The organism is Neobacillus sp. (genome assembly GCF_031988165.1).
GTDB classification, from domain to species: Bacteria; Bacillota; Bacilli; order Bacillales; family Cytobacillaceae; genus Neobacillus; species Neobacillus rhizosphaerae.
In genome coordinates this window covers 66,546-124,216 of sequence record NZ_DALZYO010000011.1, presented here as the reverse complement: position 1 = coordinate 124,216, position 57,671 = coordinate 66,546, and the positions used below count along the sequence as shown (strand labels likewise).

The 57,671-nt window shown below is 39.3% G+C and carries 54 protein-coding genes, 1 riboswitch and 3 other annotated features (1 of these 58 only partly in view); of the genes, 48 read left to right on the top strand and 6 right to left on the bottom strand.

Annotated features, from left to right (window positions below; genetic code table 11):
• Nucleotides 1–949, top strand: partial view of a pyruvate kinase gene (pyk, locus tag RTR43_RS08630; protein WP_312471132.1) — the 3' portion only. The gene continues 815 nt to the left of window position 1, outside the view; 949 of the gene's 1,764 nt are visible here — the last part of the coding sequence; its start codon lies off the left edge, out of view; it ends in the stop codon at nt 947–949.
• A 274-nt stretch (nt 950–1,223) separates the two neighbouring features.
• On the opposite strand, the gene ytvI is transcribed toward pyk, so the two are convergent.
• Nucleotides 1,224–2,333 carry a sporulation integral membrane protein YtvI gene (ytvI, locus tag RTR43_RS08625; protein WP_312471131.1) on the bottom strand — a complete coding sequence of 370 codons (1,110 nt, stop codon included), beginning with the start codon at nt 2,331–2,333 and terminating at the stop codon, nt 1,224–1,226.
• A gap of 219 nt (nt 2,334–2,552) precedes the next feature.
• Between ytvI and RTR43_RS08620 the strand changes: the two genes are divergently transcribed.
• The 23 genes from RTR43_RS08620 (at nt 2,553) to RTR43_RS08510 (ending at nt 26,153) form a co-directional block, all read left to right on the top strand.
• Nucleotides 2,553–3,011 (top strand): DUF441 domain-containing protein, encoded by a 459-nt coding sequence (locus tag RTR43_RS08620; RefSeq protein ID WP_312471129.1) that lies wholly within the window; start codon nt 2,553–2,555, stop codon nt 3,009–3,011.
• Between the two features lie 377 nt (nt 3,012–3,388).
• Nucleotides 3,389–4,507 (top strand): citrate synthase, encoded by a 1,119-nt coding sequence (gene citZ, locus RTR43_RS08615; RefSeq protein ID WP_312471126.1) that lies wholly within the window; start codon nt 3,389–3,391, stop codon nt 4,505–4,507.
• A gap of 142 nt (nt 4,508–4,649) precedes the next feature.
• Nucleotides 4,650–5,918: an NADP-dependent isocitrate dehydrogenase gene (icd, locus tag RTR43_RS08610; protein ID WP_312471123.1), complete on the top strand. Its 1,269-nt coding sequence runs from the start codon at nt 4,650–4,652 to the stop codon at nt 5,916–5,918.
• 182 nt (nt 5,919–6,100) lie between these two features.
• Nucleotides 6,101–7,039 carry a malate dehydrogenase gene (gene mdh, locus RTR43_RS08605; protein WP_312471121.1) on the top strand — a complete coding sequence of 313 codons (939 nt, stop codon included), beginning with the start codon at nt 6,101–6,103 and terminating at the stop codon, nt 7,037–7,039.
• Between the two features lie 83 nt (nt 7,040–7,122).
• On the top strand, nt 7,123–7,599 hold the full coding sequence (locus tag RTR43_RS08600; RefSeq protein WP_312471119.1) for a MaoC/PaaZ C-terminal domain-containing protein: 477 nt from the start codon (nt 7,123–7,125) through the stop codon (nt 7,597–7,599).
• Between the two features lie 185 nt (nt 7,600–7,784).
• A complete protein-coding gene (locus RTR43_RS08595; protein WP_312471117.1) occupies nt 7,785–8,501 on the top strand; it encodes a response regulator transcription factor in 717 nt (238 codons plus the stop codon).
• Nucleotides 8,498–10,267, top strand: a complete 1,770-nt coding sequence (pnpS, locus tag RTR43_RS08590) for a two-component system histidine kinase PnpS (protein ID WP_312471116.1) — start codon at nt 8,498–8,500, stop codon at nt 10,265–10,267. Before RTR43_RS08595 ends, pnpS begins: the two co-directional genes overlap by 4 nt.
• 19 nt (nt 10,268–10,286) lie before the next feature.
• Entirely contained in the window at nt 10,287–12,923 is a 2,637-nt protein-coding gene (polA, locus tag RTR43_RS08585; protein WP_312471115.1) for a DNA polymerase I, read from the top strand.
• Nucleotides 12,924–12,938: 15 nt separating this feature from the next.
• Complete coding sequence (gene mutM / locus RTR43_RS08580; protein WP_312471112.1) at nt 12,939–13,766, top strand: DNA-formamidopyrimidine glycosylase; 828 nt, start codon at nt 12,939–12,941, stop codon at nt 13,764–13,766.
• Between the two features lie 234 nt (nt 13,767–14,000).
• Complete coding sequence (gene ytaF / locus RTR43_RS08575) at nt 14,001–14,636, top strand: sporulation membrane protein YtaF (RefSeq protein ID WP_312471110.1); 636 nt, start codon at nt 14,001–14,003, stop codon at nt 14,634–14,636.
• A gap of 95 nt (nt 14,637–14,731) precedes the next feature.
• Nucleotides 14,732–15,337 carry a dephospho-CoA kinase gene (gene coaE, locus RTR43_RS08570; protein ID WP_312471109.1) on the top strand — a complete coding sequence of 202 codons (606 nt, stop codon included), beginning with the start codon at nt 14,732–14,734 and terminating at the stop codon, nt 15,335–15,337.
• A 164-nt stretch (nt 15,338–15,501) separates the two neighbouring features.
• On the top strand, nt 15,502–16,533 hold the full coding sequence (locus RTR43_RS08565) for a glyceraldehyde-3-phosphate dehydrogenase (RefSeq protein WP_312471107.1): 1,032 nt from the start codon (nt 15,502–15,504) through the stop codon (nt 16,531–16,533).
• A 444-nt stretch (nt 16,534–16,977) separates the two neighbouring features.
• Entirely contained in the window at nt 16,978–17,352 is a 375-nt protein-coding gene (speD, locus tag RTR43_RS08560; RefSeq protein ID WP_248736377.1) for an adenosylmethionine decarboxylase, read from the top strand.
• Nucleotides 17,353–17,463: 111 nt separating this feature from the next.
• Entirely contained in the window at nt 17,464–17,862 is a 399-nt protein-coding gene (locus tag RTR43_RS08555; protein ID WP_312471104.1) for a hypothetical protein, read from the top strand.
• 90 nt (nt 17,863–17,952) lie between these two features.
• Entirely contained in the window at nt 17,953–18,414 is a 462-nt protein-coding gene (gene nrdR / locus RTR43_RS08550; RefSeq protein ID WP_248736379.1) for a transcriptional regulator NrdR, read from the top strand.
• Nucleotides 18,415–18,523: 109 nt separating this feature from the next.
• Nucleotides 18,524–19,912, top strand: coding sequence for a replication initiation and membrane attachment family protein (locus RTR43_RS08545; protein WP_312471100.1), 1,389 nt, complete (start codon nt 18,524–18,526; stop codon nt 19,910–19,912).
• 12 nt (nt 19,913–19,924) lie between these two features.
• The gene (dnaI, locus tag RTR43_RS08540) at nt 19,925–20,851 is read left to right on the top strand and encodes a primosomal protein DnaI (RefSeq protein WP_312471097.1); all 927 of its coding nucleotides are present in this window, start codon (nt 19,925–19,927) and stop codon (nt 20,849–20,851) included.
• Nucleotides 20,852–21,017: 166 nt separating this feature from the next.
• Complete coding sequence (gene ytxC, locus RTR43_RS08535) at nt 21,018–21,899, top strand: putative sporulation protein YtxC (RefSeq protein ID WP_312471095.1); 882 nt, start codon at nt 21,018–21,020, stop codon at nt 21,897–21,899.
• Nucleotides 21,900–21,987: 88 nt separating this feature from the next.
• Nucleotides 21,988–22,234, top strand: a binding site (T-box leader).
• Nucleotides 22,235–22,304: 70 nt separating this feature from the next.
• On the top strand, nt 22,305–24,239 hold the full coding sequence (thrS, locus tag RTR43_RS08530; protein ID WP_312471093.1) for a threonine--tRNA ligase: 1,935 nt from the start codon (nt 22,305–22,307) through the stop codon (nt 24,237–24,239).
• Between the two features lie 170 nt (nt 24,240–24,409).
• Nucleotides 24,410–24,542, top strand: a sequence feature (ribosomal protein L20 leader region).
• Nucleotides 24,543–24,673: 131 nt separating this feature from the next.
• Complete coding sequence (gene infC, locus RTR43_RS08525; protein ID WP_141561135.1) at nt 24,674–25,177, top strand: translation initiation factor IF-3; 504 nt, start codon at nt 24,674–24,676, stop codon at nt 25,175–25,177.
• Nucleotides 25,178–25,196: 19 nt separating this feature from the next.
• The gene (rpmI, locus tag RTR43_RS08520) at nt 25,197–25,397 is read left to right on the top strand and encodes a 50S ribosomal protein L35 (protein WP_248736384.1); all 201 of its coding nucleotides are present in this window, start codon (nt 25,197–25,199) and stop codon (nt 25,395–25,397) included.
• 36 nt (nt 25,398–25,433) lie between these two features.
• Nucleotides 25,434–25,793 (top strand): 50S ribosomal protein L20, encoded by a 360-nt coding sequence (gene rplT, locus RTR43_RS08515; RefSeq protein ID WP_007087364.1) that lies wholly within the window; start codon nt 25,434–25,436, stop codon nt 25,791–25,793.
• Nucleotides 25,794–25,892: 99 nt separating this feature from the next.
• Complete coding sequence (locus RTR43_RS08510; protein WP_396954549.1) at nt 25,893–26,153, top strand: DUF1294 domain-containing protein; 261 nt, start codon at nt 25,893–25,895, stop codon at nt 26,151–26,153.
• A gap of 19 nt (nt 26,154–26,172) precedes the next feature.
• Here RTR43_RS08510 and RTR43_RS08505 read toward each other — a convergent pair whose 3' ends face one another.
• Entirely contained in the window at nt 26,173–26,550 is a 378-nt protein-coding gene (locus tag RTR43_RS08505) for a sigma-w pathway protein ysdB (RefSeq protein WP_312471088.1), read from the bottom strand.
• 106 nt (nt 26,551–26,656) lie between these two features.
• Here RTR43_RS08505 and RTR43_RS08500 point away from each other — a divergent pair, with 106 nt between their 5' ends.
• Both RTR43_RS08500 and RTR43_RS08495 read left to right on the top strand, forming a co-directional pair.
• Nucleotides 26,657–27,148 (top strand): dUTP diphosphatase, encoded by a 492-nt coding sequence (locus RTR43_RS08500; RefSeq protein ID WP_312471086.1) that lies wholly within the window; start codon nt 26,657–26,659, stop codon nt 27,146–27,148.
• Between the two features lie 70 nt (nt 27,149–27,218).
• Complete coding sequence (locus tag RTR43_RS08495) at nt 27,219–28,304, top strand: M42 family metallopeptidase (protein ID WP_312471084.1); 1,086 nt, start codon at nt 27,219–27,221, stop codon at nt 28,302–28,304.
• 272 nt (nt 28,305–28,576) lie between these two features.
• Here RTR43_RS08495 and sspI read toward each other — a convergent pair whose 3' ends face one another.
• Nucleotides 28,577–28,783: a small acid-soluble spore protein SspI gene (gene sspI, locus RTR43_RS08490; RefSeq protein ID WP_248736388.1), complete on the bottom strand. Its 207-nt coding sequence runs from the start codon at nt 28,781–28,783 to the stop codon at nt 28,577–28,579.
• A 120-nt stretch (nt 28,784–28,903) separates the two neighbouring features.
• Between sspI and RTR43_RS08485 the strand changes: the two genes are divergently transcribed.
• The 4 genes from RTR43_RS08485 (at nt 28,904) to RTR43_RS08470 (ending at nt 35,052) form a co-directional block, all read left to right on the top strand.
• Nucleotides 28,904–29,653: a TrmH family RNA methyltransferase gene (locus RTR43_RS08485; RefSeq protein WP_312471082.1), complete on the top strand. Its 750-nt coding sequence runs from the start codon at nt 28,904–28,906 to the stop codon at nt 29,651–29,653.
• Nucleotides 29,654–29,846: 193 nt separating this feature from the next.
• Nucleotides 29,847–30,089, top strand: a binding site (T-box leader).
• A 177-nt stretch (nt 30,090–30,266) separates the two neighbouring features.
• Nucleotides 30,267–31,304, top strand: a complete 1,038-nt coding sequence (pheS, locus tag RTR43_RS08480) for a phenylalanine--tRNA ligase subunit alpha (RefSeq protein ID WP_312471081.1) — start codon at nt 30,267–30,269, stop codon at nt 31,302–31,304.
• An 84-nt stretch (nt 31,305–31,388) separates the two neighbouring features.
• Nucleotides 31,389–33,803 (top strand): phenylalanine--tRNA ligase subunit beta, encoded by a 2,415-nt coding sequence (pheT, locus tag RTR43_RS08475; RefSeq protein ID WP_312471079.1) that lies wholly within the window; start codon nt 31,389–31,391, stop codon nt 33,801–33,803.
• A gap of 274 nt (nt 33,804–34,077) precedes the next feature.
• The gene (locus tag RTR43_RS08470; protein WP_312471076.1) at nt 34,078–35,052 is read left to right on the top strand and encodes a nuclease-related domain-containing protein; all 975 of its coding nucleotides are present in this window, start codon (nt 34,078–34,080) and stop codon (nt 35,050–35,052) included.
• A gap of 338 nt (nt 35,053–35,390) precedes the next feature.
• On the opposite strand, the gene RTR43_RS08465 is transcribed toward RTR43_RS08470, so the two are convergent.
• Both RTR43_RS08465 and rnhC read right to left on the bottom strand, forming a co-directional pair.
• Nucleotides 35,391–35,675, bottom strand: a complete 285-nt coding sequence (locus RTR43_RS08465; RefSeq protein WP_312471147.1) for a 4a-hydroxytetrahydrobiopterin dehydratase — start codon at nt 35,673–35,675, stop codon at nt 35,391–35,393.
• Between the two features lie 33 nt (nt 35,676–35,708).
• Nucleotides 35,709–36,653: a ribonuclease HIII gene (gene rnhC / locus RTR43_RS08460; RefSeq protein ID WP_312471075.1), complete on the bottom strand. Its 945-nt coding sequence runs from the start codon at nt 36,651–36,653 to the stop codon at nt 35,709–35,711.
• Between the two features lie 118 nt (nt 36,654–36,771).
• Between rnhC and zapA the strand changes: the two genes are divergently transcribed.
• The 13 genes from zapA to RTR43_RS08395 all read left to right on the top strand — a co-directional run bounded on the left by zapA (nt 36,772) and on the right by RTR43_RS08395 (nt 51,680).
• Nucleotides 36,772–37,032: a cell division protein ZapA gene (gene zapA, locus RTR43_RS08455; protein WP_248736393.1), complete on the top strand. Its 261-nt coding sequence runs from the start codon at nt 36,772–36,774 to the stop codon at nt 37,030–37,032.
• Between the two features lie 6 nt (nt 37,033–37,038).
• On the top strand, nt 37,039–37,560 hold the full coding sequence (locus tag RTR43_RS08450; RefSeq protein ID WP_312471074.1) for a CvpA family protein: 522 nt from the start codon (nt 37,039–37,041) through the stop codon (nt 37,558–37,560).
• Between the two features lie 107 nt (nt 37,561–37,667).
• On the top strand, nt 37,668–39,386 hold the full coding sequence (gene polX, locus RTR43_RS08445) for a DNA polymerase/3'-5' exonuclease PolX (RefSeq protein ID WP_312471073.1): 1,719 nt from the start codon (nt 37,668–37,670) through the stop codon (nt 39,384–39,386).
• 14 nt (nt 39,387–39,400) lie between these two features.
• Nucleotides 39,401–41,758, top strand: a complete 2,358-nt coding sequence (locus tag RTR43_RS08440; RefSeq protein ID WP_312471071.1) for an endonuclease MutS2 — start codon at nt 39,401–39,403, stop codon at nt 41,756–41,758.
• Nucleotides 41,759–41,778: 20 nt separating this feature from the next.
• The gene (locus tag RTR43_RS08435) at nt 41,779–42,186 is read left to right on the top strand and encodes a DUF350 domain-containing protein (RefSeq protein ID WP_312471068.1); all 408 of its coding nucleotides are present in this window, start codon (nt 41,779–41,781) and stop codon (nt 42,184–42,186) included.
• A gap of 263 nt (nt 42,187–42,449) precedes the next feature.
• Complete coding sequence (locus RTR43_RS08430) at nt 42,450–44,153, top strand: AMP-binding protein (protein ID WP_312471066.1); 1,704 nt, start codon at nt 42,450–42,452, stop codon at nt 44,151–44,153.
• A gap of 200 nt (nt 44,154–44,353) precedes the next feature.
• A complete protein-coding gene (locus RTR43_RS08425) occupies nt 44,354–44,938 on the top strand; it encodes a fatty acid metabolism transcriptional regulator FadR (RefSeq protein ID WP_312471064.1) in 585 nt (194 codons plus the stop codon).
• 32 nt (nt 44,939–44,970) lie between these two features.
• Nucleotides 44,971–45,744: an enoyl-CoA hydratase gene (locus RTR43_RS08420; protein WP_312471063.1), complete on the top strand. Its 774-nt coding sequence runs from the start codon at nt 44,971–44,973 to the stop codon at nt 45,742–45,744.
• Nucleotides 45,745–45,862: 118 nt separating this feature from the next.
• Nucleotides 45,863–46,636 (top strand): electron transfer flavoprotein subunit beta/FixA family protein, encoded by a 774-nt coding sequence (locus RTR43_RS08415; RefSeq protein ID WP_248736401.1) that lies wholly within the window; start codon nt 45,863–45,865, stop codon nt 46,634–46,636.
• 41 nt (nt 46,637–46,677) lie between these two features.
• Nucleotides 46,678–47,655 carry an electron transfer flavoprotein subunit alpha/FixB family protein gene (locus RTR43_RS08410; RefSeq protein WP_312471062.1) on the top strand — a complete coding sequence of 326 codons (978 nt, stop codon included), beginning with the start codon at nt 46,678–46,680 and terminating at the stop codon, nt 47,653–47,655.
• 206 nt (nt 47,656–47,861) lie between these two features.
• Nucleotides 47,862–48,176, top strand: a complete 315-nt coding sequence (trxA, locus tag RTR43_RS08405; protein ID WP_312471061.1) for a thioredoxin — start codon at nt 47,862–47,864, stop codon at nt 48,174–48,176.
• Nucleotides 48,177–48,324: 148 nt separating this feature from the next.
• Nucleotides 48,325–50,097 (top strand): excinuclease ABC subunit UvrC, encoded by a 1,773-nt coding sequence (gene uvrC / locus RTR43_RS08400; protein ID WP_312471060.1) that lies wholly within the window; start codon nt 48,325–48,327, stop codon nt 50,095–50,097.
• A 70-nt stretch (nt 50,098–50,167) separates the two neighbouring features.
• A riboswitch (Lysine riboswitch) is annotated at nt 50,168–50,345 on the top strand.
• Nucleotides 50,346–50,462: 117 nt separating this feature from the next.
• The gene (locus RTR43_RS08395; RefSeq protein ID WP_312471058.1) at nt 50,463–51,680 is read left to right on the top strand and encodes an aspartate kinase; all 1,218 of its coding nucleotides are present in this window, start codon (nt 50,463–50,465) and stop codon (nt 51,678–51,680) included.
• A 62-nt stretch (nt 51,681–51,742) separates the two neighbouring features.
• On the opposite strand, the gene RTR43_RS08390 is transcribed toward RTR43_RS08395, so the two are convergent.
• Nucleotides 51,743–52,195, bottom strand: coding sequence for a YslB family protein (locus RTR43_RS08390; protein WP_312471057.1), 453 nt, complete (start codon nt 52,193–52,195; stop codon nt 51,743–51,745).
• 538 nt (nt 52,196–52,733) lie between these two features.
• On the opposite strand from RTR43_RS08390, the gene RTR43_RS08385 reads away from it, so the two are divergent.
• The 5 genes from RTR43_RS08385 (at nt 52,734) to gerE (ending at nt 57,306) form a co-directional block, all read left to right on the top strand.
• The gene (locus RTR43_RS08385; protein WP_312471055.1) at nt 52,734–53,348 is read left to right on the top strand and encodes a succinate dehydrogenase cytochrome b558 subunit; all 615 of its coding nucleotides are present in this window, start codon (nt 52,734–52,736) and stop codon (nt 53,346–53,348) included.
• Nucleotides 53,349–53,401: 53 nt separating this feature from the next.
• Entirely contained in the window at nt 53,402–55,153 is a 1,752-nt protein-coding gene (gene sdhA, locus RTR43_RS08380) for a succinate dehydrogenase flavoprotein subunit (protein ID WP_312471054.1), read from the top strand.
• Nucleotides 55,154–55,174: 21 nt separating this feature from the next.
• On the top strand, nt 55,175–55,936 hold the full coding sequence (sdhB, locus tag RTR43_RS08375) for a succinate dehydrogenase iron-sulfur subunit (protein ID WP_248736560.1): 762 nt from the start codon (nt 55,175–55,177) through the stop codon (nt 55,934–55,936).
• Between the two features lie 224 nt (nt 55,937–56,160).
• Nucleotides 56,161–56,736: a class D sortase gene (locus tag RTR43_RS08370; protein ID WP_396954548.1), complete on the top strand. Its 576-nt coding sequence runs from the start codon at nt 56,161–56,163 to the stop codon at nt 56,734–56,736.
• Nucleotides 56,737–57,081: 345 nt separating this feature from the next.
• Nucleotides 57,082–57,306: a spore germination transcription factor GerE gene (gene gerE, locus RTR43_RS08365; RefSeq protein ID WP_007087335.1), complete on the top strand. Its 225-nt coding sequence runs from the start codon at nt 57,082–57,084 to the stop codon at nt 57,304–57,306.
• The last annotated feature ends 365 nt before the right edge of the window (nt 57,307–57,671 follow it).

Sequence of the window (57,671 nt, the reverse complement as noted above, 5' to 3'; positions counted from 1 at the left end):
AAAACCTGTCATTACTGCTACACAAATGTTGGATTCCATGCAACGGAATCCACGACCAACTCGTGCTGAAGCAAGTGATGTAGCTAATGCCATTTTTGATGGAACAGACGCAATTATGCTTTCTGGGGAAACAGCAGCAGGCCTTTACCCAGTAGAGGCAGTTCAAACGATGCACAATATTGCTTCAAGAGCCGAACAGGCTTTAGATCATAAAGAAATTTTATCCAGCCGCAGCAAGGACACCGATCATAACTTAACAGATGCGATTGGTCAGTCTGTTGCACACACCGCATTAAACCTGGATGTTAAATCGATTATTACACCAACGGAAAGCGGCCACACAGCCCGGATGATTTCGAAATATCGTCCGAAGGCAGCGATTGTTGCAGTTACGGCCAACGACCATGTTTGCCGCCGCTTATCACTTGTTTGGGGCGTATATCCACAGCTTGGTAGAATCTGCACTACTACAGATGAAATGCTAGATATTGCCGTGGAAGAAAGTTTAAACAGCGGTATCGTCAAACATGGCGATTTAGTTGTCATCACAGCAGGTGTTCCAGTTGGTGAAGCAGGTACAACTAATTTGATGAAGATACATGTAGTCGGTGATATCATTACAAAGGCGCAGGGAATTGGCCGCAAATCTGCTTTTGGGAAAGTAGTCCTTGCCCATGATGCGAATGAAGCTATCGATAAAGTAAAGCCGGGCTCGATTCTTGTGACAATCGGTTCAGACCGTGATATGGTTCCAGCAATAGAAAAATGTGCTGCTCTAATTACACAAGAAGGTGGATTAACCAGCCATGCAGCTGTAGTTGGTTTAAACCTCGGGATTCCAGTTATTGTCGGAGTGGATAATGCTTTGGAATTGTTCAATGATGGTCAAGAAATTACAGTTGATGCTACTAGAGGAGTTATTTATAACGGCCACGCTAGTGTATTATAAACCATAAAAAAACGTCAGCTCCCAATATGGAAGCTGACGTTTTCTCTGTTTTTTGAACTTTGATACCTGTCTAGCTCCAGGCGCCATCGGCTAGTGTACTTCGCTCTTCTCCCTACGATAAGTCAACATCGGTTCGCTCCGCTCACCGTGTTTCCTTTATCTCAGTCGAAGCGCTCCATAAGGAATGCTTCGGCAGCATTGGCATCGCACGAAGGAAAAGCGTTAGCTTTTCCGAGGAGTCCATACGCCGATAGGCGGGCGCCTTGCGCTTTTCTTATTTTCCTTTAATAAATGCCCAGATGTCATGAAAGACATTGGCTCGGTAAAGGGTACTGATAATGACAAGAGTTACCGGTCCGACAATTAATCCTAAAAAGCCAATTGTTTTAAATCCGACGAATAACGCAATTAATGTCGCTAACGGATCTAAACCAATACTTGAAGAAAGAATTTTTGGCTCCATAACTTGTCTTTGAACCAAGACAATAATATAAAGGACACCAAGGCCGATGGCAAGGCCCATATCGCCTCCAATGGCGGTATAAATTATCCATGGAACAAACACAAGCCCTGTACCAAGATAGGGGAGAATATCCACAATTCCTGTTACTAATGCAATTGTTATTGCATAATCGACACCAAGGATAAGCAAACCGATTAAAATAATAACAGTAGTAATCGAAATTAACGTTAATTGTGCTTTAATAAAACCAAATAAAGCCTTTTTTAAATCAATGAATACAGTCCTGCCGCTTGTTTTAGCTCTATCAGGGACGATTTTGCTACCCATTGTCGATAAACGGTACCAATCCTTGCTGATAAAAAAAGTAGCTAATAATGAAAAAATAAGCACTGTTGCTGCATTCGGAAGCCAGGATAAAATATTTGGGATGATTTCGAACAGATTTTTAATAAATGAGCCCATTGTTGAGCCAATTTTCTGACCAACATTTTGAATATTACCAATAATAGTATCCTGCTGCCCTGTCTCAAGTTTATTAAATAAATTGGTTAATTGATCATAGAGTGGGAGAATCTGAGCTGTAAAATATTTCTCAATATAGCCAATTAACGTATCAAGATGTTCTGGAACTACGTTAGCCAAGTAGTTAGCACCAGAGACAATCTCTGCTACTAAAAGCGTAATTAACCCTGCAAATACAGCCAAAATAATAATAAGCGCAACGATAACGGCAAGCCCGCGCGGCATTTTTGCCTTTTTTTCAAAAAAATCAACAAGCGGATTAATGAAAAAGGCGATGATTAGGCCAATCAAAAATGGATATGTCACTGTCGACAAATAATAAAAAGCGTAAAGTGCTAATACAACGGCACCGATAACCAGTAAAAATCTTATTGTCCGGTATATGTACTTAGGATTCAAAGACAGTCCTCCTTTTAACTATCCTATATAGTAGTTTTAGTTTAACATTTTATGAATAAAGCTGCATAATTTTCCAATAATAATTATTTATCTGAAAATTATTACGTTAAACATGATGAAAAGTTTCGTTTTGATCAAGAAAAAGACAACTCTAAGCATTATATCCACTTTGTTTAAGATATTATGGTACGATAATTTAGATGAGGGGTGTTAAGATAAATGATAAGTGAATCATTATTATTCCTGTTATTATTGCTTGTCATCGGGTTTATTGCCAAAAACAGTTCATTAATGATTGCTATTGCAGCATTGCTTTTCCTAAAGGTAGCTGGAATGGATGCAAAGGGATTCACCTTTCTGCAATCGAAGGGGATTAATTGGGGAGTCACCATTATCACGATTGCTGTTTTAGCGCCAATTGCAAGTGGGGAAATAGGTTTTAAAGATTTATCTGGTGCCTTTAAAACCCCGGTTGCTTGGATTGCCCTTATCTCAGGAATGCTTGTGGCGATGCTTGCAAAAGGGGGAGTAAAGTTACTAGCTGATGATCCGCAGATTACAACGGCATTAGTCCTAGGAACCATTCTTTCTGTTTCAATATTTAAAGGTGTGGCGGTTGGTCCGTTAATAGGTGCTGGGATTGCTTATGCAGCAATGAAAATTTTTAGATTTTTTTAACTTGATTTTTTGTGAAATAATATTTTTTTCTATTTTTCAACTCCTTTTCATTCACAAAAATCTGATAATTGTTTATAATAGGCTTGTAAGCGTATCCTTTTTTACATAAACCACATTTAAATGCTGAATTACTTGTAAAATAATTTTTTCATTGTGAATGAAAGGGCATACAGTCGCGTTGCGTGTGCTCCGAGCAATCGCTCAGTCAGTTTAAGGGGGAAACAAAAGGGTAGAGTTTTGGGGGGATCCCCTTCATTACTTTTTGCCAATTTTTCTAACTATGCTGAAACTAGTAATTGGGATCAGCTGCTATTCATGGTTTTAAGGTTACAAAATTGAGTAATGGGGAAATTTAGAAAGTGAAGGAGAGATTTTTTATGACAGTAACACGAGGTCTCGAAGGGGTAGTGGCAACAACTTCCTCCATCAGCTCGATTATTGATGACACGCTAACATATGTTGGCTATGACATTGATGATTTGGCTAAAAACGCCAGCTTTGAAGAAGTCATTTATTTATTATGGCACCGCAAGCTGCCTAATGCTGAACAACTTGCAGAATTAAAGCAGCAACTTTCTGAGAATGCTGCACTTCCACCGGAAGTTATCGCACATTTTAACATGTATCCAATTCAAAAAGTGCATCCAATGGCGGCACTTCGCTCAGCGGTCTCTTTATTGGGATTATACGATGACGAAGCAGATTTAATGGATTCAGAAGCGAATTACCGTAAAGCGATTCGACTTCAAGCAAAAATGCCTGCTATTGTGACAACATTTGCACGGGTTAGAAAAGGTCTTGAACCAATCGCACCAAGACAGGATTTAAGCTTTGCTGCGAATTTCCTCTACATGTTAACAGGTAAAGTACCCGAAGCAATTGCGGTTGAGGCTATTGATAAAGCCCTAGTGCTGCATGCCGATCATGAATTGAATGCTTCTACATTTACAGCACGGGTTTGTGTCGCTACTCTATCAGATGTTTATTCCGGAGTAACCTCTGCAATTGGTGCGCTTAAAGGACCACTTCACGGAGGTGCCAACGAAGCGGTAATGAAGATGCTTACAGAAATTGGCACACTTGAAAATGTAGAACCGTATATACACGACAAGCTTGAAAAGAAAGAAAAAATCATGGGCTTTGGTCACAGGGTATATCGACAAGGAGACCCACGTGCTAAGCATTTAAAAGAAATGTCAAAAAAATTAACAGAGCTAACTGGTGAACCACAATGGTATGATATGTCAGTTAAAATTGAAGCGATCGTTACTGGCGAAAAGAAACTGCCGCCAAACGTAGATTTCTTTTCAGCCTCTGTTTATCATAGTCTAGGGGTAGACCATGACTTAATGACACCTATCTTTGCAGTAAGCCGTGTATCTGGCTGGCTGGCCCATATTTTAGAACAATATGAAAACAATCGTTTAATCCGCCCTCGTGCAGAATACACCGGTCCTGGAATGCAAAAATATATTCCAATCGAGCAAAGGGGTTAATATTTTACTTTTTTTCGAAAAATTGTTTCAATAAAGATTGAATGAATAGGTTAGGGGCTTTGGCTCTCTAACCTTTGATTCAGTCTTTGCGATGCAAACAATTTAGTTCAAAGGGTTTTACATAATAGGAGGGAGAACAACTATGCAAGGCGAAAAAATCACGGTTAAAGACGGAGTATTAAACGTACCAAACAATCCAATTATTCCATTCATCGAGGGAGACGGAACAGGTCCTGATATTTGGGCAGCTTCATACAGAGTGTTAGATGCAGCAGTTGAAAAAGCGTATAAAGGTGAACGTAAATTAGTATGGAAAGAAGTTTTAGCAGGAGAAAAGGCGTTTAACCAAACAGGTGAATGGCTTCCTTCAGAAACTCTTGATGTCATAAATGAATATTTAATCGCCATCAAAGGCCCATTAACTACTCCTGTTGGCGGCGGCATTCGTTCATTGAACGTTGCACTGCGTCAGGAATTAGATTTATTTGTCTGCTTACGTCCTGTAAGATGGTTCGAAGGCGTTCCTTCACCAGTTAAGCGTCCGCAAGATACAGATATGGTCATTTTCCGTGAAAACACTGAAGATATCTATGCCGGTATTGAATATGAAAAAGGCTCTGAAGCTGTTAAAAAAGTGATCGACTTCTTACAAAATGAAATGGGTGTTAAGAAAATCAGGTTCCCTGAAACTTCAGGTATCGGAATTAAGCCTATTTCTGAAGAAGGTACAAGCCGCTTAGTACGTTCTGCACTGAACTATGCCATTAAAGAAGGCCGTAAGTCACTTACCATCGTACACAAAGGTAATATCATGAAGTACACTGAAGGCGCGTTTAAGAACTGGGCATATGAGCTAGCTGAAAAGGAATTTAGCGATAAAGTCTTTACTTGGAATCAATATGACCGCATTAAAGAAGAACAAGGTACAGATGCTGCCAACAAAGCGCAGGCAGATGCAGAAGCTGCTGGCAAAATCATTGTAAAAGATGCAATTGCTGATATCTTCTTACAGCAAATCCTTACTCGCCCACGTGAGTTTGACGTTGTTGCAACAATGAACCTAAACGGAGATTATATCTCTGATGCATTAGCAGCACAAGTAGGCGGTATTGGTATTGCTCCGGGAGCAAATATCAATTATGAAACAGGACATGCTATCTTTGAAGCGACCCACGGAACTGCTCCAAAATATGCTGGCCTTGATAAAGTAAATCCTTCTTCCGTTATTTTATCCGGCGTGTTAATGCTTGAACACTTAGGCTGGAACGAAGCAGCAAAAATGATCGTTAAATCAATGGAAAACACCATTGCTTCTAAAGTGGTTACTTATGACTTCGCTCGTCTAATGGACGGAGCAACAGAAGTAAAAACTTCAGAATTTGCTGATGAGCTAATTAAAAATATGGCATAAGTTAGAAAAGGGGAAGGGCCTTGACCAGGGGCAATATGGGGAGAAATATCGACTGGCAAGCAAAGCGAAGCCAGAAATTAGTCTCTCTAGATCCCAAAGGTGCTAGCGCTAGACATTTGTTTTCGGGCTGTTTTCGGGCAGCCCAAGTTAACCTATTTTATTCGATTAAGGGGAGAGCTATTATGTCATTAAATCGTAAAAAGGTTTCTGTAATTGGCGGTGGGTTCACTGGAGCTACTACTGCATTTTTACTTGCACAAAAAGAACTCGGAGATGTCGTTTTAGTCGATATCCCGCAAATGGAAAACCCGACAAAAGGGAAAGCGTTAGATATGCTTGAAGCTAGCCCTGTTCAAGGCTTTGATTCAAATATTACTGGTACGTCTAATTACGAGGACACACGGGATTCTGATATCGTTGTAATTACTGCGGGTATTGCACGTAAACCTGGTATGAGCCGTGATGATTTAGTGCAAACAAACCAAAAAGTAATGAAAAGCGTAACACAAGAGATTGTGAAATATTCTCCAAACTGTACGATTCTTGTCTTAACAAACCCAGTTGATGCGATGACTTACACTGTATTTAAAGAATCAGGTTTCCCTAAGAATCGTGTCATCGGTCAATCCGGCGTTCTTGATACTGCTCGTTTCCGCACATTTGTGGCTCAAGAGTTAAACCTTTCAGTAAAAGATATTACTGGTTTTGTTCTAGGTGGACATGGTGATGATATGGTGCCGCTTGTACGATATTCTTATGCAGGTGGAATTCCACTTGAAACATTAATTTCTAAAGACCGGTTGGAAGCAATTGTTGCACGCACAAGAACAGGCGGCGGTGAGATTGTCAACCTTCTTGGTAACGGAAGTGCTTATTATGCCCCAGCTGCATCTTTGGTTGAGATGTGTGAAGCAATCCTTAAAGACCAACGTCGTGTCTTACCTTCGATTGCCTACCTTGAAGGCGAATTTGGTTATGAAGGTATTTACCTTGGTGTTCCAACGATCCTAGGTGCAAATGGAATCGAAAAAATTATTGAGCTTGAGCTTACTGCAGACGAAAGAGCAGCCTTAGACAAGTCTGCTGAATCCGTTCGCAGTGTTATGAACGTATTAGCTTAATGAATAGGAATTCGGGGTGAGGGTTCCCCCGAATTTTTTTCAAATTAATAATGAAATCGCTTTCAGTAGGGGGTGAGTGTTGGATGCTTTTAGGAAAAAAAAGAAAGCTTGGCCGAATGATTGACGAGATAACGATTGGTGAAAAGTTATCTTTAACGGAGAAAATCGAAGATAAAGATCTTCTGCTATATCTAGGATTAACTGATGATGCCAACCCGCTATATATACAACATGACTATGCGTCACAAACGCCTTTTGAAAAACCAATTGTTCCAAGTATTATGTTAACGGGGATGATTACCTCAGCTATCTCAAAATATTTACCTGGACCAGGAAGCCATATACTAAGCCAGGAAATTGAATTTCTTAAGCCTGTTTATCATTATGGGACCATCGAGTTTCTATTTGAAGTAATTGATGTGAAAAGTGAAGAGCACATCGTTGTGATTAGTGTTATCGGAACCAATGAAAAAAAAGAAACGGTCATCAATGGAAAAATCAAAGTTTGTCCGCCGCATAGGTTAGAAGAAATACATGGAAGAGCTCTGGATAATTTTTAATAGGATACACCCTGGGGAATGTGAAAACATTCTCTTTTTTAAATTCATAGAGAAACATGACTAGTTTGTTAACTTTTGTAAAAAAAACCAACCAATTAAGGCTTTTTCATATATCAGCCCATAAAACTAGATAATCCGTATTCTTTAACATTATAATGAAAGTATCTTATAAAACGGGGGTTCTTATGAAAAATAAAGTACTTGTTGTGGATGATGAGCAGTCGATAGTAACCTTACTTCAATATAATTTTGAGCAGGCGGGATATGAAGTTATCACAGCAATGGATGGTAAAGAAGGAAAACAGTTAGCTGAAACCGAGTCACCTGATATCATCGTATTAGATCTTATGCTTCCTAAATTAGATGGAATGGAAGTGTGCAAACAGCTTCGGCAAAAGAGTATCATGACCCCAATATTAATGTTAACGGCAAAAGATGATGAACTTGAAAAAATATTAGGCCTTGAGCTTGGTGCAGATGACTATATGGTTAAACCCTTCAGTCCGAGAGAAGTGATTGCACGTGCAAAGGCCATTCTAAGACGAACTCAGGTTCAAACTGAGACTGTTGGAGATAATAATAAAAACGATGAGAAAATTGGAATAGGAAAGTTATCCATTTATCCGGAAAAATATGAAGCCTATTATAATGATCATTTATTGGAATTGACCTTAAAGGAATTTGAATTACTTCTCTATCTCGCCCAAAATAAAGGTAGGGTATTAACCAGGGATCAATTACTCAGTTCGGTTTGGAATTATGATTTTGCTGGAGATACAAGGATCGTTGATGTACATATCTCCCATTTAAGAGAAAAAATTGAGGAGGAAACGAAGAAGCCAGCCTATATTAAAACCATTCGTGGTCTTGGTTATAAGATAGAGGAGCCTAAAGGAGAATGACAAAATTCCGAACAAAACTTCTAATTGCACTAATCACCTTAATTATTATTGTATTAGTCGGATTAGGAATATTGCTTGGTCAGTTATTTAAAAGCTATTACTCACAAACATTTAACGAACGTCTAAAAATAGAGCGTAATCTAATCATCACTTTAATTGAGGAAAAGGGTGGAGTTTCATCTTTTAATAAGGAGGATGTTTTAAAATTCAGTGAGAAGTTAAATGTTAGGGCAACCATTACAAATCTTGAAGGAAAGATATTGTATGACAGTGGTACCTCCACTATTAACGATAACAACGGCAATGGTCTAAATGAAATTATTAATGAGGTCATTAAGAAAAAGCCGAAAATAGAGGATCGATTAGAAGAAGGCGATAGCTATGATCTCCACTATTATTGGAAGCCAATTAAAAAGGATGGACAAAAAGAAGGATACATATTCCTTAGTACGAAAACGAATGAAATGAAACAGGCATTCGGACAAATTTGGTGGATTCTCTCCATTAGCCTAGGGATAGCCCTGATTGTCATCGTATATCTTGGTATTAGAATTACTTCAAGGTATACAAAACCAATAGAATCTGCAACAAATGTTGCGATTGAACTAGCAGAAGGTAATTACCGTGCTAGAACGTCTGTCGATCAATTAGATGAAACAGGGATGTTGGCTACATCCATTAATATGCTGGCAGAAAACCTTCAAGAGCTCACAAAAGCACATGAAATGCAGCAGGATCGATTAACGGCTTTAATTGAAAATATGGGAGCTGGATTAGTCTTAATTGATAGTCGCGGGTACATAAATCTAATTAATAAAGGCTATATTGATTTATTTCATGTGAATCCAAATGATAATTTATCAAAGCTTTATTATGAAGTTATTGATCATGATGAAATTTGTCATTTAGTGGCCGAAGTGTTTCGAACGGAGCAAAAGGTAAGTAAACAATTACTGATACCCTTAATGATTGAAAGAAGATATTTTGATGTTTACGGTGTTCCAATTATTGGGATAAATAATGTTTGGAAAGGTGTTTTACTCGTTTTTCACGATATTACCGAACTAAAAAAACTCGAGCAAATGAGGAAGGATTTTGTTGCCAATGTTTCTCATGAATTAAAAACTCCTGTCACATCGATTAAAGGGTTTACCGAAACTCTTTTGGACGGAGCGATGAATGACAAAGATTCGTTGGATGCATTTCTTACCATCATTCTAAAAGAAAGCGACCGTCTTCAATCACTTATTAATGATCTGTTGGAGCTTTCTAAAATAGAGCAGCAAGGCTTCACGTTAACATTGATGGAAATGGATTTGCGTTCATTGCTTGAAGAAGTTATTACCCTGCTTTCCGGGAAAGCGGAAGCCAAGAATATTCGCCTTGAATTTTACAGTAAGCAGAACCAAGTACTCATTAATGGGGATGTTAATCGATTAAAGCAGGTGTTTATCAATTTAATTGGTAATGCGATTACTTATACACAACCTGAAGGGAATGTTAAGATTATCCTTCTTGAGTATAGTAAAAATGTTCGGATACATGTGAAGGATTCAGGTGTAGGAATAAAAAAAGAAGAAATTCCCCGTATTTTTGAGCGATTTTACCGAGTGGACCGTGACAGAAGCCGTAATTCCGGTGGAACGGGACTTGGTTTAGCCATTGTTAAACATTTAGTAGAAGCGCATCATGGAAATATCAATGTCAAGAGTGATGTTGGTGAGGGTAGCGAGTTTATCATCGAGCTTTACAAAAATATGAAATAATGATGGAAGGGTGAAATAGGTGGATAAGAAAAAGCTTGTACTGATTGACGGTAATAGCATTGCCTACCGTGCTTTTTTTGCGTTACCCCTGCTGAATAATGATAAAGGAATACATACGAATGCTGTATACGGCTTTACTATGATGCTGATGAGAATTTTGGAAGATGAAAAACCGACGCATATACTTGTAGCATTTGATGCTGGAAAAACAACCTTCCGGCATAAAACTTTTGGGGAATATAAAGGTGGAAGACAGAAAACTCCGCCGGAATTATCAGAGCAATTTCCATTTATTCGTGAACTATTAGATGCCTACGGAATATCAAGATATGAGCTTGAAAATTACGAGGCAGATGACATTATCGGTACACTTTCTTTAAACGCTGAAAAAGATGGTTATGAGGTAAAGGTTATTTCTGGGGACAAGGATTTAACGCAGCTTGCTTCTCCCACTACAACCGTAGGAATTACTCGAAAAGGGATTACCGATATTGAAGAATATACCCCAGAGCATGTAGCGGAAAAATATGGCCTTACCCCAGAGCAAATTATCGATATGAAGGGCTTAATGGGTGATACTTCCGATAATATCCCTGGTGTTCCAGGAGTTGGTGAAAAGACAGCAATAAAGCTGCTTAAAGAGTTTACAACGCTTGAAAATTTGTTGAACTCCATTGATAACGTAACTGGAAATAAACTTAAGGAAAAGCTGGAGGAATTTAAAGACCAAGCATTAATGAGCAAAGAACTTGCCACGATTGAAAGACAAGCTCCAGTGGAAGTGGATATAGAAGCTATCGCATATGAAGGCTTTACGCGAGAAAAATTAGTGGGCTTATTTAAAGAGTTAGGCTTTCATTCGTTATTGGACAAATTAGGCGAAGATCCAACTGTCCCGGATGTGCCAGTTCTTGAGGACGTTGACTTTATCATACCATCTGAAATAACGAAAGAGATTTTTACGGACAACAACTATTTTTATGTGGAAATGCTGGATGATAACTACCATTATGCTGATATTATTGGCTTCTCGGTTGTAAATGAAAAAGGACATTTCTATTTGCCAACCGAGCAAGCGTTGCAATCGGATGTTTTTAAAAAATGGGCCGAAGATGAAGGGAAAAAGAAAACAGTTTATGATGCCAAGCGTTCGGAGGTTTCCCTAAGAAGATATGGCATCCATTTAAAGGGAGCCAATTTTGATATATTGATGGCTTCATATCTCATAAATCCTTCAGAAAATATTGAAGATCTGGCCGCGATATCGAAAAGATACGATATCCATAATATCCAGTCGGATGAATCGTTTTATGGAAAAGGAGCGAAACGAAGGGTTCCCGAAGCAACGAAGCTTGCTGAGCACCTGATTCGGAAATGCCTTGCAATGTCTGATTTAAAAGGAAAACTAGAAGATGAATTAAGAAATAATGAACAATATGAATTATTTACGGATCTTGAAATGCCGTTATCACTAATTTTAGCCGATATGGAATCATGCGGCATTAAAGTAGAACGAGACCGTCTCCAGATGATGGGAAAAGAGCTAAATGAGCGATTAATCCAAATTGAAGAGAAAGTTTGTGAATTAGCTGGTGAGAAATTTAATATCAACTCACCTAAACAACTCGGAGTTATCTTATTTGAAAAGCTGGGCCTACATTCGTTTAAGAAAACGAAAACGGGTCATTCGACGTCAGCTGATGTTTTAGAAAAATTAGCAGATGATCATGAAATCATTGAGCATATTCTCCTTTATCGACAACTAGGTAAGCTCCAGTCTACCTATATTGAGGGTTTGCTTAAAGTGATCAATCCAAAAACGGAAAAGGTCCATACAAGATACCAGCAAACCTTAACAGCAACAGGCAGACTAAGCTCAATTGATCCAAATCTGCAAAATATCCCAATCCGTCTTGAGGAAGGACGTAAGATTCGTCAGGCCTTTGTCCCATCAGAAATGGGGTGGGTGATTTTTGCAGCAGACTATTCGCAGATTGAACTTCGTGTTCTTGCGGACATTGCTGGAGATGAAAAGCTGATTCAAGCTTTTAAAGAAGATATGGATATTCATACGAAAACAGCCATGGAGGTATTTCATGTCGAAATGGATGAGGTAACCTCAAATATGAGACGTCAGGCAAAGGCGGTAAACTTTGGAATCGTCTATGGAATTAGTGATTATGGTCTTTCCCAATCCTTAGGAATCACACGGAAAGAAGCTGGTCAATTTATTGAGCGGTACCTTGATACCTATCCTGGTGTAAAGGAATATATGGATGACATCATTCACTCAGCCAGACAAAAAGGGTTTGTGACCACATTAATGCAAAGAAGACGATATCTTCCTGAAATTACCGCCCGTAATTTTAATATCAGAAGCTTTGCCGAAAGAACAGCGATGAACACCCCAATTCAAGGAAGTGCCGCGGATATTATCAAAAAAGCGATGATTGATATGGATGAGGCATTAAAAGATAAAGGCTTAAAAACCAGGCTTTTACTCCAGGTGCACGATGAATTGATTTTTGAAGCTCCAGAGGATGAAGTAGAAATTCTAAAAAGTTTAGTCCCTTTAGTGATGGAGAATGCCCTTGAATTGAAGGTACCGTTGAAGGTGGATTACGCTTACGGACCAACATGGTTTGACGCGAAATAAAAAGGGAGGATTTGAATGCCAGAACTGCCTGAGGTTGAAACCGTACGGAAAACATTAAAACATTTAGTTCTCAATAAAACAATTAATACTATTACCGTCTACTGGCCAAAAATCATCAAACATCCTTTAGAGGTGGAACAATTTATTGATGCCTTAAAAGGAGAGACGATTGTTGATGTCGGGCGGAGAGGGAAATTTTTACTAATCTATACTAATCATTATGCATTGGTATCTCACTTACGAATGGAAGGGAAATATGGGCTTTATCCTAAGCATGAGCCCCTTGATAAACATACCCATGTGCTTTTTCACTTTACCGATGATACAGAATTAAGGTACCGGGACGTTCGTAAATTTGGAACGATGCATTTATATAAAAAAGGGGAAGAATTTCAAAAGTCACCACTGATTGACCTTGGTCCAGAGCCCTTTTCAGAGGAATTTACCGAAGAGTATTTGGCTATGAAGCTAAAAAAGACAAACAGGAAAGTTAAGCCGGCATTATTAGATCAAAAATTATTTGTGGGGCTAGGAAACATATATGTCGATGAGGCGCTTTTTCGGGCAGGAATCCACCCCGAACGTCTTGCTAATACTCTAAATGAAACTGAAATTGTCATTCTCCACCGGGAAATTGTTGCTACCTTAAGTGAAGCGGTTAATAAAGGCGGTAGTACAATTCGTTCCTATGTTAACTCTCAAGGTGAAATAGGCATGTTTCAGCTTGAGTTATATGCATATGGACGTGAAGGTGAAGAGTGTAAAAGATGTGGTACACCACTTGAAAAAACAAAAGTTGGAGGTAGAGGTACTCACTATTGTCCAATCTGCCAGAAGTTATAAACATTGATTGTCTAGCTCTAGCGCCCAGCGACTAGTGTATTGGCCCTCTCCTCCCTACGATAGGTCAACATCGAATCGCTATCGCTCTTCGTGTTTCCTTTATCTCAGTCGGAGCGGATCCAATCCATACGTCGCTAAACGTGCGCTTCCGCTTTTCTATGAATAACATTAACCTTGGATGGGCTGCTTCCATATACTATCTTAGTGATTTTGGAGGAAGGAGTCCTAGACAGCATGGTTCAGTTGTTCTCACTTTTCATTTTAGCTTTTGCCCTCAGCCTTGATAGCTTTAGCGTAGGATTTACCTATGGTCTTAGGAAAATGGTAATGCCGAGTAAGTCAGTTCTTATTATTGCAACATGCTCGGCTGTTTCTTTAATGATTGCCGTGTCAATTGGGCATGTTCTCGAAAAAGTTTTATCACCAAGCATCACGGCAAGCCTTGGAGGAGTCATTCTGATAGCTCTTGGGGCAGGGGTTATGTATCAATATTTCCGGCCAGAGAAAGAAAAAGAAAACTTAAAACAAGAAAAGACCATTGTGAATTTTGAAATACGCTCCCTTGGATTAGCGATTAATATCTTGAAAAAGCCTATGTCTGCTGATTTTGACCAATCCGGTACGATTACAGGAATTGAAGCGTTAATGCTAGGCCTTGCGCTGTCTTTAGACTCTTTTGGAGCAGGGATTGGGGCTGCAATGCTTGGCTTCTCCCCCTTCTATTTAGCCTTTACCGTTGCGATCATGAGTTCACTATTTGTTCTTTTAGGAATAAAAAGCGGAACTTTTTTTCATCGGTTTGAATGGATTCAAAAGTTTACGTTTTTGCCAGGGGTCCTATTAATTATGATAGGGATTTGGAAATTATGAATAAGAAAAGTGTAAGTGTCTGATAAGCTGCGATGAAGCTAGACAATTATCAACGTTCAAAGATATATTCTGAAATTACTAGGAAGGACTTGAACATGGCACTAGTTATTGGTTTAACAGGCGGAATTGCCAGTGGAAAAAGTACAGTATCCAATATGTTAAAGGAAATGGATATCTCAATTATCGATGCAGATGTGGAATCACGCCTAGCGGTAGAAAAAGGAGAACCAGCCTATCTTAAAATCATCGCTGAATTTGGTAAGGAGATTTTATTAGAGGATGAAGAAATCGATAGACAAAAACTTGGTTCCATCATTTTTCACCATTCTGAGAAAAGAAAGCTCTTAAACGATATTGTCCATCCAGAAGTAAGAAGGAGGATGAACAAACAAATTGAAGTCGCCAAACTGAACAAGGAAAAAGTCATTGTTCTGGATATCCCATTATTATTTGAAAGTAAGTTAACCAATATGGTGGATAAAACCATACTTGTTTATGTGGACAATGAAACGCAATTGCAAAGGTTAATAGAAAGAAATAATCTAACTACAGTTGATGCTGAGGCAAGGATTCGCTCTCAAATGCCTTTGTCGGAAAAAGTAAAGTTGGCAGATGAGGTCATTGACAATAATGGATCAGTCATGGATACCAAAAAGCAGCTCATTGATATATTAAATCGATGGGGAATCAATCAGAAATGAATGTGAGAAGGGGCCAACCTTCTCTTTTTTTTGTTAATAAGTTTTCTGAATTATAAAACATAAAAAAATCCGCCGTTTATTCATCACAATTAAACCTAAATATGTTATACTAATTACATTAAAACAAGTCATAAGTATAACATTAATGCGGAAGGGGCCGTAAAATGAAGGCGAGAATTGCAATAAATGGTTTTGGGAGAATCGGGAGAATGGTTTTTAGAAAAGCCATCCTTGAAAAAAAGTTTGAGATTGTTGCGATCAATGCGAGCTATCCGGCAGAAACATTAGCTCATTTACTTAAATATGATACAAACCATGGACCTTTTCAGGGAGATATAATTCCTTTAGATAATGAGTTAATCGTTAATGGAAAAAGAATCAAGCTATTAAGTAAGCGTAATCCCGAAGAGCTTCCATGGAGAGAACTTGGTGTTGATATCGTTATTGAAGCAACCGGAAAGTTTAATTCCAGGGAAAAAGCCGCACTTCATTTAGAAGCAGGAGCCAAAAAAGTAATCTTGACAGCTCCGGGAAAAAACGAGGATGTTACCATTGTGATGGGTGTTAATGAAGATATGCTCGATATTACTGAGCACGATATTATTTCCAATGCATCCTGTACCACAAACTGTCTTGCACCGGTCGCAAAGGTGTTAGACGAAAAGTTTGGTATTGAAAGCGGTTTAATGACAACTATTCATGCCTATACAAATGACCAAAAAAATATCGATAATCCACATAAAGATTTACGTCGGGCCCGTGCATGTGGACAATCCATCATTCCTACAACAACAGGGGCTGCCAAAGCGTTATCACTTGTTTTACCGAAGTTAAAGGGAAAATTGCACGGAATGTCACTTCGTGTTCCAACACCAAACGTTTCACTGGTTGATTTAGTTGTCGACCTTAACCACGATGTGACGGTTGATGAAATCAATCAAGCATTTATTGAGGCTGCAAATGGTCGTTTAAAAGGAATTTTGGATTTCACCATGGAACCACTTGTGTCAGTCGATTTTAATACAAACGAACATTCTGCCATTATAGATGGTCTTTCGACAATGGTGATGGGAACTAGGAAGGTAAAGGTTTTAGCTTGGTACGATAACGAGTGGGGCTATTCCTCACGTGTTGTTGATCTAACTGTAAATGTGGCAGAGAAAATTGCAAAATCGTCACAGATGAAGGTTGGATAACTTAAAAAAGCAAGATTAAGCTCCAAAAGATAATATCTAGAGAACAAAAAAGCTGTTGATTGACAGCTTTTTTGTTTTGAAAAGGGGTAGATGGTGCAAAAATGATCAGCTTAACTAGTGTAAGTTAAAAACACTTTGAATTAGGTGAAGCTCAGGTTTGTTTTTTGTACCATTTAGGACAATTTTGCATAAAATAGCTGTGTAAATTAATGTTTTTTTATTATAATGCTTCCGCATTTTTAATAATAATTTTTGTTTTGATAGGTTGCAAAATAAATATAAACAAAGTATACTAGTCATCGTGAACTTCTTGAAATTAGGTATCAATTAGCTACTTAAAGGGTTAGGACCTCTTTGGACTAACTTTCCCCCGTGGTAGTTCAAAGATACCGTCAATAACAGGATTTTAAGAGGGATCACAAAAAGCTTAAGGGGGAATTAAATATGGAAACAATGGGACGTCACGTCATCGCTGAGCTTTGGGGATGCGACTTTGAAAAATTAAATGATATGGACTTTATTGAAAGAACTTTTGTCGAAGCTGCTCTTAAATCAGGTGCAGAAATCCGTGAGGTAGCATTTCATAAATTTGCTCCACATGGTGTAAGCGGAGTGGTCATTATATCTGAATCGCACCTTACAATTCACAGCTTTCCGGAACATGGATATGCAAGCATTGATGTGTACACATGTGGAGATTTAAATCCGAATGTTGCTGCTGACTATATTGCTGAAGCATTAAATGCCGAAACACGTGAAAATATTGAAATTCCACGTGGTATGGGTCCTGTAAATGTAAAACAGGCAAAGGTACTGTAATTCTTTATAAAAATTAAAGCAAAGAGGTGTATGTAATTGTACACCTCTTTTTATATTTTTACAGAAAATGTTGTAAACTAGAATAAAAGCGAAGATGAACGGAGTGGTTATATGGCTATTTTAATAAATTTATTTACTCGTTTTAAGAAGCAAATCGAAACTTCTGATCACCACACCGAGGATGCACTGAAGACGCATTACTATAAGGCAACGTTTAATCAATTGTTTGCAGCGGTTGATAAGATATTTCATGAAGATGCCGATTGCCGGGTGACGACAGTGTCCAAGGAGCATGGGGAGATTGCTGTCGAAGTCAGTAAACCGTTTTCCTGTTTCTTGATTGTTACCATTGTGTCTGTAAGGCCGATGGAAACCGCCGTGGACTTTAATATTTCATCTGAGAGATTTTCACTTTTCGGCACCTATCCTGATTTAAAAACACGGATTAACTCATATTACCAACGAATTAATCAGGTACATAACTTATTAGGAACAGGAAAAAACTCATAACACTTTTACTTGTATACAGATGCTCTTTTTTATAAGATAAAAGTAGGATTTTGTTCGGGATTGATTGTGTAGATTTGGAGTTGATGAATAATGAAATGCCCTTCATGTCAAAATTATGGTACACGCGTGCTTGACTCTCGACCTGTTGATGAAGGACGTGCAACAAGAAGAAGACGGGAATGCGAAGAATGCGGATATCGATTTACAACCTTTGAAAAAATCGAAGAGATACCCTTAATCGTAGTAAAAAAGGAAGGTACGAGGGAAGAGTTCAGCCGTGAGAAAATTTTGCGAGGCTTGATTAAGGCATGTGAGAAGCGGCCTGTTGCTCTAAAGGAATTAGAAGATATCACGCATGGTGTTGAAAAGGACCTTCGCAGTCAGGGGATTTCTGAAATTAAAAGTGGAGCGGTTGGCGAAATGGTGATGGACAGGTTGGCCCATGTCGATGAAGTTGCCTACGTAAGATTTGCCTCTGTTTACCGCCAATTTAAAGATATAAATGTCTTTATTGATGAATTAAAAGAATTAATCAAAAGAGAAAAATCCTAAGGAGCTAAAGAGGTCTTTAGCTTTTTTTAACTAGGAACGCGAAGTACACTAGCCTCTGGGCACTGGAGCTAGACAGTAATCTAACTAATAGGGGAAAGGTTGGAATGATATGGCGCAGCATTGGCAGGAAATTCTTCCTATTGACCGTTATAATGTAGTTGCTAATGGGCTTTTGCATGAGTATGACCGAAAAGTGCTGACGTTTTTATATCAGCCTTTGATTGGATCCACATGCTATAGTTTGTATATGACCCTCTGGGCAGAACTCGAGGAAAATCGACTTTGGTCTGAATCTTCCACCCACCATCTTTTAATGAATCTGTTAGAAATGAATTTAAAGGATATTTACGAAGCAAGACTAAAGCTAGAGGGCATTGGTTTATTAAAGGTCTATGTCAAAACGAATGAAGAGGAAAGGTCCTTTATTTACGAACTGCATCCCCCGTTAAATCCTGAGCAATTTTTTTTGGATGGGATGCTAAATATTTATCTTTATCGAAAAATAGGAAAAAATCATTTTGCCCGGCTTAAACGTTTTTTTACTGACAAGCAAAAACCAAAGGAAAATGAGTATCATGAGGTTACGGCTGCTTTTCAAGATGTGTTTGCCTCGGCCGCACCAGAGAGTCTCCAATACTTTCAGGACGTATCTGCAGATGTTGAAGCGGACGAAAATCAACAATTTATTGGCCGAAATGAAACAAATCCACTCCAAGTTGATATCAATACGTTTGATTTTAATTTGTTAGCAGCAGGTCTGAATGAATCGCTTGTCCCCCAAAGAGCACTGACACCAAAGGTGAAAAATGTTATTAGTAATCTTGCGTTTCTTTATAATATCAATCCAATTGAAATGAAAAATTTCATCTTAGGTGCCATTAATCCGAATGATGAAATTGATATTGAGGACTTAAGAAAAGGAGCTCGTGATTGGTATCAATTTGTCAATTATGAACAATTACCGAGCCTTATTAATCGAACACAGCCGGTTGCTCATCAAGTTCAAGTAACCGAGCCAAAAACACAGGAAGAAAAATTAATTCGTTATTATGAAACGACCCCACCACTAATCGTATTTAAAGATCTTTCGGGTGGAGTAGAACCTTCCAATTCCAATTTAAAAGCTTTGGAAGAAATTATGATTAAGTATAAACTTCCCCCAGGTGTTGTAAATGTAATGATTGAGGTTGTTTTGATAAAAACGGATATGAAATTTACAAAGGGATTTGTCGAAACAACTGCAAGTCATTGGGCACGAAAGCAAGTAAAAACGGTTAAGGAAGCGATGGAACTCGCAAAGAACGAGGATCGCATTCGGACTGATAGCAAAAAGGCTGGAAAGGGAGCGAATAAAAAGCCAATTCGGACTGAGTTAATTCCCGATTGGTTTAATGAAAGCTCAGAAGAAGCGAACAAAGATACTTCACAAGGAAACAACTCAGAAGATGAGGCGAAAAAGCAGGCAATTAAAGAAAAATTAAAGGCATTCAGGAAGTAGAGGTGACAATTTGTGGAGAAAATAAATAAAACAATGCAGCGGCTAGCCTCTAATGAAAATTTTCAAAAACGCTATGAGCAGCAGCGACAACAAGTCCTTCAACATCCGGGTATTAAAGCATTTTTAGCTCAGTATCAAAATGAGATTACTCAAGATATGATTGAAAAAAGTATGAGCAAACTATACGAATATACAAACCAAAGCAAGGATTGCGACCTCTGCGAAAGTCTTGAAAAGTGTATGAACTTTATGAAAGGGTATCACCCTGAATTGGTGGTTACCCGAAACTCCATCGATGTTGTTTATAAACGCTGCTCAAGAAAAATGATGATGGATGAAAAAAAGAAAAATGAAAAGTTAATCAAAAGTCTTTATGTACCGAGAGATATACTTGAAGCTACCTTTGAGGATTTTGATGGGGACTCAGGAAGACTGGATGCGGGTGATAAAGCTGCGACATTCTTAATGAATTATGAAACAGGTAAAAAGGCAAAGGGCCTATATCTCCATGGGAAATTCGGTGTAGGGAAATCCTATTTGCTAGGGGCAATTGCAAATGAACTTGCGAAGAAACAAATTTCCTCAATGATCGTCTATGTACCTGAATTATTAAGAGAGATGAAAAGCTCAATCGCTGATTCTACTTTAAACGAAAAAATAGAAGCACTGAAAAAAGAACCGATTTTAATGCTTGATGATATTGGGGCTGAAGGCGTATCAAGCTGGACAAGGGATGAGGTACTGGGACCAATCCTGCAGTTCCGAATGCTTGAAAGTTTGCCCACATTTTTCACCTCAAACTTTAATTTTGGGGAGCTGGAGCATCATCTAACCTACAGCCAGCGCGGCGAAGAAGAAAAAATGAAGGCAAGGCGAATTATGGAGCGGATTCGAACGCTGAGCGAACCGGTTCTAGTAGACGGTCCGAATCGCAGGTAAGGATAAATCGAGAAATATTTATGAAGGATCACTGAAAAATGTCAGTGTTCCTTTTTTTGTATAATTTATTTCAGTATTTGTTAAAAGCCTGTGTTAGTGAACTTCTATTTTGGTCAAGTCCCCCATATATATTTAAAACAGAGATTTGCTCAAAGGGGGGATTTGGTTGGCGGAAATCATCTTCCAAAGCAAAGTGGAAGCACAAACATTTTATAACCACTTGCTGAAGTACTTACCATATAATCGAGACAAAGAAACTTTTCTTCTTTTAGAAGATCGACATATAGTAAAAATTTTAGATGACTGCTTAACTATGAATATGTTTAGTTTGGTCAAAACTGCCTTTTATGATTTCATCACGAATATCAAACGGGATGAATGGTTTAGGGAAATAGTAGCAGGCCATTATTATTATGAAGATGTAGAAGAGCAACAGCAAATTATGGAAATTATCTATTCTGTTCTTGAAGGAAAAAGGGAGGATCTTGCTGTTTTCTTAAAAGAAACAAACGATGATACAAGTTTTATTAAGGCTGCAATCCATCACATTTTTCAAGATAATGTTTCCTTTTCCTTTGACTCTTTTCTAAAATTCCGCTTGCGTCCTTACCTCCATCTGTTGGAGTCCTATGTGGAGATTGCCATTGATGAATATAAAATGGAGCAGGAATATCAAATGTTTGTACAAATGCTCAGAGACTTTTTGACGAATCGCGAGCCAAAAATGGACATTCTTCATTTGCTTTTTGATGAAGAAATTACTTTTTATAATGAACTTTTAGTTGAGATTAAACGTGGTGAATTAACAAGAATGATTGACCGTAAATTACTAGTTAATCATCCTGTTTACGTTGATTCCGTCTCAATTGCACCGCTTTTATCGCTTGCGCCAACCACTATTTTTATTTATACGAAAGAACCTGAAGAACCGCTTGTTAGAACAATCAAAAATATCTTCGAAGAAAGAGTAACCATTAAAACGTTTGAGGATCTCCGTGAGATGAAACAATGGGTCGCGAATAATAATTCTTCAGAAAATCATGGATAAAGTAAAAAGTTATGGCAATATTTAGTTATATGTCCCTTGCATTTTCAAACTGAAATCATTATAATAACCTACATAATAAAAAATTACAGTAACAGTTATGATAAGGATAACAGTATTTTTTACGGTTTATAGAGAGGGGGGCCGCGGCTGAAAGTCTCCTAACACGAAAAATATACTTACCACCTTTAAACTTCAGCAGTGAACACTTCCTCTTTCGATGAGGTAAGTAATTGTTGACGGCTACCACCGTTACCGGACCAAAGTCATTTTCAGTGATGTGCATTGAAAATGAAAAATTGGGTGGAACCACGTGTTAATCAAAACTCGTCCCTATTCCAGGGATGGGTTTTTTTATTTTTTAAAAGCGCACCTTTTATGGCGCTTAAATGAATAGGAGGAATTGTTATGTCAGACGTTGTAAAGATTTCGTTTCCTGATGGAGCAGTAAAGGAGTTCCCAAGAGGAACAACAACGGAAGATATTGCCGCATCCATTAGCCCTGGCCTGAAGAAAAAAGCGATTGCCGGTAAATGGAACGGACAAATGTTTGATCTTCGCCGTCCAATCCTAGAAGACGGTTCCGTAGAAATCGTAGTACCTGATTCCAGTGATGCATTAGAGGTTTTGCGCCACAGTACAGCGCACCTAATGGCACAGGCTGTTAAAAGGCTGTATCCTGGTGTAAATCTTGGTGTAGGACCCGTCATCGAAGGTGGATTCTATTATGATATGGATCTTGAGGAATCATTAACACCTGAAGACCTGCCAAAGATTGAAAAAGAAATGGCGAAAATCATAAATGAAAACCTTGAAATTATCCGTAAAGAAGTAAGCAGGGATGAGGCAGTTCAGCTTTTTAAAGAAATGGATGATCCATATAAGCTTGAACTCATTGAAGTGATTCCTGATGAGGAAACGGTAACACTTTATCAACAAGGTGAATTTGTTGACCTGTGCCGCGGTGTCCATGTTCCTTCGACAGGAAAAATTAAAGAATTCAAATTGTTGAGCATTGCTGGTGCTTACTGGAGAGGCAATAGTGACAATAAAATGCTGCAGCGTGTTTATGGAACTGCCTTCTTTAAGAAGGAGGATTTAGCTGAACACCTTCGATTGCTTGAAGAGGCGAAAGAGCGTGATCACCGTAAAATTGGGAAAGAATTGAACCTTTTCACTACTTCCCAATTAGTTGGGCAGGGATTACCATTATGGCTTCCTAAAGGGGCAACCATTCGCCGTATAGTTGAGCGCTATATTGTCGATAAGGAAGTACGCCTGGGTTATGACCATGTTTATACTCCTGTGATGGGCAGTGTGGATCTTTATAAAACTTCAGGTCACTGGGATCACTATCAAGAAGACATGTTCCCGATAATGGACATGGATAACGAGCAATTAGTTCTTCGTCCAATGAACTGTCCGCATCATATGATGGTGTATAAAAATAGCATTCACAGTTATCGTGAACTTCCGATTCGGATTGCAGAATTAGGTACGATGCACCGTTATGAAATGTCAGGAGCATTATCCGGATTGCAGCGTGTTCGTGGAATGACTTTAAATGATGCTCATATCTTTGTTCGACCTGACCAAATTAAAGATGAATTCAAACGGGTTGTAAACCTTATATTAGCTGTATATAAAGACTTTAATTTGAATGATTATTCCTTCCGTCTTTCCTACCGGGACCCACAGGATACTGAAAAGTATTTTGATGATGATGCGATGTGGGAAAAAGCACAGGGCATGCTGAAGGAAGCGATGGATGACCTTGGACTTGATTATTATGAAGCAGAAGGAGAAGCTGCCTTCTACGGCCCTAAGCTTGATGTTCAAGTTAGAACTGCGTTAGGGAAGGATGAAACCTTATCTACTGTTCAATTGGATTTCTTGTTGCCGGAGCGGTTTGATTTAACTTATGTCGGCGAAGATGGAAAGCCACATCGTCCGGTTGTTATCCACCGTGGTGTCGTGTCAACTATGGAACGGTTTGTCTCCTTCTTAATCGAAGAGTACAAAGGGGCATTCCCAACATGGCTGGCTCCAGTGCAGGTTCAAGTCATTCCTGTATCGCCTGGCGCGCATTACGATTATGCAAAACAAGTTCAGGAGCAGCTGCAAAATGAAGGCTTCCGTGTCGAATTAGATGGCCGTGACGAAAAAATCGGCTATAAAATCCGTGAAGCACAAATGCAAAAAATTCCATATATGCTGGTTGTTGGCGATAAAGAGGTTGAAGATCAGGCCGTCAACGTTCGCAAATATGGTGAGCAAAACTCAGAAACAAAGCCGTTTGCCGAGTTTCTCGCTTCAATAAAAGCTGAAGTCAAAAAAGGATAAATTTTTGAAAAGAGGGGCGATCCCCTCTTTTTGTTTGACAGAAATAAAAAAATTGTATTGAATAATTTTTTGTTTCTTGATAAAATAAATTTCGTTGTCATGAAAAGTAAGTTTGACATTACATCTTTGCTTATGATATAGTTACTAAAGTAAAATTGAATACTTGTTTTAGGGAAAAGAAGAAGCACCCGCTTCTCACCTGATTGACGCGATTTAAGCAGTTGGCAGGTTTTACGTGAACTTTTTGTTTATTACTTATGTTCTGTAAAGTGTGGGTGTATACACCTACACTTTTTTGTTTGCATCCTTAAGAAATGCAATAATAAAAAGTTTTTACTACCTGTCGATTCAACATGGTGTCAGATTAGATGTTTCTTGACCCGGACGTTGTATTCGTGATAAAACTTTGGAGGTGGCTAATTATTAGCAAAGACATGTTGTTAAATGAGGGCATTCGCGCTCGTGAAGTTCGCTTAATTGATCAAAACGGCGAACAATTGGGGATTAAAACCAAATTTGAAGCGTTGGAGATTGCCGGACGAGTGAATCTTGATTTGGTACTGGTTGCACCAAATGCAAAGCCTCCGGTAGCCCGGATTATGGACTATGGCAAATTTAAATTCGAGAATCAAAAGAAAGAAAAAGAAGCTCGTAAGAATCAAAAGATTATTACTACTAAAGAAGTTCGTCTAAGCCCAACGATTGATGAACATGACTTTAATACAAAGCTTCGTAATGCCATTAAGTTTTTGGAAAAAGGCGACAAGGTAAAAGCGTCAATCCGTTTCAAAGGCCGGGCGATTACCCATAAAGAAATCGGTCAACGTGTGTTAGACCGTTTTTCCGAAGCGTGCAAGGAAGTTGCAACGATCGAATCACATCCTAAAATGGATGGACGAAGCATGTTCCTAGTTTTAGCACCTAAAAACGATAAGTAATATAGGGAGGACTATTACAATGCCAAAAATGAAAACTCACCGCGGCGCTGCAAAGCGTTTCAAGAAAACTGGTTCTGGTCAACTTAAGCGTGACCATGCTTATACAAGCCACTTATTCGCTAACAAATCAACAAAAGCTAAGCGTAAACTTCGCAAAGCAGGTCTTGTTTCAAAAGGCGATTTCAAACGCATTCGTCAATTATTAACTTACGTAAAATAATCTCGGACAGATCGATTTATATAGGAGGGAAATTACATGCCACGTGTAAAAGGCGGTACAGTTACGCGCAAGCGTCGTAAAAAAGTTCTTAAATTAGCAAAAGGTTATTACGGTTCAAAACATACATTATATAAAGTTGCTAACCAACAGGTTATGAAATCTTTAATGTATGCATTCCGCGACCGTCGCCAGAAAAAACGCGACTTCCGCAAACTTTGGATTACTCGTATCAATGCAGCAGCTCGTATGAACGGTCTTTCTTACAGCCGTTTAATGCACGGCTTAAAGCTTGCTGGTATCGAAGTAAACCGCAAGATGCTTGCTGAATTAGCAGTAAGTGATGCAAACGCATTTGCTGAATTAGCAAACGTTGCAAAACAACAAAACAATAAGTAATAAGAAAAGCGGAAGCGCCTAGGCGCTGAAGCTAGACAAGTTTCGATAAGGCCATTCTCTTTGATGAGAATGGCTTTTTCTATAAAGGGGATATAGAGAATGACTATATTGATTCCGGCTTTTTTTATCATGAATATTGTCGGGCTTTGGGTTATGGGAGAGGATAAAAAGCGGGCGAAAAACCACAAGTATAGAATTCGTGAACGGACATTGTGGCTTGTGGCCTTATTTGGAGGAGCAGTTGGGACGACGGTAGGGATGCAGGTTTTCCGTCATAAAACAAAGCATGTATCGTTTAAAATTGGTTTTCCTGTCCTTGCCATTCTAGAACTTATTCTTCTATTTAAATGGCTATTATAAAATGCCGCATGATTGGCGGCTATTGCTGTAAAAATTCCTTCACAGGGCTTTTCCAATTGATTTCAGCATTTGGATAGTGCTCAAGTATTTTATTATCGATATAAAAAAAGTCATCCTTTACCATCCCTTTGAGTGTGGCTGAATCTTCGGGCCAAATAAGGATGGAGACAACGTCAAAGGTGTTATCTTTACTACCCATATATTTTTCACCAGCAAATACCGAACCTTTATAGGTGAGCATAAAATTCTTTCTGACATCATCATTATCAATCAGTAAAAATCGTTTTTGTTTACGAGCAGTTTCAAGTTTTCTGCTCGATGTAAAAAGGAATTTTACCGCCAAATATAATAAGAAAAAAATGATAAACAACAATACGAAGCGCAGCAACCAAATCATGGCTAAGCCTCCTACACTTATTTTCCTTTTAATACGAATCAAAATGAAAAAAGTTTCAATCATTTCTCACTTTGTTATAATTTTTCCATAAGGAGTGGTGTCAATCATGCAACTAGAAAAACTGTTTCAAATGCAAAAGGCATTGGATGCCTATATCGAAGAAATGCATGGACTGCAAGACGAAGATTTATTTAACAGAAAGATTCTTGCCTTGCTCGTGGAAATTGGCGAATTAGCGAATGAAACTCGCTGTTTTAAATTTTGGAGTGTGAAGCCATCCTCCGCTAAAGAGGTGATTCTCGAGGAGTTTGTGGATGGTGTCCATTTTATTTTATCACTCGGGATTGAGTGTGGCTTTGATGGGCAGCAGATGGAATTGAATGTGCATACGTCGTCCTTGGATGTAACAGATCAATTTCTTCGTATTTATGAACTGATTAGTATTTTTCAAAAAGCGAAAAATCTTATGAGTTATAAAGAATTGTTTGAAGCCTATTTGCAGTTAGCGGATCAGTTAGGATTTTCCCAGCTAGAAATGGAACAGGCATATTTTCAAAAAAACGAAGTAAATTATCAGAGACAACAGAATAACTATTAGCAGAAAATTTGTGAATTTGCAGACTTTTTTTGTATAATTAAAAACGTACCTACATAAAGGGGGCTAAAAAATGGCAAAATTAGATGAAACTTTGATCATGTTAAAAGATTTAACCGATGCCAAAGGAATTCCCGGCAACGAGCGTGAAGTGCGCGAAGTGATGAAGAAATACATAGAGCCATTTGCTGATGAAATCACAACCGATGGACTGGGTAGTTTGATTGCCAAAAAAGTAGGCAAAGAGGGTGGACCCAAAATCATGGTGGCCGGTCACTTAGATGAAGTCGGCTTCATGATCACCCAGATTGATGATAAAGGTTTTCTGCGTTTCCAACCCGTTGGCGGCTGGTGGGGGCAGGTTATGCTTGCCCAGCGTGTGACCATTGTTACGAAAAAGGGAGATGTAACCGGAATTATCGGTTCTAAGCCTCCTCATATTTTATCGGTGGAAGCCCGCAAAAAGCCTGTTGAAATCAAAGATATGTTCATCGATATCGGCGCTTCAAGCCGTGATGAAGCTAAGGAATGGGGCATCCGTCCTGGAGATATGGTGGTGCCGTACTTCGAGTTCACTGTCATGAACAATGAGAAAATGCTTTTAGCAAAAGCGTGGGATAATCGTATTGGCTGTGCGATTGCCATTGATGTATTGAAACAGTTAAAAGATGTGGAGCACCCGAACGAGGTGTATGGCGTTGGGGCAGTTCAAGAAGAGGTTGGATTGCGCGGAGCTAAAACGGCAACTTACAAAATCCAGCCAGATATCGGCTTTGCTGTCGATGTCGGTATTGCCGGTGATACTCCTGGGGTTTCTGAAAAAGAAGCAATGAGCAAAATGGGCAAAGGACCGCAAGTTGTTATTTATGATGCCTCTCTTGTAGCTCATAAAGGATTGCGTGATTTAGTTACCGATACAGCCGATGAACTGAACATCCCTTATCAATTCGAGTCCATTCCTGGCGGAGGTACGGATGCTGGGTCCATCCATTTGACGCATAATGGGGTTCCAGCGCTTGCGATAACGATTGCGACCCGTTATATTCATTCACATGCTGCCATGCTCCATCGTGACGATTTCGAAAATGCTGTTAAGTTAATTGTCGAAGTTATTAAACGTTTAGACCGTGAGACAGTTGATAGAATTACGTTTGAATAAAAGTTTTTGATCCTCGGTAAAGCTACCGAGGGTTTTTTTAAAAAACTATCATGAGCCTCAACTCCCAACCCCTACCATGGAAATTTATTTAGAGAACATGTAGTAGTCACCTAATAAAGGCGGTGAGAGCAGAGCTAGACTTCACATCTTTCGTCTAGTGAAATGAGTATTTCACTTTAACTGGTTAAAGTGATTCATTTGCGGCGCTCCGCCCCTTTTCCATACAAAAAGAAACGCCGCCATTTATTAGGCGGCAGCAACTACAAAGAATTTTACTTTAACCCACTTTCAAGAGTTGAAAGCATCTCTTTTTTCTCTTCTTCTGATGAATTTTGCCAAATGATTTCGAATAAGACTCCAAGTCCAGGGAGCATTTTTTCTTCCCCGTTTTGAATCGCATCAACAATAGTATCTTCTAATTGTTCTTGTGAATTACCAGAAACATTGTGAATAATCGCGTTTCGTAAATTTAAGTTCATGATTACACACTCCTTTTTATCCTGTATTTCTTTATTATGATTTCTATTTTGGGTTTTATTATGTATATTAGTTGGGCTATAATGAGAAAATCATGAGCAATTTTTAAAGGAGAACCAATTTTGAAACATATTGAATCTGTCAATAATCCAAAGGTAAAACAATGGAAAAAGCTTTTAACGAAAAAAGAGCGAGATAAGTCGGGAACGTTTTTAGTCGAAGGCTTTCATTTAGTTGAAGAGGCGATCAAACAAGGAGAGCAAATTATAGAAATTATCGTTTCTGAAAAAGTTGGATTACCGCCGCGCTGGGATGCAGGGGCAATACCCGTCACACTTGTTACTGAAGAGATTTCAAACTCGTTAACGGATACAGAAGCACCACAAGGAATTTATGCCGTTTGCCGCCACGCAAATTCGGATGTTCAGGATGCAAGAACCTTTTTGTTTATCGATGCAGTCCAGGATCCTGGAAATCTTGGAACGATGATTCGAACTGCTGATGCGGCAGGGATTGACGCTGTTATCATCGGCCGCGGCAGTGTTGATATTTTTAACTCAAAGGTGTTGAGGTCGGCACAGGGAAGTCATTTCCACCTTCCTATCATCAGGGGCAACCTGCATGAATGGATAGACAAACTGCAAGAAAAAAATATTCCCGTTTATGGAACAGCACTTGAAGGAGCTTCGGCATACACTGATATTCCCACCGCTGAATCTTTTGCCTTAATTGTGGGGAACGAGGGAAATGGCGTCAGCAAAGATATTCTTGCAAGTACTAATACCAATCTTTTTATTCCGATATTCGGCAAAAGCGAGTCCTTAAATGTAGCCGTAGCAACTGGTATTCTTCTTTATTATCTAAAAAAATAGGGAAAAACTAGTTTGACCTCAGTAGGAAAATTATTATATAATAATGAACAATATTGAACTAGAAAGCGGAAACGCCTTGCACAGGTGCGACTAGCATATGACGAGCCTTCTTGACGGATTGGATTATGACCGCGATCCCCTAGGCGTGGAGCTAGACAGTTATCAAAGTTCAATGAAGAATTTTAATATGAGATCAAAAACGATGACGGAGAAAAGTATTTTGTCATAGACCATTTAGGGAGAAAGTGCCGCGACTGTAAGCACTTTTATGGAATTGGCAGAAGAAGTTCACCTCCAGAGTTGGCATCGGGACCATTTTTGAAAAAAAAATGTAAAGATGCGCCGGCATAAGCCGTTATCCGAATGAAGCGAACACAATGTTTTACATATCGTGTTTACAAGGGTGGTACCGCGAACTATAAACCTCGTCCCTTTCCAGGGATGGGGTTTTTTTGTTTTTCTGGTGCCTGACACCACTGTTCAGTCTCAAGTATGGGGAATCCCCCGCGAACTTGACGGAATTAATCTTAAAGTTTGCGGAAATATCGAGAAATTCGTGGAATCATGAATTCGCACCCGTCCACCCCGAGATAAAAATTAAGGAGGAATAGACATGCAAGAACGATTAAAAGAATTGCAGGAAGAGGCAATTCAAAAAATTGAACAGTCTGCAAGCTTAAAAGAATTGAATGACATCCGAGTTGCCTATTTAGGGAAAAAAGGCCCGATCACCGAAGTGCTTCGTGGAATGGGCAAGCTCTCTGCTGAAGAGCGCCCAGTCATGGGTGCACTCGTCAATGAAGTTCGTGAAGCGATTGCTGTTAAAATTGAAGCAAAACAAAAGGCTTTAGAAGAGGCAGTAGTCCTTGAAAAATTAGCTTCTGAAAGCATTGATGTTACCCTTCCAGGAAGCCCAGTTAAGGTCGGTAACCACCATCCGCTCACAAGAATCATTGAAGAAATTGAAGATTTATTTATCGGGATGGGTTATCAGGTGGCTGAAGGTCCAGAGGTCGAGCAAGATTATTACAATTTTGAAGCTCTTAATTTACCGAAAGGGCATCCTGCCCGCGACATGCAGGATTCATTCTATATCACGGAAGAAATCCTTCTTCGTACACATACCTCACCAGTTCAGGCACGAACAATGGAGAAGCATCAAGGAAAAGGCCCTATCAAAATTATTTGTCCTGGTAAAGTGTACCGTCGTGATAATGATGATGCGACACACTCACACCAATTTATGCAAATTGAAGGCCTTGTGGTGGGTGAGAATATCCGCATGAGTGATCTTAAAGGAACCTTGGAAGTTTTTGCGAAAAAAATGTTTGGTGATGACCGCGAAATCCGCTTAAGACCAAGCTTTTTCCCTTTCACTGAGCCATCTGTTGAAATGGACATTTCTTGTAAAATCTGCGGCGGTCATGGCTGCAGTGTTTGTAAGAAAACAGGCTGGATTGAAATTCTTGGCGCTGGTATGGTTCATCCAAACGTCCTTGAAATGGCTGGATATGACTCTAAAAAATACACTGGTTTTGCCTTTGGAATGGGACCAGAGCGGATCGCAATGTTGAAATATGGTGTTGATGATATCAGACATTTCTATACAAATGATGTGCGATTCTTGAAACAATTTTCTAAACACGAGTAGAACTAAATGCTGAAGCGCCTTGGTCAGAGGGTTAGACCAAAGAGCCCCTAGGCGCTGAAGCTCGAAAATAAGGAGGATGACGAGATGTTCGTATCATATAAATGGCTCCAAGATTATATTGATTTAACAGGAGTAACGGCAACTGAACTAGCTGAAAAAATTACGAAGAGCGGTATTGAAGTTGAAGGAGTAGAAATTCTGAACGACGGAATTAAAGGTGTTGTGGTTGGCCATGTTCTAGAGCGTGAACAACATCCAAATGCCGATAAATTAAGCAAGTGCCTTGTTGATGTTGGAGAAGAACAACCGGTGCAAATTATTTGTGGTGCACCAAATGTGGCAAAAGGCCAAAAGGTTGCAGTAGCCACTGTCGGTGCTGTTTTACCAGGCAATTTTAAAATTAAACGGGCGAAGCTTCGCGGCGAAGAATCAAACGGAATGATTTGTTCCCTTACTGAGCTTGGTATGGAAGGAAAAGTGGTTCCGAAAGAATATTCCGAGGGGATCTTTGTTTTTCCAGCGGAAGCAGAGGTGGGTGTTGATGCCCTTGCGTTATTAAACAGAGACGATGAAGTCTTAGAGCTAAGCTTGACACCTAACCGTGCGGATTGCTTAAGTATGCTTGGGGTTGCTTATGAAGTGGCAGCGATTCTGGGAAGAGAGGTTAAACTTCCAGAAACTGACCTTCAATCCTCAACTGAGAAGGCAGCAGATTACGTGAAAATAGTCGTAGATGCAAAAGAAGATAACCCTTTATATGTAGCAAAAATTATTAAAAATGTAAAAATTGCTCCATCACCACTATGGATGCAAACACGTTTAATGTCGGCGGGAATTCGTCCGCATAATAACGTCGTTGATATAACCAACTATATTTTATTAGAATATGGTCAGCCGCTCCATGCATTTGATTATGACCGTTTAGGATCAAAAGAAATTCTTGTTCGCCGCGCGAATGATGGTGAAAAATTTGTAACGCTTGATGATACAGAACGGACATTAACTACCGATCATCTCGTCATCACAAATGGAACAGTGCCAGTCGCCCTTGCCGGTGTGATGGGCGGAGCGAATTCAGAGGTAACAACTGACACGACAACTGTTTTATTAGAATCTGCTTATTTTAACGGGGGAACCGTCAGAAAAGCTTCAAAAGACCATGGCTTAAGGAGTGAAGCCAGCGCTCGTTTTGAAAAAGGTGTGGATCCTAATCGTGTTCGTGCAGCAGGCGAACGGGCGGCCTACTTGATGGCAAAATACGCTAATGGGGATGTATTAGAAGGTGTTGTTGAAGCGGATACTCTTACCGTTGAACCAGCAGTTGTTTCAATAACTTTAGAAAAAATCAATCGTGTTCTTGGTACAGACCTTGGAATGAAAGATGTTAAAGAAATCTTTGATCGTCTGCAATTCGCAGTAAGCGTGGAGGAGGATACCATCACAGTAACCGCACCAACACGCCGTGGTGATATCAAAATTGAAGAAGATTTACTAGAAGAGGTAGCTCGCCTTTACGGTTATGACAATATTCCAAAGACGTTGCCGATTGGTTCTTCAACACCTGGTAGGTTGTCAGAGTACCAGAAGAAACGCCGTTTTGTCCGTCAATATCTTGAGGGTGTTGGCCTATATCAGGCTGTAACATATTCCTTGACCAGTGAGGAAAAAGCTACACAATTTGCGCTTGAAAAGCGTGAAACGATTCGTTTAGCGATGCCGATGAGTGAAGAGCGTAGCATCCTTCGTTTAAGCATTATGCCACAGCTTTTAGAAGTTTTAAAATACAATAGTGCTCGTCAAAACGATAGCTTAGGCGTGTATGAAACAGGTGCCGTTTTCTTAGCAAATGGAGAAGACAAACTACCAGTTGAAAAAGAGCAATTAGCAGGTGCCATTACCGGCCTGTGGCACAGTCATTCTTGGCAGGGCGAGAAAAAGGCAGTTGACTTCTTCGTTGTTAAAGGAATTTTAGAAGGAATGTTTGCGAAGCTTGGTTTAGCAGAAGGTGTTCAATATGTTCAAGCCAAGGTAGAAGGCATGCACCCTGGCCGTACCGCAGAAATTATCTTGAACGGTGAGAAAATCGGCTTCGTTGGCCAAGTACACCCGAGCGTCCAAAAAGAGCTTGATTTGAAGGATACTTATGTATTTGAACTATCTTTAAAAGCAGTCCTTGAAGCAGATGCACCGGTGTTACAATACGAAGCCATCCCACGCTTCCCATCGATCACAAGAGACATTGCCCTTGTGGTAAACAAAGAAACGGTGTCAGGCACCCTAAAGGAAATCATTTTATCTTCAGGTGCACCGCTTCTTAAGGAGGTTCATGTGTTTGACTTGTATGAAGGCGACAGGATGGAGGAAGGCAAGAAATCCATTGCATTCTCGTTAAAATATGTTGATCCTGAACGAACATTAACAGATGAAGAAGTTACTAAAGTTCATGATCGTGTGCTTGAAGCCTTAAAAGAACAGGCAGGCGCAGTGTTAAGAGGTTAATTAATAAAGGCTGGCTCGAAAAGGTATTTTCGGGCTGGCTTTTTCTTTTTATTTGGCCAAGTCTAGGGTAAAAATTTCGATTCGCTGATATATTGTCTTAAATCGCTGATATATGGTGTCGATTCGCTGATATAAATTCCGAATTCGCTGATAAATTATTAAAAAGCGCTGATAAAATAAAATAGGAAATAATTGTAACAAATTACGCTAAAATTCGGCAGGAATTTCAGCCTTTTATTAGAATAAAATGTTTAAAATGAAAGGAGTGAAAGTTTTGGTTATAAAAGAAAGAACAATTCCATTAGTAATTCAGATTTTAGATGCATTAAGCCAGCGTCTCCCCTTGAATTACCCCAAATATCAGCAAGTTTTAGAGGAGCTAGGAAAGAGGCAGGCTGGTTACCAAGGAGAAGTGGCTCTTGATTATTATTTACGTCTCCTTCCAATAGATAAATACATGATACTCCACGATTTAAACCTTCCTGATGGTGACTACAACTGTCAAATTGATACCCTTCTTCTGACACCAGAATTTGCCCTTATTATTGAAGTGAAAAATATGGCTGGTAAATTAATATTTGATACTGAAAATGAACAATTTATGCAATTTAATAATGAAAAAGAAAAAGGTTACTCTTATCCAATTGCCCAAGCAGAAAGGCATCAAGAGTACGTAAGGCAACTGATAGCTAAACATAAATTTCCCCCAGTTCCAGTTGATTACTTAGTCGTTATCAGCAATAGATATGCCTCTTATGTCACCACAGGAAAAAACGCTCACAAAGTTAAGCCGCGGGTATGTAAGGCTGATGTTTTCAAAAATAAAATTCTTTACTTTGAAAAACTATATTCTGATCCATTCCTCAATGCGAAAGATCTTCAAAAATTGAGCCGCCTCCTCGTTAAAATGAATACAATCCCGACAAACTATATTTTGAAAAAATATGAAATTAAAAAGGAGGATTTATTAACCGGAGTATATTGCCCCACCTGCAATCATTTTCCACTTATTCGGAAGAAACTGAAATGGTATTGTTCTTCTTGCGGCAAATTTTCAAAAGATGCTCACATTAATGCTCTGAAGGATTATTTTTTACTGATTGATTCGAAAATTACCAATAAACAGTTTAGAGAGTTTGCTCATATAAAATCACATGATTCAGCAAAAAGATTTCTTCTTTCTGCAAATCTTAATTATTTTGGAACAAACAAAGGACGCGCTTACTTTCCGAAGACTATTCCATGGTAAATTTCAAGTCGCTGATAAACCATTCAGAGTCGCTGATAAAACACTCAGAGTCGCTGATAAAGCATTTCAAGTCGCTGATAAAACACTCAGAGTGCTGATAAACCTCTCAAAGTCGCTGATAAGCCTCTCAGAGTCGCTGATAAAATTAAATAATGACATTTTTGACGGGGAAATGTCCCCTTTTTTGTGTAAATAATGCCTTTAGTAAGAATAAGAATCTGTTATTTAAGTTGGATCATCTTCTTTTGAAGATTTTTCATGAATAATTCTCGAAAATACACAAAAAAGGTTGCCCCACCAGCTAAATCTCTGGGCAACCTCTTCCATTTTGTTTTCGATTAAATATTTTCATAAATTGCATCATAGTTTTTTGCCAATGCCACATCCAAATCCGTCAATCCCCCTGCATTCCACGAGGTAATCCTAAGCGTAACTAGTTTATAGTCAATTGCAATGAATGGGTGATGATTTTTTTCTTCAGAAAGCTCAGCAACCGCATTCACGAACGCTACCCCTTTTAAAAACTCCCGAAAACGATACTTTTTCACAATGAATTTACCGTCTAATTTCCAGCCAGTTAATTCAATAACAGCTTCATTTATTTCTGCTTCACTAAGTCTCATCGCCATTATTACCCCTCCAACCCTATAAATTTTTTATATCCGCTTTTTATTGACAATCGCCAGCGCCTTATCCGTATTGGCGAAGTGGAGCTTAACAAAAGAGGGCAGGATGTCGCGCCCTTTTTTCATAATTAACTTTGCTGCAGCTATATCCACATGTGCACCTGCTCCCTTAGGAATCGTAAAACCAGCAGCATCACTAAGCTTATCGATATATTGGATAAAGGCGTAGCGGGCGAGAATGCTCGCAGCCGCCACTGCCAGATGTATGCCTTCTGCCTTCGTGCTAAAATAGACATTTTCTTTGGCAATCGCTTTCTGTCCTTTAAGATGTTGATAATAGGTACTTGATTGCACAAATTGATCAATGAGAATCGCTTCTGGTTTCTCAGGTGAAATTTTGTCCAACACATTTAATATTGCTTGATTATGAAGGATGGCCTTCATTTTTCCTTGTGACATGCCTGATTTTTGAACTTGATTATATTTTTCGTTTTTAAGGGTCATCAGACTGAATGGAACAACATCTTTGATGACTTTTGCAATGGCAATGATTTTTTCGTCATTTAAATCCTTCGAATCTCGGACGCCTAATTCTTTTAACAAAGGGATGTGTTCTTTCTTTACGTAGGCAGCTACGACGGTAATCGGGCCAAAAAAGTCCCCGGTCCCGACTTCATCTGAACCGATGGCCGACATCCCTCCAATGCCAACAGGCAGATCGCTTTTTACCGCTGATTTCGTTTTGGATGAAACAGACTTTTTGGAGGGCGCGCTGCCACTCCATTTACCAGCCTCTTTTTCACAATCATTCCCCTGGAATAAAACTTTTCCTGATTTATAAGCCGTGATCATACAGGCCGGAGTTTTCGCAACAAACACACTTCCGGGAGGATTTTTATCCAATAAATGTTTCTCGTAATACTCCTGCATTTTCATGATTTCACTTATTCCTTGATTAATTACAAGATTACCCAATCTTAAAACACCACATTTCCACTAAGTATATACGACTCTCTTAAATAGGTTTGACTTTTCCACTTCCATACGTTCGTGTTATGATATGGAGTAGGATTCTTTGAAGGGAGCATTTACTTTGTCAAAAACAGAAAAAAATAGAACCACCGTTGATATTTACGGACAGCAATACGTCATAATGGGGACGGAAAGCCCAAGTCATATTCGGCTTGTGGCATCGTTAGTTGACGATAAAATGCGCGAAATCAATTCTAAGAATCCAGCTCTTGATGTAAGTAAACTTGCTGTTTTAACAGCGGTAAATGCAGTCAATGATTATATTAAAATAAAAGATCAATTAGAACGACTGCAAGCAGAACTACAAAAAGAAAAGGACTAAAAAACTATGATGGATTTAGTAATTATCTTACTTTTAATCATTGGATTCTTTATAGGCCTTAAAAGAGGCTTTATCCTGCAACTTGTTCATTTAACAGGTTTTATTATTGCATATATTGTCGCTTATTTATACTACGATCAGTTGGCGCCAAAGTTAACTCTATGGATTCCCTATCCAAACCTGGGAGAAGGAACAGTGTTAAAAATCCTAACAGACTCTACTGACGTGGAAACGGCCTTCTATTCGGCGATTGCCTTTGTGATTATCTTTTTTGCAGTTAAAGTGATCCTCCAAATTATTGGTTCCATGCTCGACTTTATTGCCCATTTACCGGTCCTAAGGCAGTTAAATGTTTGGGCTGGAGGCCTCTTAGGTTTCTTTGAGGTTTATTTACTTATTTTTATTTTATTATATATCGCTGCCTTAATTCCAATAGAACTTATCCAGTCTCTTTTGGATCATTCCGTTTTGGCAAAGGCGATTGTGAATCACACTCCAATCCTTTCACAGCAAATCAAAAGTCTGTGAATTGAATAGAACAACTGCTTGAACTTCTCTTTGGCAGAGAAGTTTTTCTTTTCTTCCTTAAAATAAGTTAAAATGAAGATGCTATACTCAAGGGGTAGGTGGATTTTATGGAAGTCAATAAAAAAGAATTAATACGTTTACTAGAAACGATTGCGATTTATATGGAATTAAAGGGTGAGAACCCTTTCAAGGTATCCGCTTTCCGCAAGGCAGCCAATGCTCTTGAAACAGATGAACGGATCTTTTCGGACATTGAGGACTACACCACTATTTCGGGGATTGGAAAAGGTACTGCCGCAGTGATTGATGAATACATAAAGGAAGGTTCTTCGTCAGTGCTAAAAGAACTTAAGGAAGAAGTCCCGGCCGGCTTGGTTCCGTTACTACAACTGCCGGGGCTTGGTGGGAAGAAAATAGCCAAGCTTTATAAGGAGTTAGGAATCGTCGATGTCACTAGTTTAAAAGAAGCTTGTGAAGCAGGTCATGTACAAGCGCTTGCGGGTTTTGGCAAAAAAACGGAAGAGAAAATCCTAAGTGCCATCGCAAGCATCGGTTCAAGGCCTGACCGGCTGCCAATTGCCTATATGTTGCCGATAGCAGAACAAATTGAAGAAAGGCTTGCCAGAATACCGGAGATCCTTCGTTTTTCGCGGGCTGGTAGCCTTCGAAGAATGCGAGAGACGGTCAAAGATCTTGATTTTATTATTGCGACCTCCAACTATGAAATTGTTCGTGAGCAACTGCTCCAATTTCCTGATATTAAAGAAGTGATTGGTGCAGGTGATACGAAGGTTTCCTTAGTACTTGCGTATGATTATGATGTTTCCATCGATTTTCGCTTGGTCAAACCAGAGGAATTTATTACGACCTTACATCATTTTACTGGTTCAAAGGAACATAATGTTCGCATGAGACAGCTGGCCAAAGAACGCGGCGAAAAAATAAGTGAGTATGGCGTGGAAAACGTAGAGACAGGTGAAATCCGCACCTTCACCTCAGAAGAGGACTTTTTCAAGCATTTCAATCTTCCCTTTATTCCTCCTGAAATAAGAGAGGATGGGAAAGAAGTAGAGACCTTCACAGTCAATGAGGAATTAATCGAGCTTGAAGATATTAAGGGTGATCTTCATATGCATACAACCTGGAGTGACGGGGCTCATTCAATTGAAGAAATGGCAGAAGCATGCCGGTCGCGTGGTTATCAATACATGGCTATCACCGACCATTCGCAGTACCTTAAGGTAGCTAATGGACTTACTCGTGAACGGCTATTGAAGCAAGGAGAAGAAATCAAAAAGTTAAATAAAAAATATACTGATTTTCTCATCCTTCGTGGCGTTGAAATGGATATTTTACCGGATGGCACGTTAGACTTTGAGGATGATTTATTGGCTGAAATGGATTTTGTTATCGCCTCCATCCATTCTGCTTTTTCGCAACCAAGAGAAAAAATTATGGAGCGGCTAAAGACAGCTTTAACCAATGCTCATGTCGATTTAATTGCTCATCCAACCGGCAGAAAAATCGGCCGCCGGGAAGGCTACGATGTCGATATTGATTTACTGATAGAATTAGCAAAAGAAACGAATACAGCCTTAGAATTAAATGCCAATCCAAACCGCCTTGACCTAGCGGCAGAGTATTTACGAAAAGCCCAGGAAGCGGGTGTGAAAGTTCTCATCAATACGGATGCCCATAAGTTGGATACATTAAAGCATATGGAAATTGGTGTCTCCGCAGCTAAAAAGGGCTGGATCAAAAAATCATCGGTGTTAAACGCACTTGATAAAAATGACTTACTAGAATTTTTACATAATCGAAACTAAAGGGGGGTAACTCCATGCAAGAAAAGACTTTAAAGGTATTAGAATTTACAAAAGTAAGGGAACAGCTTTTAGAACATGCTGCTTCATCACTTGGAAAAGATAAAATCAATCACCTAGTTCCATCCACTGTTTTTGAAGATGTGGTCCGGCTTCAAGCAGAAACCGATGAGGCTGCCACTGCTTTTCGGATAAAAGGAAATGTTCCCTTGTCAGGGATACATGATATCCGCGCCCATATAAAACGGTCTGTTATAGGTGGTATCCTCAGCCCACACGAGCTTATCCAAATCTCAAGCACCATTTATGCAAGCAGGCAGATGAAACGATTTATTGAGGATATTGCAGCGGAAAGAACAGAACTGCCGATTTTATCAGAACAAGTTGCACGTATCATTCCGCTCACAAACCTAGAGCAAGCAATTAAACAGGCCATCGATGAAAGCGGCGAGATTTTAGATAGTGCGAGTGACCTGTTACGTTCATTAAGACAACAGCTCAGGTCGAATGAATCACGGATTCGCGAAAAATTAGAGAGTATGATTCGTTCATCGAATGCCAGTAAAATGCTTTCCGATGCGATTGTCACAATTCGAAATGATCGTTTTGTTATTCCCGTTAAACAAGAGTACCGCGGTCATTACGGCGGGATTATCCATGACCAAAGCGCATCGGGACAAACATTATTTATTGAACCGCAAGTGATTGTCCAATTAAACAATCAATTACAGGATATCCGTGTGAAAGAACAGCTTGAAATGGAAAGAATTCTAACAGAGCTTTCCGCCTTTGCTGCTGAACATGAGAGCGAGTTGCATGTAATCGTAGACATATTAGCGAATTTAGACTTTATTTTTGCTAAAGCAAGATATGGAAAAAAAATCAAAGCAACGATGCCAACGATGAATAATGAAGGCAGAATTGCGTTATACAAAGCAAGACATCCGTTAATTCCAACCGATGAAGTAGTGGCCAACGATATTTTGCTGGGGAATGAGTTTACAACCATTGTTATTACCGGGCCGAACACAGGCGGGAAAACGGTCACCTTAAAAACTCTTGGTTTATGTTCATTAATGGCTCAGGCAGGATTGCAAATACCCGCGCAGGATGGTTCGGAGCTTGCCGTTTTTGACTCAGTTTATGCCGATATTGGCGATGAACAGTCGATTGAACAAAGCTTAAGTACGTTTTCGTCCCATATGGTCAATATCGTCGAAATCTTAAAACATGTCGATTTTAATAGTCTTGTACTGTTTGACGAGCTTGGAGCTGGAACTGACCCACAAGAAGGGGCAGCCTTGGCTATCTCGATTTTAGATGAGGTTCATAAGCGGGGCGCAAGAGTTATTGCCACAACCCACTACCCGGAATTGAAGGCGTATGGTTATAACCGTGATGGTGTGTTGAATGCAAGTGTTGAGTTTAATGTCGAGACATTAAGTCCAACCTATAGGTTGCTCCTTGGAGTACCTGGCCGGAGTAATGCTTTTGAAATTTCGAAACGATTAGGGTTAAATGATCGTGTCATTCAAACAGCCCGCTCTCATGTGAGCGAGGATACAAACCAAATCGATAAAATGATTGCTTCGTTGGAAGAAAGCAAGCGACAGGCAGAAATCGAGCAGCAGGAAGCCCGCGATTATTTAAAACAGGCGGAAAAGCTTCATCAAGACCTGCAAAAACAAATATTGGATTTTTATGAGAATAAAGACTCGATGATGGAAAAAGCAGCCGAAAAAGCAGAGGAAATTGTCGAAGAAGCGAAAAATGAAGCAGAAATGGTTATCCGTGATCTCCGAAAAATGAGAACCGAAAAGCATGCGGAAATCAAGGAGCATGAATTAATTGATGCTAAAAGACGCCTAGAAAAAGCAGCTCCGGAAATTCAAAAATCAACGAAGCTAGCGAATAAGAAAAACAAGAAACATACGTACATGCCTGGAGATGAAGTAAAGGTCCTTACGTTTGATCAAAAAGGGATACTTGTCGAAAGAAAATCAGCCAATGAATGGCAGGTTCAAATTGGAATTTTAAAAATGAAAGTGAAAGAAAAAGACATGGAATATATGAGCACCCCGAAACAAGTGGAGACCAAGCCAATGGCGATTGTAAAAGGGCGGGACTTACTTGTTAAACTGGAACTAGACCTGCGGGGTGAAAGGTATGAGGATGCTCTGTTAAAAGTAGAAAAATATATAGATGATGCCTTGCTTTCCAGTTACCCTCGTGTCTCGATTATTCACGGGAAAGGTACTGGCGCGTTAAGGCAGGGAGTTCAGGAATATTTAAGAAACCATCGTTCCGTTAAAAAAATTCGCTTTGGAGAAGTCGGAGAGGGTGGATCAGGCGTTACCATCGTAGAATTTAAATAATGCCCGGGGGAGTTTTGTTCATGGACCATTTTTGGGAGAATGAGTATATTCAAATTGCTGCTTATTATAGTGTCGTTATTTTATGTATGATTGTCTTTTTAGCCGTTTTTGAAGTGGTAACCAAATATAAAAATTGGGAAGAGATTAAAAAGGGAAACCTAGCAGTAGCGATGGCTACCGGAGGGAAAATATTTGGTGTTGCCAATATCTTTCGTCATACGATTGCGCTGCATGATTCTTTACTGACAATGATTGGCTGGGGGATATATGGATTTGTGCTGTTATTAATCGGCTATTTTATCTTTGAATTTTTAACACCAAAGTTCAAGATTGACGAGGAAATTCAAAATGATAATCGGGCTGTTGGCTTGATTTCGTTGGTCATTTCCGTAGGGTTATCTTATGTGATTGGTGCAGGAATTTCTTAAGGGGAGAATAAACTGTGGAGAAATTAGCTAAAGTTCTTATTGGCTTGTGCGGCTTGTTTTTGCTAATCGGTATCATTTATATGGTATTTTTTGCATAAGGGGAAATCATCGCTGAATAGTATCAGCGGTGATTTTTTTTAGAGCTTATTATCGCTATATTAGTGTACTTAGTTTCCATTGTTTATTGTGAAATACTGTACTATAATAGAAGTGGTTGTTGGAAAATTTTAAATAATTTAATAAAAAAAGGGAGGTTAGTTAAGTTGGAGTCTAAACCATGGTTGGATATTTACCCAAAAGAAATTCCTGCCACACTTGAATACTCCTCAGAACCAGTACAACAATACTTAGAAGATGCAGCCAAGAGGTTTCCAGAAAAAATTGCTATTCATTTTATGGGTAAAGAGCTCACCTATAAAATACTTTATGAAGATGCCTTAAACTTTGCTAGTTATTTGCAGGAAACCTTAGGCATTGAAAAAGATGACCGGATCGCCATCATGCTTCCAAATACTCCTCAGGCGGTTATTAGTTATTTTGGTATATTAATGGCGGGCGGAATTGTGGTCCAAACCAATCCGTTATATACGGAACGTGAACTGGAGTACCAAATGAAGGACTCCGGAGCCAAAGCCATTATCACCTTAGATATCCTCTATCCACGTGTTTCGAAAGTTATTCCACAGACTGAGTTACAGCATATAATTGTAACCGCTATCAAAGACTACTTGCCATTTCCAAAAAATCTCGTTTATCCTTTCATCCAGAAAAAACAATATGGAATTGTCGTGAAAGTTAAGCATGAGGGAAACACCCATTTGCTTACAGAAATAGTAAAGGGAAGTCCGAAAAAATTGATCAAGTACAATATCAATCCTGAGGAAGACATTGCCTTACTTCAATATACAGGCGGTACGACAGGATCTCCGAAAGGTGTAATGCTAACCCATAAAAATTTACTTTCCAACACAACAATGAGTGAAGCGTGGTTATACAAAGCAAAGCCTGGAGAAGAATCGATGCTCGGAATCGTTCCTTTTTTTCATGTTTATGGGATGACGGTATGCATGATTTTATCTATTAAGATGGCGTGTAAAATGATTTTATTGCCTAAATTCGATGCTTTGACAACATTAAAGACGATTCAAAAACAACGTCCGACCCTTTTTCCGGGCGCACCGACCATCTATATTGGCTTATTAAATCACCCTGACATGAAAAAATACGACCTTTCCTCGATTCATTCGTGTATTAGTGGTTCTGCTCCACTTCCAATTGAAGTTCAGCAGAAGTTTGAGGAAGTGACCGGAGGAAAGCTTGTCGAAGGCTATGGTTTATCAGAAGCATCACCTGTCACCCATTCCAACTTCTTGTGGGACGTGGAAAGAGTAAAGGGAAGCATCGGTGTTCCATACCCTGATACAGATGCTATGATTCTATCTATGGATAATGGTGAACCAATGCCGGTTGGGGAAATTGGCGAAATTGTTGTAAAAGGACCGCAGATTATGAAAGGCTACTGGAATCGGCCAGAGGAAACGAAGGAAGTCCTCCATGACGGCTGGCTGTATACAGGAGACCTTGGCTATATGGATGAGCAGGGATATTTCTATGTCGTCGACCGCAAAAAGGATATGATTATTGCTGGTGGATACAATATTTATCCTCGGGAAATAGAGGAAGTATTGTATGAACATCCGGATGTGCTAGAGGCAGTCGCTGCTGGAATTCCTGATCCATACCGCGGTGAAACCGTGAAGGCCTATATTGTCTTAAAAGAGGGCTCAGCTGTTACCTCAGATGAAATGAATGAATATGCAAGAAAATATCTTGCAGCCTATAAAGCACCGAGACTATATGAATTTAGATCGGAATTACCGAAAACAGCTGTTGGAAAAATATTAAGGAGAATGCTAATAGAAGAAGAAAAACAAAAAATAGAGGAAGAAAGCATCAAGCACGCCTGACAATTAATTTAGTCAATCATTCATTTTTTTTTGTAGAATCAGGCTTGTCTAATTGAAAAATTTGAAATATTATGAAGAGGGTGTTCCAGAATTTCTTGACAGAAATAAATTTAAAAACTATTATTAAAATATGAATGATTATTCATTCATATTTTTCTTTTTTTACTAGTAAAATTCTAATCTTCAAAGGGGGGATATCGTTGAAAAAAGCGAAGCCAAAATATATGCAAATTATTGATGCTGCCGTGATTGTTATCGCTGAAAATGGCTACCATCAGGCACAGGTATCAAAAATTGCGAAACAGGCGGGAGTGGCTGACGGCACCATTTACCTGTATTTTAAAAACAAAGAAGACATTCTTATCTCCCTCTTTGAAGAAAAAATGGGAAGTTTTATTGAAGAAATAGATCAAATGATTGCAGGAAAAGGGACGGCGACAGAGAAGTTATTAATGATGATTGAAGCTCATTTCAGCCTGCTTTCTGCAGACCATCACCTTGCCATTGTCACCCAATTAGAATTGCGTCAATCGAATAAGGATTTACGCCTCCGTATTAACGATGTACTAAAGGGCTATTTAAAGGTGATTGATAAGATTATTATAGAAGGCAAAGAATCTGATGAGTTTTCAAGTGACCTTGATGTACGTCTTGCCCGGCAAATGATATTCGGTACGATTGATGAAACTGCAACATCTTGGGTGATGAATGAGGAAAAATATGAAATCACTAAGCTGGCATCTCCGGTCCATCGTCTCTTGATTAATGGATTTAGAAGTCGCTAACACATTGAAAATTAGGTAGAGGGGGAGTTTAATTGGAATATTTAAAATGGTCTAGTGAGGACTATATCGCGACAATCACGATTCAGCGACCTCCGGCAAATGCCCTTTCATCAGGTCTTTTAAGGGAATTGTCGGTAGTACTTGATGAAATGGAACCGAACCATGAAATTAGGGTCATTGTCATACATGGCGAAGGACGCTTTTTCTCTGCAGGAGCGGACATTAAAGAATTTACCACCATTACTTCTTCCGAAGGCTTTGCAAATCTTGGAAAGTTTGGACAAGACTTGTTTGATCGGATGGAGAAATTTCCAAAGCCAATTATTGCAGCCATTCATGGGGCGGCCCTTGGCGGTGGTCTTGAGCTCGCAATGGCTTGTCACATCCGTTATGTTAGCGAAACAGCTAAACTTGGCCTGCCAGAGCTGCAGCTGGGATTAATCCCTGGATTTGCTGGCACCCAGCGTCTGCCGAAATATGTCGGGGTTGCCAGAGCAGCGGAAATGCTGTTCACTTCTGAACCAATCACTGGATTGGAGGCTGTTCAATACGGTTTAGCCAATCACGCCTTCCCTGAAAATGAAGTACTGGATCAGGCTTATAAACTGGCGAAGAAAGTGGCCAAGAAAAGTCCTGGCTCGATTAGTGCTGCTATTCAACTATTAAATTATGCCAAAACAGAAGAATTTTATGAAGGGACGAAGAAGGAAGCGGAGTTGTTTGGTGAGGTATTCGTCTCTGCTGATGCTAAAGAAGGCATCCAAGCTTTTATTGAAAAGAGAGAACCACAGTTTAAAGGGGAATAGACCTACCTTGCTGGGGTCCTCCCTACCAAGGTAGCTTTAACTAATATTTTTTTCAAAAAAATTTTTTCAATCTTTCGAACTGAACAAATGTTTGAATATCTAGGAGGGAACCTTGACCATGAATATTTTTGTATTAATGAAAAGAACCTTTGATACCGAAGAAAAGATTGCGTTGAACGGCGGAAAAATTAATGAGGATGGTGCCGAATTTATCATCAACCCTTACGATGAATATGCAATTGAAGAAGCCATCCAAGTCCGAGATGCCAATGGTGGAGAAGTAACTGTTATTTCTGTAGGTGGCGAAGAAACCGAAAAGCAATTGCGTACAGCTCTTGCAATGGGTGCCGATAAAGCTGTCCTTATTAATACGGAAGACGATGTGGAAAATGGCGACCAATTTACAACTGCAAAACTACTTGCTGAATACTTGAAAGATAAAGACGCTGATTTAATCTTAGGTGGCAATGTTGCGATTGATGGTGGATCTGGTCAAGTTGGTCCGCGTGTTGCCGAACTGCTTAACATTCCTTACGTTACTACGATTACCAAGCTTGAAATCGATGGCAGTAATGTAACAGTTACTCGTGATGTTGAAGGGGATTCAGAAGTCATCGAAACAAGTCTTCCGCTTTTAGTCACAGCACAACAAGGTCTTAACGAACCGCGCTACCCTTCATTACCTGGAATCATGAAAGCGAAGAAGAAGCCGTTTGCTGAATTAGAATTAGATGATCTTGACCTTGAAGAAGACGATGTGGAAGCAAAAACTAAAACAATTGAAATTTATTTGCCGCCTAAAAAAGAAGCTGGAAAGGTTTTAGCTGGCGATTTAAATGATCAGGTTAAAGAACTTGTTCACTTACTTCATACGGAAGCAAAAGTAATTTAATCGAATTCACATAAAAATTGTTTTTTCAGGAGGTAAATAGAATGTCAAGAAAAGTATTGGTATTAGGGGAAGTTCGTGACGGATCGTTACGTAATGTATCATTTGAAGCAATCGCTGCAGCGAAAACAATTGCAGAAGGCGGAGAAGTAGTTGGAGTATTGGCTGGCGAAACTGTAAGCGCTTTAGGGGTAGAATTAGTACAATATGGAGCAGACCGAGTTGTCGTTGTTGAAGATGAAAAATTAAAACAATATACATCAGATGGTTATGCCCAAGCATTATTGGCAGTAATTAATCAAGAAAAACCAGAAGGACTCGTATTAGGCCATACCGCGCTTGGGAAAGATTTAGCTCCACGAATTGCTGGTAAACTTTCGTCAGGTCTCATTTCTGATGTCATTGCTGTTGAAGCTGGCGGCGGAAATATCGTGTTTACCAGACCGATTTATTCCGGTAAAGCCTTTGAAAAGAAGATTGTTACCGACGGGCTTATTTTTGCCACTGTTCGTCCAAATAATATTCCATCATTAGCGAAGGATGAAAGCAGAAGTGGTGAGGTTTCCTCCCTTTCAGTTGAAATTATCAACCTTCGTGCCATCATTAAAGAGGTAGTAAGAAAAACAAGTGAAGGCGTAGATTTAAGTGAAGCAAAAGTGGTTATATCCGGCGGTCGTGGTGTAAAGAGCGCAGAAGGTTTTGAACCGTTGAAAGAATTGGCGCAAGTTTTAGGCGGAGCAGTAGGAGCTTCCCGCGGTGCATGTGATGCAGATTATTGCGATTATTCATTACAAATTGGCCAAACTGGGAAGGTTGTTACACCCGACCTTTACATTGCCTGCGGAATTTCCGGAGCCATTCAGCACTTAGCTGGAATGTCCAACTCGAAAATAATCGTAGCCATTAATAAAGACCCGGAAGCAAATATTTTCAAAGTAGCAGATTACGGAATCGTCGGCGACTTGTTCGAAGTGGTTCCATTATTAACCGAAGAGTTTAAAAAGCTGAAAGTACATTCATAATAAGAGCGACGGATGGATTGGATCCGCTCTGTAAGTGATAAAAGAAAATAGAAAAGCGAGCGGAGGTCCGCTCGCTTTATTAATCATTAAGAATACTTAGGAGAAAAATAGGGGAAAATGACGGGAGAGCAATTTATTAGCGTGATTTTTTAATCAATGTTATACTTTCGGTAGTATTTTAGTATTTATTAGGAGGGCATTTTAAAATGGCTATTTCACACGTAACAGATCAAAACTTTGCTGCTGAAACAGGTTCAGGCCTTGTTCTTGTAGATTTCTGGGCTCCTTGGTGCGGACCTTGTAAAATGATTGCTCCAGTTCTTGAAGAGCTTGATTCAGAAATGGGCGATAAAGTAAAAATTACCAAGCTTGATGTGGATGACAACCCACAAACAGCTGCTAATTTCGGTGTTATGAGCATTCCAACCTTATTGGTTATGAAAGATGGCGAAATCGTTGATAAAGTAGTCGGCTTCCAACCAAAAGAAGCTTTAGCAAGTGTTTTAGAAAAACACGTATAATCTTCGGACAAAAAAACCTTAGCTGGAACTGGCTAAGGTTTTTTATTTTGACTAATATAATTTTTAGAACAAAACCTCCCACTTTCCTTTCTAAGCAGTTTGCTTTAAAATTTTAAAAGATAGATAAAGACGGATAGGAGTGGGCGGAGTGAATGAAACCATCAAACAAAAATTAACACTGCTGCCTGATCAGCCTGGCTGCTACTTAATGAAGGATCGTCAAGGGACAATCATTTATGTGGGGAAAGCAAAGGTATTAAAGAACCGTGTTCGATCTTATTTTACCGGGTCGCACGATGGAAAGACCTTAAGGCTCGTCAACGAAATCGAAGACTTTGAATATATCGTGACTTCTACGAATATTGAAGCACTTTTACTTGAATTAAACCTAATCAAAAAATATGATCCAAAATACAATATCATGCTGAAGGATGACAAAAGCTACCCGTTTATCAAATTGACTGCTGAAAGACATCCAAAGCTTATTATCACGAGAAAAGTAAAAAAGGATAAAGGCAAATACTTTGGCCCCTACCCGAACGTCGGAGCGGCTAACGAAACAAAAAAGCTTCTTGACCGGATTTATCCGTTACGTAAATGCTCGACCCTTCCCGACCGCGTCTGCTTGTATTACCATTTAGGACAGTGCCTAGCACCATGTGTGAATGAAGTGGCCGAAGTGCAGTATAAGCAAATGACGGACGAGATTACTCGATTTTTAAATGGCGGGTATAAGGAGATAAAAAAAGAGCTTTCGGAAAAAATGACAGCGGCAGCTGAGGAGTTAGATTTCGAGCGGGCAAAGGAATACCGTGATAAAATCACTCATATTGAAACCATTATGGAAAAACAAAAAATCACAATGACCGACTTTACCGACCGCGATGTATTTGGATACGCTGTCGACAAAGGCTGGATGTGTGTCCAAGTCTTTTTTGTCCGCCAAGGAAAGCTGATAGAGCGAGATGTTTCCATGTTTCCAATTTACAATGAACCAGAGGAAGAGATCTTGACATTCCTCGGCCAATTTTATCAAAAGACAAATCACTTCAAGCCGAAGGAAATTCTCATTCAGGACGAAGTAGATTTGAACATGGCCGAACAATTGCTTGAAGTAAAAGTGATGCAGCCGCAGCGGGGGCAAAAAAAGGATCTCGTCAAAATGGCAATCAAAAATGCCAAAATAGCTTTATATGAAAAGTTTTCATTAATTGAAAAAGATGAGGATAGAACAATCAAGGCGGTAGAAACCCTTGGTGAGCTTTTAGGGATTTATACCCCACACAGGATTGAGTCATTTGATAACTCCAACATTCAAGGAACCGACCCTGTATCGGCGATGGTTGTTTTTATTGATGGCAAGGCAAACAAGCGGGAATACCGCAAATATAAAATCAAATCTGTTAAAGGCCCTGATGATTATGAATCAATGCGGGAAGTAACGAGAAGAAGATATTCCAGAGCTTTAAAGGAAAATCTGGCACTTCCGGATTTAATTATCATAGATGGTGGAAAAGGGCATGTGGAAGCAGTCAGGGATGTGTTGGAAAATGAACTTGGACTAGATATTCCGCTTTCGGGACTTGTGAAGGATGAAAAACACCGAACATCACAGCTCCTTTACGGCAATCCGTTGGAAATTGTCCCGCTAGCAAGGAACAGCCAGGAATTTTATTTACTGCAAAGGATTCAAGATGAGGTTCACCGCTTTGCGATTACCTTCCACCGTCAAATCCGTGGGAAAAGTGTCTTTCAATCGTTACTCGATAATATCCCTGGTATTGGGGAAAAGCGGAAAAAGCAATTGTTAAAGGAATTTGGCTCTGTTAAGAAAATGAAGGAAGCAACGTTTGAAGAATTTCGAGCCCTCGGAATTCCAACTAATGTCGCAGAAGAATTAGTCAATAAACTTCGTTCATAATATTGTCAGAAAAAAAAGAACATGCTATAATGAGTGAAAATTTAATTTACTATCACTTTTTACGTATTAAAGTGAAGGTAGAGGTGCGAGCTTCAAGAGTAGTGGTTCTGAGAGGGATGAGCTTCTGAGAAGAATCATGAAAGGGAAAGTTCGCCGAAGTAAAGAAGGTCTCATTTCTTTCTTTGCTGGTCTTGCATTGAATAAATGCCGGATTGTCAAGACGATTGTCTTGGAGAGCTATCTTACATTGTGTGTACGAGAATTTATTTCTTCGTGTTCTTAAAGCAATGAGAGGCCCTTCTCATTGCTTTTTTGCATTTATGGGGAAAATTAAGAGTAACATTTGAAAGAAGGAGAAAAAAACTATGGGGCTTATCGTACAAAAATTCGGGGGAACCTCCGTCGGCAGTGTAGAAAGAATTTTGAATGTGGCAGCATGTGTAAAAGAGGAGACGGAGAAAGGCAATAACGTCGTTGTCGTCGTTTCGGCAATGGGAAAATCGACGGATCAGCTGGTCGGCCTGGCAAAGGAAATTTCCTCACAGCCAAGCAAGCGGGAAATGGATATGCTCCTTTCGACAGGGGAACAGGTGACTATCGCACTATTGTCGATGGCCTTAAATCAACAAGGCCTTGATGCTGTTTCTTATACTGGCTGGCAGGCAGGAATCGTAACAGAACCCATCCATGGAAACGCCCGAATCACAAAAATCAACACAGAGGCCCTTAAAAGTCAGCTATCAAATGGTAAGATTGTCATTGTTGCGGGTTTCCAAGGAATAACAGAAGACGGTGAAATTACCACACTTGGCCGCGGCGGATCTGATACAACAGCGGTGGCCTTAGCAGCAGCACTGAAAGCTGATAAATGCGATATTTATACGGATGTGACCGGGGTGTTTACAACAGATCCAAGGTATGTCAAAGAGGCGCGCAAGTTATTATCTGTGTCCTACGATGAAATGCTCGAACTCGCCAATTTAGGTGCCGGTGTGCTCCATCCAAGAGCAGTGGAGTTTGCCAAAAACTATCAAGTCAGGCTCGAGGTGCGTTCAAGTATGGAAAAAATCGCAGGTACAGTCATAGAGGGGGAAGCAACTATGGAACAAAACCTAGTAGTACGCGGAGTGGCATTTGAAGATGAAATAACGAAGGTTACCGTATTAGGATTAACCAATTCCTTAACAAGTTTATCAACAATTTTTACCACGCTCGCGCAAAATCAAATAAACGTTGATATTATCATACAAAGTACAACAGAAGCAGGAACAGCCAATTTATCGTTCTCGATTCATACAGATAACTGGCTAGAAGCATTAAATGTTCTTGAAAATAATAAACCAGTGCTGGGTTACGAACAGCTGGACGCAGAAAATAAATTAGCAAAGGTGTCAATTGTTGGTTCAGGTATGATTTCCAACCCTGGAGTAGCCGCAAAAATGTTTGAAGTGTTGGCAAGTAATAACATTCAAATTAAAATGGTCAGCACATCAGAAATTAAAGTATCTGTTGTTATTGAAGAAAAAAATATGCTTAAAGCAGTAGAAGCACTGCACAAGGCATTTGAGCTTGGGGATAATTAGAAAAGGGTGTCAAGGCACCGTCCGTTTGGACGGTGCCTGACACCCTAAAAGGATAACCGTAATTAGATTTGGTCCTTGCTGTCCCATTTGACGGTGAACTGGACTTTGTTGGATTTTTTTACTGGATGCTCGAAGGTTTCTGCAATGACTTCTTTTTGAAGTTCGATTTGCTGGGCCAGGAAGCCAGCTTCAAGCTGGAAAAAGTGCTCAGCTTTTGACTTTACCCGGGACACAATCAAAGGACTTGTTAGTTCAAATTCAATTTCACTTTTCGTTTCTTTTTTTATTTCAAGCTGTCCCCAAGATGCATTAGCGAAAAATTCAATGACTTTATCATAATCGGTTAAAGGAAATTTCCGGGCGAGGCGTTTTCCAGCCCAATATAAAATTTCGGGAGAATCTTTCCCTAAAATCTCTGGCAAAAGGATTTCCCTGATTAATTCATATCCGAATATGGATATGGTTCTTGGCTCCCCAGTATTCAAAGTTTGATCAACGTCTGTACTTTCTTTCACAAGATTCCCCTCTTTCTATCATTCTATTATATACAAATTAAGTTGAGTTTCAGTACATTTCCCCAGAAAAAACAATTGATAATGTATTTTTAATTATTTTGCAATACTATATCTTTTTTACCATCATAATTATCTTATCCTTTTAAGGAAAATTATTTTACCGTAAGATATTGGTAATTAAAATGTAAGAATCATGTTGATTAACAGAAAAATCCAGTTAAAGGAAAGAGGGGAGTTCCCTCCTATTACAATATCAATATATTTTAAAAATTTTATTAATTACCAAAGAATTGTGTATCCGTTTTCTTGACGCTCTATGATGATGGGAGTAAAATGGACATGTCACATTATTGTCACAGTGGTGCTAGGATATAAATTCTTTCAAGGGGAATAATGAAAACTTGCCAATTGCTAGTTCGAATTAGGTTCATAAGGCATTGTTGAATTATCAATTCAGAATTTATGAATAGTAAATTCTGATAAGTTAAAAGGGGAAGAAACTTAACACCATTTTTTAAAAACTAAGGGGGGTAAAATTATGGCGGGTAATCGAGAGTTTTTTAACCGGAGATTGCATTCGTTGCTAGGGGTTATTCCTATTGGGGTATTTCTGACGCAGCACCTTGTAGTCAACCATTTTGTCACAGGAGGACCAGATTCCTTTGAAAAGGCTGCGGCTTTTATGGGAAATCTTCCATTCCGGATTGTCCTTGAAACTGTAATTATTTATTTACCAATGCTTTTTCATGCAATTTATGGACTTTATATTGTCTTTACCGCTAAAAGCAATGTCAAAAATTTTGGTTTTTTCAGGAACTGGTTGTACTTGATTCAGAGGATAACAGGCGTCATCACGCTTATTTTTATAGCTTGGCACGTATGGCAGACGCGTGTAGCTGATGCACTAGGCACGGCAGATGTTTCTTATGAAATGATGCATAATATTCTTTCATCACCAGTCATGTTCGTTTTCTATCTTGTGGGTATCCTTTCAGCAATTTTCCATTTTGCCAATGGGTTATGGTCATTCTTAGTAAGCTGGGGTATTACTGTGTCACCACGTTCACAAGTGATTTCTACATATGTGACAATTGGTATTTTCGTTATTCTATCAATTGTTGGAATTCAAACACTGATCGCATTTGTTTCTTAACTATTTTTTGATCGGAAAAATAAAGTATTTTGGATTAAGGGAGTGAGTCACGAATGAGTAAGGGTAAAGTGATTGTAGTCGGTGGCGGCTTAGCCGGCTTAATGGCTACCATCAAGGTTGCAGAATCAGGAACACCGGTAGAACTTTTTTCTTTAGTTCCGGTAAAACGTTCTCACTCTGTTTGTGCCCAAGGTGGTATTAATGGAGCAGTAAATACAAAGGGTGAAGGGGATTCCCCATGGATTCACTTTGACGATACGATTTATGGCGGAGATTTCTTGGCGAATCAGCCGCCAGTTAAGGCAATGTGCGATGCAGCACCTGGTATAATCAATTTATTTGATCGGATGGGAGTTATGTTTAACCGGACTCCTGAAGGATTACTAGACTTCCGTCGTTTTGGAGGGACACAACATCACCGTACCGCTTTTGCTGGTGCCACGACAGGTCAGCAGCTACTTTATGCACTTGATGAACAAGTTCGCCGCCATGAAGTGGACGGCTTGGTTACCAAGTATGAAGGCTGGGAGTTTTTGGGTTCGGTTATCGATGACGATGGTGTATGCCGTGGTGTTGTTGTTCAGGACTTAAAAACAATGGAAATCAGGTCATTTGCAGCAGATGCTGTTATATTGGCAACAGGCGGCCCTGGGATTATTTTTGGAAAGTCAACAAACTCAGTTATTAATACAGGTTCTGCAGCCTCTATTGTATATCAACAAGGTGCTCAATATGCAAATGGTGAAATGATTCAGATTCATCCAACTGCTATTCCTGGTGATGATAAACTACGGTTAATGAGTGAATCAGCGCGGGGTGAGGGCGGACGTATTTGGACATATAAAGATGGAAAACCGTGGTACTTCCTAGAAGAAAAATACCCTGCATATGGAAACCTTGTACCACGTGATATTGCCACACGTGAAATTTTTGATGTTTGCGTTTCGCAGAAGCTAGGTATTAATGGTGAAAACATGGTATTCCTTGATTTATCCCATAAGGACCCACATGAACTAGATGTAAAACTTGGCGGAATTATCGAGATTTATGAAAAATTCATGGGTGATAATCCACGCAAAGTGCCAATGAAAATATTCCCTGCTGTTCACTATTCAATGGGTGGACTTTGGGTTGATTATGAGCAAATGACGAATATCCCTGGACTATTCGCTGCTGGTGAATGTGATTACTCCCAGCATGGTGCTAACCGTCTCGGTGCAAACTCCTTGCTTTCAGCTGTTTTCGGTGGAATGGTGGCAGGACCAAACGCTGTTAAATATATCGGTGGACTTGAAAAGAGTTCTGATGCTGTTTCTTCTTCTGTTTTTGACCGTCATATTAAAGAACAGGAAGATAAATGGAATTCAATTATGTCATTAAATGGTTCCGAAAATGCCTATGTACTACACAAAGAGCTTGGGGAATGGATGACAGATAACGTAACAGTTGTCCGCTACAATGACAAGTTATTAAAAACGGATGAAAAAATCCAAGAACTATTAGAACGTTACCAAAACATCAATATTAATGATACATCTAAATGGAGCAACCAAGGGGCAGCATTTACACGTCAATTACAAAATATGCTGCAATTAGCCCGTGTTATTACAATTGGCGCTTACAATCGTAATGAAAGCCGCGGTGCTCATTATAAGCCTGACTTCCCTAAACGTAATGATGCGGAATTCTTAAAAACAACTATGGCAAAATTTGTAGATTCTAAATCGGCGCCGGAATTCCATTATGCAGAAGTTGATATCTCGCTACTCAAGCCGCGTGAGCGCGATTACACTAAAAAGCATTAAAAGAAAGGGGAGTAGGAAAGAATGTCTGAAAAGAAAACAGTAAAATTTATCATAGCACGTCAAGATACCCCAGACTCTGCTCCTTATGAGGAGACATTCGAGATTCCATACCGTCCAAATATGAACGTGATTTCGGCATTAATGGAAATTCGTAAAAATCCTGTAACGGATAAGGGACAAGATACAACCCCAATTACATGGGAAATGAACTGTCTTGAAGAGGTTTGTGGTGCTTGTTCAATGGTCATCAACGGTAAGCCACGTCAATCTTGTTCGGCACTTGTTGATCAATTGGAGCAGCCAATCCGCCTTGAGCCTATGCGAACATTCCCTGTTGTCCGTGACCTTCAGGTTGACCGCAGCAGGATGTTTGATTCCTTAAAGAAAGTAAAAGCATGGATTCCAATTGACGGAACGTATGATTTAGGACCTGGACCTCGTATGCCTGAGAAAAAACGTCAATGGGCCTATGAACTTTCAAAATGTATGACTTGTGGTGTTTGTTTAGAGGCATGCCCGAATGTAAACAGTAAAACAAACTTTATGGGTCCGGCGATTTTTAACCAAGTTCGCTTATTTAATGCCCATCCAACGGGTGAAATGAATAAAGCAGAACGTTTAAATGCCTTTATGGACGACGGTGGAATGCAGGGCTGTGGGAATTCTCAAAACTGCGTCCAATCATGTCCAAAAGGAATTCCAATTACCACTTCCATCGCAGCAGTTAACCGTGATGCTACCATGCAAGCATTTAGAAACTTCTTTGGAAGTGACCACGATTAATAAGAAATGCGCAAGCTTCTGTTACTCGGGGCTGGAGCTGGACAGTTCTCAAAGTGAAAATTTTATTCTTTCATTTTAACTAAAGAAAAACCTTCTTTTCTAAATCGGAAAAGAAGGTTTTTCTCATCTTTAAAACGAATTTTAAGCATTACCATACTAACCATTTATTATTCGTTTGGTATACTTGGAGCTATTAAGTTCCTTGAAAAGGAAGGTTTTCAAAGTTGAAATCAAAGTTTCCGCTGTTGATTATTTTAATTGGACTTATTCTAATGGGAATCGGTGCCTGGCAATTTGTAAATGTAAAAATGCAAACAAAGTCATCACTGGAAAAAGCAAAGGAAATCATTTCAGAGCAATCAGTGGATGCTTCTTCTAAAAGAGATGAGAGCAGCCCTCCTCCAAGTGTAGGAGATATTGTTGGTTTATTAACAATCCAGAAAATTAAAGCAGAATTGGCAATCGTCGAAGGAACAGACCCGGATGATCTAGAAAAGGGCGTTGGCCATTATAAAGGTTCCTACTTCCCTGGTGATAAAGGGCAAATTGTCTTATCTGGCCATCGGGACACGGTATTTCGACGACTAGGAGAGTTGGAAATCGGTGATTCACTAAAGCTGCAAATGCCCTATGGAAATTTCACTTATGAAATCACTCATATGAAAATTGTAAAAGCGAATGATACGAGTATTGTTACCTTGCAAAATAATGAAGAAGAATTAATTTTAACGACCTGTTATCCATTTCGTTATGTAGGTAATGCCCCAAAACGATATATCATTTACGCGAAAGCTAAGTAATTCATTTTTTCAGGAACTCTTTCCGTTTTGAAATAGTTTTAAAATTTTGTAAAAAAAACTATAGTAAATGAATGACTATCAGGACTTAAGGAGATTACCATATGGGAAAAGCAAATTACATAGACGACTTTCATCAGTGGGAAAAGGAGGTCCTTGGACAGCGGAAATGAAAAATCTTCTCCTCCATCAGGAAAAAGTTGGAATATAATTCACATTTTTTTTTATAATTGTTCTCCGTTAAGTATTTATAGTCACTCCAATTGCATCCTTCACATATGATATGGTGACTAAATATATACCCACCCCACGGTTCATTACTGGCGAAGGCAAGGAGGGTTACAATACTTGAAGGAGAATGATTATAATCACAAGCCATTACTCACCAAACGTGAAAGAGAAGTATTCGAACTGTTAGTACAAGACAAAACAACGAAAGAAATCGCTGGTGAATTATTTATAAGCGAAAAAACGGTTCGGAACCACATTTCAAATGCCATGCAAAAGCTTGGTGTCAAGGGGCGTTCACAAGCAGTTGTAGAGCTCCTTCGAATGGGAGAGCTAGAACTTTGAAGATGACCGGCTTTCCTTTTTGGGGAGGCCGGTTCATATTTTATGGGTTTAATGAACCAAGTTAATCTAGTGCCTAAATGGTTTCGAGGTTATTTTGCCAATATATGAAGTACGAGGTAAAATCATTTTGGAGACCATTTTGTATTTTAATATAAAATTATTTCCCTGTGCATTTCTCTTTTATCATCATCAAAACTATCAAAATTAATATTGTTTTTGTATACAGTCTTTTCATTAAGTTTCAACTTGAAATTTTAGTGAAAAAAGTAGAAAATAAGGACAAGCTTTATGACATTTAATAAGGAATAAAGGCTTTGTTTTTTTATTATACAAGTCTTGAGGAGAAGCCTATTTTAGGGGTGTAT

Coding starts and splice junctions, on each gene's coding strand:
- polX (WP_312471073.1), top strand. CDS start 37,668: ATGGAAGTCAATAAAAAAGAATTAATACGTTTACTAGAAACGATTGCG.
- RTR43_RS08465 (WP_312471147.1), bottom strand. CDS start 35,675: ATGAGACTTAGTGAAGCAGAAATAAATGAAGCTGTTATTGAATTAACT.
- RTR43_RS08620 (WP_312471129.1), top strand. CDS start 2,553: ATGATAAGTGAATCATTATTATTCCTGTTATTATTGCTTGTCATCGGG.
- speD (WP_248736377.1), top strand. CDS start 16,978: ATGGAAACAATGGGACGTCACGTCATCGCTGAGCTTTGGGGATGCGAC.
- RTR43_RS08500 (WP_312471086.1), top strand. CDS start 26,657: ATGCAACTAGAAAAACTGTTTCAAATGCAAAAGGCATTGGATGCCTAT.
- RTR43_RS08510 (WP_396954549.1), top strand. CDS start 25,893: ATGACTATATTGATTCCGGCTTTTTTTATCATGAATATTGTCGGGCTT.
- RTR43_RS08450 (WP_312471074.1), top strand. CDS start 37,039: ATGATGGATTTAGTAATTATCTTACTTTTAATCATTGGATTCTTTATA.
- mdh (WP_312471121.1), top strand. CDS start 6,101: ATGTCATTAAATCGTAAAAAGGTTTCTGTAATTGGCGGTGGGTTCACT.
- pnpS (WP_312471116.1), top strand. CDS start 8,498: ATGACAAAATTCCGAACAAAACTTCTAATTGCACTAATCACCTTAATT.
- RTR43_RS08385 (WP_312471055.1), top strand. CDS start 52,734: ATGGCGGGTAATCGAGAGTTTTTTAACCGGAGATTGCATTCGTTGCTA.
- RTR43_RS08415 (WP_248736401.1), top strand. CDS start 45,863: ATGAATATTTTTGTATTAATGAAAAGAACCTTTGATACCGAAGAAAAG.
- RTR43_RS08555 (WP_312471104.1), top strand. CDS start 17,464: ATGGCTATTTTAATAAATTTATTTACTCGTTTTAAGAAGCAAATCGAA.
- RTR43_RS08505 (WP_312471088.1), bottom strand. CDS start 26,550: ATGATTTGGTTGCTGCGCTTCGTATTGTTGTTTATCATTTTTTTCTTA.
- sdhA (WP_312471054.1), top strand. CDS start 53,402: ATGAGTAAGGGTAAAGTGATTGTAGTCGGTGGCGGCTTAGCCGGCTTA.
- RTR43_RS08545 (WP_312471100.1), top strand. CDS start 18,524: ATGGCGCAGCATTGGCAGGAAATTCTTCCTATTGACCGTTATAATGTA.
- pheT (WP_312471079.1), top strand. CDS start 31,389: ATGTTCGTATCATATAAATGGCTCCAAGATTATATTGATTTAACAGGA.
- RTR43_RS08600 (WP_312471119.1), top strand. CDS start 7,123: ATGCTTTTAGGAAAAAAAAGAAAGCTTGGCCGAATGATTGACGAGATA.
- mutM (WP_312471112.1), top strand. CDS start 12,939: ATGCCAGAACTGCCTGAGGTTGAAACCGTACGGAAAACATTAAAACAT.
- sdhB (WP_248736560.1), top strand. CDS start 55,175: ATGTCTGAAAAGAAAACAGTAAAATTTATCATAGCACGTCAAGATACC.
- rpmI (WP_248736384.1), top strand. CDS start 25,197: ATGCCAAAAATGAAAACTCACCGCGGCGCTGCAAAGCGTTTCAAGAAA.
- RTR43_RS08395 (WP_312471058.1), top strand. CDS start 50,463: ATGGGGCTTATCGTACAAAAATTCGGGGGAACCTCCGTCGGCAGTGTA.
- coaE (WP_312471109.1), top strand. CDS start 14,732: ATGGCACTAGTTATTGGTTTAACAGGCGGAATTGCCAGTGGAAAAAGT.
- RTR43_RS08565 (WP_312471107.1), top strand. CDS start 15,502: ATGAAGGCGAGAATTGCAATAAATGGTTTTGGGAGAATCGGGAGAATG.
- RTR43_RS08440 (WP_312471071.1), top strand. CDS start 39,401: ATGCAAGAAAAGACTTTAAAGGTATTAGAATTTACAAAAGTAAGGGAA.
- RTR43_RS08495 (WP_312471084.1), top strand. CDS start 27,219: ATGGCAAAATTAGATGAAACTTTGATCATGTTAAAAGATTTAACCGAT.
- rplT (WP_007087364.1), top strand. CDS start 25,434: ATGCCACGTGTAAAAGGCGGTACAGTTACGCGCAAGCGTCGTAAAAAA.
- trxA (WP_312471061.1), top strand. CDS start 47,862: ATGGCTATTTCACACGTAACAGATCAAAACTTTGCTGCTGAAACAGGT.
- RTR43_RS08595 (WP_312471117.1), top strand. CDS start 7,785: ATGAAAAATAAAGTACTTGTTGTGGATGATGAGCAGTCGATAGTAACC.
- icd (WP_312471123.1), top strand. CDS start 4,650: ATGCAAGGCGAAAAAATCACGGTTAAAGACGGAGTATTAAACGTACCA.
- ytaF (WP_312471110.1), top strand. CDS start 14,001: ATGGTTCAGTTGTTCTCACTTTTCATTTTAGCTTTTGCCCTCAGCCTT.
- citZ (WP_312471126.1), top strand. CDS start 3,389: ATGACAGTAACACGAGGTCTCGAAGGGGTAGTGGCAACAACTTCCTCC.
- thrS (WP_312471093.1), top strand. CDS start 22,305: ATGTCAGACGTTGTAAAGATTTCGTTTCCTGATGGAGCAGTAAAGGAG.
- sspI (WP_248736388.1), bottom strand. CDS start 28,783: ATGAACTTAAATTTACGAAACGCGATTATTCACAATGTTTCTGGTAAT.
- RTR43_RS08435 (WP_312471068.1), top strand. CDS start 41,779: ATGGACCATTTTTGGGAGAATGAGTATATTCAAATTGCTGCTTATTAT.
- RTR43_RS08410 (WP_312471062.1), top strand. CDS start 46,678: ATGTCAAGAAAAGTATTGGTATTAGGGGAAGTTCGTGACGGATCGTTA.
- pheS (WP_312471081.1), top strand. CDS start 30,267: ATGCAAGAACGATTAAAAGAATTGCAGGAAGAGGCAATTCAAAAAATT.
- infC (WP_141561135.1), top strand. CDS start 24,674: ATGTTGTTAAATGAGGGCATTCGCGCTCGTGAAGTTCGCTTAATTGAT.
- nrdR (WP_248736379.1), top strand. CDS start 17,953: ATGAAATGCCCTTCATGTCAAAATTATGGTACACGCGTGCTTGACTCT.